The organism is Klebsiella sp. JN_Kp121 (assembly GCF_040062145.1).
Classification (GTDB): domain Bacteria; phylum Pseudomonadota; class Gammaproteobacteria; order Enterobacterales; family Enterobacteriaceae; genus Klebsiella; species Klebsiella aerogenes.
In genome coordinates this window covers 115,343-155,926 of the sequence record NZ_JBEAHX010000010.1, presented here as the reverse complement: position 1 = coordinate 155,926, position 40,584 = coordinate 115,343, and the positions used below count along the sequence as shown (strand labels likewise).

Sequence of the window (40,584 nt, the reverse complement as noted above, 5' to 3'; positions counted from 1 at the left end):
GGGAGATGTACCCGGATAGCGGCTGGCGCCTTATCCGGGCTACAGGCCAGCTTCGTTTTGTAGCCCCGGTAAGCGCAGCGCCACCGGGGAACAGGCATTACTGACTCAAATCCAGCTGATAAATAGCGAAACCGATATCATCAGTCGCCACCTGCCGCATCGGATACTGTGCTTTCTCTTTGATAAACGCCGCGGCTTTGTCGCCAGGCGAGGTCTCAAAGCGAATATCCAACGGCGTTTTGCTGTGGATCGGCGCCAGTCGCCAGTTGTTATCCGCCGCCGGATGGATCGCGCCATCTTTCTTCGACTGTGCGCCAATCCACGCCGCCAGCACCGAACGGTTTTCGTCCGGGGAGGCAAAAGCGATATGGCTGTCGCCGGTACCGGCGAATTTGCCGCCGTAGGCGCGATAGTTATTGGTGGCGACGAGGAAGGTGGCCTGCGGATCGATAGGCTTACCGTTAAAGGTCAGGTCTTTGATGCGTTCTGACTGCGGGTGAATCATCTGGCACTCGCCGTCGTAGCGCGCCGGTTGTCTGACGTCGATCTGGTAATTGACGCCGTCAATCACGTCGAAGTTATAGGTGCGGAACCCGTCCCAGTTAATCAGCGACTGTGGTTTGCTGCTGGCGGGGTCAATCTGGTTAAACTGCCCGGCGGAGCATTCGAGCCACTCCTTGACCTCTTTACCGCTTACCTTCATCACCACCAGCGTGTTCGGGTAGAGATAGAGGTCGGCGGCGTTACGGAAGGTGAGCTGGCCTTTTTCCACTTCGACAAAGCTTGCCGGATCGTTTTTACGCCCACCGACTTTAAACGGCGCGGCGGCGGAAAGCACCGGCAACTTCGCCAGATCCGGATCGCCCTGAATGTAGTGTTCGACATAGGCCTTTTGCGCCATGTTGACCACCTGCACCGTCGGGTCGTCCTGCACCAGCGCCAGGTAGCTGTACATGTTGTCGGCGGACTTGCCGATAGGCTTGCTGACGAATTCGCGAGTGGCGTCGTGATCGGCTTTCAGCACCGCCACCATTTTACTATCTTCCGCCGCCAGCGATTTTTTCGCTACCGCGTCGTAAATAGGTCGCGCTTCGGCTTTAGCCTGCGTCACTTGCCATTTACCGCTGTCGTTATTCAGCACCAAATCGACCACCCCGAGATGATCGCCCCACATTCCCGGCATTACCGCCGGAATACCATTCAGCGTACCTTTGGCGATATCCGCGCCTTTAATACTGGCGAAGTCTTTACCGGGGAACACCGCGTGGGCGTGGCCGAACATAATGGCGTCAACGCCCGGCACCTGGCTTAAGTAGTAGACCGAGTTTTCCGCCATTGCCTGATAGGGGTCGGCGGAGAGGCCGGAATGCGCAACCACGACTACCACATCAGCGCCTTTCGCGCGCATCTCCGGTACATACTTACGCGCGGTTTCAGTGATGTCGTTGACCTTCACCTTGCCGCTGAGGTTAGCTTTATCCCAGGTCATGATCTGCGGCGGCACAAAACCGATATAGCCGATGCGCAGGGTATGGGGTTGACCATCGCTATCCTGAACCTCGGTATCCTGAATCAGGTAGGGCGTAAACATCGGTTTGCCGGTTTTGAGATCGATAATGTTGGCGTTAACGTAGGGGAATTTCGCCCCGGCCAGCGCCTTGTGCAGGAAGTCGAGACCGTAGTTGAATTCATGGTTTCCCAGATTGCCGACGGCGTAATTCAGGGTGTTCATCGCCTTATAAACCGGATGCACATCCCCCTCTTTAAGTCCTTTTGCCGCCATATAGTCGCCCAGTGGGCTACCCTGAATAACATCGCCGTTATCCACCAGCACGCTGTTTTTCGCTTCCGCGCGGGCTTTTTCAATCAGGCTGGCGGTTCTGACCAGGCCGAATTTTTCCGTCGCGGCATCTTTGTAGTAATCGAAATCCATCATATTGCTGTGCAGATCGGTGGTTTCCATGATCCGCAGGTCGACCGTCGCCGCGTTGACGCTGGCCGCCACCAGCGTGGCCAGCAGCGTTGCGCTAAACTTAATCATCAGAGGCGTCCTTTTTTATGAGCAATGGCACAAAAGAAAATGTATTTACATTCTGTTGCTTACAGAATTGTGAATTCTGCCAGAAAAGCGTGAATGGAAACCGCTAGTGTTATCACAGATAGCGGAACTGGTGATGATGCGATATAAATAAAACAACGAGTTAACGCCACTGTAACCAGAAGAGGTGGAGAATGTTAGAACAAGTATGTCAGCTTGCACGGACCGCGGGCGATGCCATCATGGATGTCTACGATGGGAACCAGCCGATGGATGTGAGCAGCAAAAAGGATGATTCTCCGGTTACCGCGGCGGATATCGCCGCGCATAAAGTCATTGTCAGCGGCCTGCAGGCGCTGGATGCAGCAATCCCGATCCTCTCCGAAGAGGATCCGCCGGCGTGGGAAGTGCGGCAGCACTGGCAGCGCTACTGGCTGGTCGATCCGCTGGACGGCACCAAAGAGTTTATCAAGCGCAACGGCGAATTCACCGTTAATATCGCGCTGATTGAAAACGGCAAACCGACGCTGGGCGTGGTGTACGCGCCGGTGATGAAAGTGATGTACAGCGCGCAAAATGGCAAGGCGTGGAAAGAAGAGTGCGGCGTGCGCAAGCAGATTCAGGTTCGCGATGCTCGCCCGCCGCTGGTGGTGATTAGCCGCTCCCATGGTAACGATCCGGAGCTGCAGGAGTATCTGGAGCAACTGGGCGAGCACCAGACCACCTCAATCGGTTCGTCGCTGAAATTCTGCCTGGTGGCGGAAGGCCAGGCGCAGCTCTATCCGCGCTTCGGGCCGACCAGCACCTGGGACACTGCCGCCGGTCATGCGGTCGCGGTAGCCGCCGGGGCGCACGTTCACGACTGGCAGGGTAAAACCCTCGACTACACGCCGCGTGAATCCTTCCTCAACCCCGGCTTCCGCGTCTCTATTTATTAAGCAGCTTATGCAGCAGGCCGACAACCTGCTGTACCTCTTGCTGGGTCAGCGCGCCGTCTTTTGCCCACTGAACGCGTCCGTCTTTGTCTAACACCACAATCGCCGAACTGCCTTCATCGAGCTGCCAGGCTTTGCGTGCGAGACCGTTGCTGTCGACGATAAACTGCGACCACGGATAGAGCTGTTTATTGCTCTCAATGCTGCTGCGCACGAACATCCCGGAACCGGGGATCGCGTCATCGGTATTGACGATGGTGGTGGTCTGGTAGCGGTCGTGCGGCAGGCCAGCCGCCTTAATCGCCTCAATCAGATTGGCATTTTTCTCTTTTGCCGAGGTGCGCCCGGCAATATGCTGGATGACGCGCACTTTTCCCGCCAGCTGCGAGCTATTCCAGTTTTTGTAGCTAAACTTATCGTTACTCAGTACCAGTTCTCCGCGGTCGGCGATGCCTACCGGCGCGACGCGTTGACCGTCGACAAAATTATGTGCCGAAGCCATTAACGGCAACAGGAGGGCGGAAACCGCCAGCAACTTACGTAGGGTCATGAGATATCCTTTTTTATATGCAGGTGATCCGACCACTTGGTCTTGTTTAATGATAAGTGCGAATTGTCGCCATTACCCGCAAGCGTGATGCCAGTTTGCGTGCCAACGCACACATTCAATAAAAAACGGAAACTTATACTAACAACTACGTATGCCTGAAACGAAAATTCTGAATTATTGTCATCAAAGGGTAAAAAAACTTCTACAGACTGGGTGACTTCGGAAATCTGGACTATAGTTTTAGGGCATTAAAATTTGCGCTCCCGATACGCGGGCTAACTGTGGCACCGCAGGAGCGTAACCCTGGCAGGAGACAACAATGAAAATTTTCCAACGCTACAATCCGCTGCAAGTGGCGAAGTACGTGAAGATCCTGTTTCGTGGACGGTTGTACATCAAGGACGTTGGCGCTTTTGAATTTGATAAGGGCAAAATCCTTATCCCGAAGGTTAAGGACAAGCTGCACTTCTCAGTGATGTCCGAGGTCAATCGTCAGGTTATGCGTCTGCAAACAGAGACCGCATAACGTGGTATGACGGCACGAAAAAAAACGGCTCCCGATGGGAGCCGTTGATGTTTTCAGGGCCGCTTACGCCGCACCTTTCTCTTTTTTCGCCGCTTCTTCGATATCAGGCAGTTTCGGTACCAGCACCGTTGGTTTGTTATCGATACGGGTGACCAGCAGCTGGTCGATACGGTAGTTATCGATATCCACCACTTCAAACTTGTAACCGGAGAACTTCACCGCATCGGTGCGTTTCGGGATCTTACGCAGCATGAACATCATAAAGCCGCCGATGGTCTCGTAATTATCGGACTGCGGGAATTCATCGATATCCAGCACGCGCATCACGTCGTCGATCGGCGTCCCGCCGTCAATCAGCCAGGAGTTCTCATCGCGGGCGACGATTTGTTCTTCCAGCCCCTGGCCGACCAGGTCGCCCATCAGGGTAGTCATGACGTCGTTGAGGGTGATAATCCCCACCACCAGCGCGTATTCGTTCATGATCACCGCGAAGTCTTCGCCGGCGGTTTTAAAGCTTTCCAGCGCTTCAGAGAGGGTCAGGGTATCCGGCACGATCAGCGTATTGCGGATCTGCACGCCGCCGGTTAACACCAGACTCTGGTTTGCCAGTACGCGGTTCAGCAGGTCTTTGGAATCGACGTAGCCGATGATGTGATCGATATCCTCGTTACATACCAGGAACTTGGAGTGCGGATGTTCCGCCACTTTATTCTTCAGGCTCTGCTCGTCTTCGTGCAGATCGAACCAAATCACGTTTTCACGCGGAGTCATCGAAGAGGGGACGGTACGGGACTCCAGCTCAAAGACGTTTTCAATTAATTCGTGTTCCTGTTTACGCAGTACCCCGGCCAGCGCACCGGCTTCCACCACCGCGTAAATATCATCAGAGGTGATGTCGTCTTTACGCACCATTGGGATTTTAAACAGGCGGAAGATGTTGTTCGCCATGCCGTTAAACAGCCACACCAGCGGGCGGAAGACCAGTAAACAGAAGCGCATCGGGTTGATGATGCGCAAAGCCACGGCTTCTGGCGCAATCATACCGATGCGTTTCGGCGTCAGGTCAGCAAACAGGATGAACAGGCTGGTGACCAGGGTGAAGGAGAAAATAAAGCTCAGCTGCTCGGAAAGCTCCGGCGACATGTAGCGGCTCAGTACGCTGTGGAAAGCAGGCGAAAAGGCGGCATCGCCGACGATACCACCGAGAATGGCCACGGCGTTAAGGCCGATCTGCACGACGGTGAAGAAGGTGCCAGGGTTTTCCTGCATTTTGAGAACGCGCTGCGCGTTCACATTGCCTTCATCAGCCAGCAATTTGAGTTTGATTTTACGTGATGCGGCCAGTGAGATTTCAGAGATCGAAAAAAATGCACTGACGGCAATAAGGAAAAGTATTACTAAAATACTGTTTAACATATCTTTTCTGACCGTTGAGGCCAGATCCTCGGAAGGGAAGTGGATAACTCTTTTAATGTGGAATACATAAAAAACCGGTCCGAAGGCGCTGGACCGGCTATGACACAGCGTAGTATAGCGTAAATGTCTGTAAAGCCACCAGAGCGATAATTATTCTCGCCAGCGGCCTTACTCTTCAGGATTACGCCTGCGGGGGGAGGCAAACGCCAATCCCGCCGATACCGCAGTAGCCGTACGGATTTTTGTGCAGATACTGCTGATGATCGTCCTCGGCATAGTAGAACGGTTTCGCCGTGGCGATTTCGGTGGTGATCTCGCGGGTGTCGTTGGCGTCGCGCATCGCTGCCTGGTAACGCAGCATGCTGGCCTGCGCCGCTTCAAGCTGCTCTGGCGTCAGCGGGTAGATAGCCGAACGGTACTGCGTGCCGTGGTCGTTACCCTGCTGCATCCCTTGCGCCGGATCGTGGTTCTCCCAGAAAACCTGCAGCAGTTGTTCATAGCTGATGACCTGCGGGTCATACACCACACGCACCGCTTCCGCGTGCCCGGTGTCGCCGCTGCAGACTTCGCGATAGGTTGGATTTGGCGTGTAGCCGCCGGTATAGCCCGCCGCGGTGCTGTAGACCCCCGGCAATTGCCAGAACAGACGCTCGACGCCCCAGAAGCAGCCCATCGCGAACAGCGCGACCTCCATTCCTTCAGGAACATTGGTCATTGAGTGGCCGTTAACGGCGTGGAGCGTTGCTACCGGCATCGGCGTGTTGCGCCCCGGTAGTGCATCCGCCTGGGCGACAAGATGCGTTTTATCAAATAGACTCACGGTTGGCCTCGCAATTTGTGGTTAAGGTTGTAACGTCGCGTATCTTTTTAGACAATAAACACGCTCAATACGTCTAAATTTAAACATAAGAATTATTTGGGTTACCGTCACTTTTTCAACCCTTAGTTGTTAGGGTTTTGTTAAGCCGTGGAGCGGCACTTGCGTTTCCTTCGGGGGGAAACAAGGATATTCAGGAGAACACGTGCAACAAATCCGCCAGATATGCGTTACCAGCCTTTTGCTGGTCAGCGGGGTCGCCAGCGCAGCGAATGTGCGTTTGCAGGTTGAGGGGTTATCCGGGGAACTGGAAAAAAACGTCCGCGCCCAACTATCCACGATCCAGAGCGATGAAGTCACGCCGGACCGTCGTTTTCGCGCGCGCGTCGATGACGCCATCCGCGAGGGGCTGAAAGCGCTGGGTTACTATGAACCCACCATCGATTTCGATCTACGTCCGCCGCCCAAAAAAGGGCGCCAGGTACTGATTGCCAAAGTAACTCCCGGCGAGCCGGTGCGCATTGGCGGTACCGAGGTGATCCTGCGCGGCGGCGCGCGCACCGACCACGATTATCTGGACCTGCTGAAAACGCGTCCGGCAATTGGCACGGTACTTAATCACAGCGATTATGACGGCTTCAAAAGCTCGCTCACCAAGGTGGCGCTGCGTAAAGGCTATTTCGATAGTGAGTTCAATAAAAGCCAGCTCGGCGTGTCGCTCGACCGCCATCAGGCTTTCTGGGATATCGATTACAACAGCGGCGAGCGCTACCGCTTTGGTCCGGTAAGTTTTACCGGTTCGCAGATCCGCGAAGAGTACCTGCAAAGTCTGGTGCCCTTTAAACAGGGGGATTATTACACCTCGCAGGATTTGGCGGAGCTGAACCGCCGCCTGGCGGCGACCGGCTGGTTTAACTCGGTGGTCGTCGCGCCGCAGTTTGATAAATCACGCAAAACCAAGGTGCTGCCTCTGCAGGGCGTCGTTTCGCCACGCAAAGAGAACACCGTGGAAACCGGGGTCGGCTATTCGACAGACGTCGGGCCGCGCGTGAAAGCGACGTGGAAAAAGCCGTGGATGAACTCCTACGGCCACAGCCTGAGCTCCAGCATCAGCCTCTCCGCGCCGGAGCAGCAGTTCGATTTCAGCTACAAAGTCCCGCTGTTAAAAAGCCCGCTTGAGCAGTATTACCTGATGCAGGGCGGTTTTAAGCGTACCGACCTTAACGATACCAAGGCCGACTCCACCACCCTGGCGCTGTCGCGCTATTGGGAGATGTCGAGTGGCTGGCAGCGCGCGATTAATCTGCGCTGGAGTCTGGACCACTTTACCCAGGCTAACGTCACCAATACCACCATGCTGCTTTATCCCGGCGTCTCGGTGAACCGGACCCGCTCCCGCGGCGGCCTGATGCCAACCTGGGGCGATTCCCAGCGCTATTCGGTGGACTACTCCAACACCATGTGGGGCTCGGACATTAACTTTATCGTCATGCAGGCGCAGGACGTGTGGATCCGCACCCTCTATGACCGCCACCGCTTCGTGGTGCGCGGCAACCTCGGCTGGATTGAAGCCGATGACTTCAGCAAAGTCCCGCCGGATCTGCGTTTCTTCGCCGGTGGCGACCGCAGCATTCGTGGTTATAAATACAAATCGATCTCGCCGAAAGACGACGACGGCAAGCTGATCGGTGCGTCAAAGCTGGCGACAGGCTCGCTGGAGTATCAATACAACGTCACCGGAAAATGGTGGGGGGCGATGTTTATTGACAGCGGCGAAGCGGTAAGCGACATCCGTAAAAGCGATTTTAAAACCGGCGCGGGCGTCGGCGTGCGCTGGCAATCGCCGGTCGGGCCGATCAAGCTGGATATCGCCAGACCTATCGGCGACAAAGAAGAACACGGTTTACAGTTTTATATCGGTCTGGGGCCTGAATTATGAGTTTATGGAAGAAGATAAGCCTCGGCGTATTACTCTTTTTAGTGTTGCTGATTGGTGCGGTTGGCTTTTTAGTCGGCACTACTACCGGTTTGCATCTGGTACTGAAAGCGGCGGACCGCTGGGTGCCGGGGCTGGAGATCGGCAAGGTTACCGGCGGCTGGCGTGACCTGACCTTACAGAACGTGCGCTTCGAACAGCCGGGCGTAGCGGTGACGGCCGGCCAGTTCCATCTCGGCGTCAAGCTGCGCTGCCTGTGGGATAGCAGCCTGTGCGTTAACGATATCTCGCTGCGTGATATCTACGTCGCTATCGATACCAAAAAGATGCCGCCTTCAGCGCCGGTAGAGGAAGAAGATTCCGGCCCGCTGAACCTCTCGACGCCATACCCCATTACCCTCAGTCGCGTGGCGCTGCATAACGTCAATGTCAAAATCGACGATACCGCCGTTTCGCTGCGCGATTTCTCCACCGGCCTGAACTGGCAGGAGAAAAACCTGACCCTGACGCCGACTTCGCTCCAGGGCTTGCTTATCGCCCTGCCGAAGGTAGCAAAAGTGGCGCAGGAGCAGGTGGTGGAGCCGAAAATTGACCATCCGAAACCGGAAGAGAAGCCGCTTGGCGAGACGATGAAAGATCTGTTCTCGCAGCCGGTGCTACCGGAAATGGTCGATGTGCATCTGCCGCTGAACCTTAATATTCAGGAGTTCCGCGGCGAACAGCTGCGCCTGACCGGCGACACCGATATGACCGTCTACAACCTGCTGCTGAAGGTGAGCAGCATCGACGGGCAGATGAAACTTGATGCGCTGGACGTCGATTCCGACCAGGGCAAGGTTACCGCTTCCGGCACCGCGCAACTGCAGGATAACTGGCCGGTCGACATCACCCTCGACAGCACGCTGAACATCGACCCGCTGAAAGGCGAGAAGGTAAAGCTGAAAGTAGGCGGCGAGCTGCGTAAAAAACTGCAGGTCGGCGTTGATTTAGCCGGCTCGGTGGCCATGACCCTGCGCGCCGAAGCGCAGCTGGCGGAAGCCGGTCTGCCGCTGAATATGGAAGTGAAGAGTAAGCAGCTGTACTGGCCGTTTACCGGCGAGAAACAGTTCCAGGCGGATGATCTGCATCTGAAATTCAGCGGCAAAATGACCGACTACACCATGGCGTTTAGTACCGCGGTGAAAGGGCAGTCGCTGCCGCCGGCTAAAATTACCCTTAATGCTAAAGGCAATGAACAGCAGGTGAACCTGGATAAGCTGACCGTAGCGGCGCTGGAGGGGAAAACCGAACTGAAAGCGTTGCTCGACTGGCAGCAGGCGATCAGCTGGCGCGGCGAATTGACCCTCGATGGCATTAATACCGCCAAAGAGGTGCCGGACTGGCCGTCGAAGCTGAACGGGATTATCAAAACCCAGGGTAGCCTGTATGGCAGCAGTTGGCAGATGGCGGTTCCTGAGCTGAAAATTACCGGCAACGTGAAACAGAATAAAGTGGATGTCCACGGTTCGCTGCAGGGTAACAGCTATATGCAGTGGAAAGTGCCGGGACTGCATCTGGCGCTTGGCCCAAACAGCGCCGATGTGAAAGGCGAGCTGGGGGTGAAAGACCTCAATCTCGACGCCACCATCGATGCGCCGCATCTCGACAATGCGTTGCCGGGGCTGGGGGGTACGGCGAAAGGTCTGCTGAAGGTGCGCGGCACCATCGATGCGCCGCAGCTGCTGGCGGATATCACCGCTCGCGCTTTACGCTGGCAGGAACTGACGGTAGCCCAGGTCAACGTCAAAGGCGACGTCAAATCCAGCGACCAGATTGGCGGCAATCTTGACGTACGCGTCGATCGTATCAGCCAGCCGGGCGTTAACATCAGCCTGGTGCAGCTGAATGCCAAAGGTACCGAGAAGCAGCACGATTTACAGCTGCGCGTACAGGGCGAGCCGGTGTCGGGCCAGTTGACGCTGGCGGGCAGCTTCGATCGTAAAGAGGAGCGCTGGAAGGGCACCCTGAGCAATACCCGTTTCCAGACGCCGGTAGGGCCGGTGGCGCTGACGCGCAACATTGCGCTGGATTACCGTAATCAAGAACAGAAAATCAGCATCGGGCCGCACTGCTGGAGCAACCCGAATGCCGAGCTGTGCGTACCGCAGACCATCGATGCCGGCGCCAGCGGGCGCGCGGTGGTCAATCTCAACCGTTTCGATCTGGCGATGCTGAAGCCGTTTATGCCGGAGGCGACCCAGGCAAGCGGCGTGTTTAGCGGTAACGCCGATGTGAGCTGGGACACCACCAAAGAGGGGCTGCCGCAGGGCAAAGTCACCCTCAGCGGGCGCAACGTCAAAGTCACCCAGACGGTCAACGACGCACCGCTGCCGGTGGCTTTCGATACGCTTAACCTCAGCGCCGACCTGCATAACAACCGGGCGCAGTTGGGCTGGCTGATACGCCTGACCAACAACGGCCAGCTTGATGGCCAGGTGGAGGTGACCGACCCGCAGGGGCGGCGTAACCTGGGCGGCAACGTCAACATCAGCAACTTCTCGCTGGCGATGATTAACCCGATCTTCGCTCGCGGCGAGAAAGCGGAAGGCAAGCTTAATGCTCGTTTGCGTCTGGGCGGCAACTTACAGAGCCCGCAGCTGTTTGGTCAGATGCAGCTCAGCGGCGTTGATATCGACGGCAACTTTATGCCGTTTGATATGCAACCGAGCCAACTGGCGATGAACTTTAACGGAACGCGTTCGACCCTACAGGGGACGGTGAATACCAAACAGGGGCAGATTGCGCTGAGCGGCAACGCCGACTGGACGCAAATCGACAACTGGCGCGCGCAGATTGCGGCGAAGGGCAGCCGGGTGCGCATTACCGTGCCGCCGATGGTCCGCCTGGATGTTTCTCCGGACGTGGTGTTTACCGCCACGCCAAGCCTGTTTAACCTCGATGGCCGCGTTGACGTACCTTGGGCGCGTATTGTGGTGAACGAGGTGCCGGAGAGCGCGGTGGGCGTCTCTTCCGATGAGGTGATGCTGGATAAAGATCTGAAGCCGATTAAGCCGCAGAGCGCCGGTATTCCGATCAACAGCAACCTGACGATTAACGTCGGCAACAACGTGCGTCTGGACGCTTTCGGCCTGAAAGCGCGTCTGACCGGCGATCTGAAAGTGGCGCAGGATAAGCAGGGGCTGGGGCTCAATGGCCAGATCAATATTCCGGAAGGTCGTTTCCACGCTTATGGTCAGGATCTGATCGTGCGTAAAGGCGAGCTGCTGTTCTCCGGGCCGCCGGATCAGCCGCTGCTCAATATCGAAGCGATTCGTAACCCGGAAGCCACCGAAGACGACGTGATCGCCGGCGTTCGCGTCACCGGTTCTGCCGATCAGCCGAAGGCCGAGATCTTCTCCGACCCGGCAATGTCGCAGCAGGAAGCGCTTTCTTATCTGTTACGCGGTCAGGGTTTAGGCAGCGAACAGAGCGATAGTGCGGCAATGACCTCAATGCTTATTGGAATGGGGGTTGCACAAAGTGGTCAGGTTGTGGGTAAAATCGGCGAGACGTTTGGCGTAAGCAATTTGGCGCTGGATACCCAGGGGGTAGGCGACTCCTCCCAGGTGGTAGTCAGCGGCTATGTGCTGCCAGGTCTTCAGGTAAAATACGGCGTCGGCATCTTCGACTCTTTGGCGACGCTTACCCTGCGTTATCGCCTGATGCCTAAGCTATATATGGAAGCGGTGTCTGGCGTAGACCAGGCTCTCGATTTGCTCTATCAGTTTGAGTTTTAGCAATGCGAATATTTGTTTACGGCAGTTTACGACGCAAACAAGGCAACAGCCACTGGATGACCAACGCCCAGTTGCTGGGCGCTCATAGTGTCGACGATTATCAGCTGTACAGCCTGGGCCACTATCCAGGCGCGGTGCCGGGCGAGGGCACAGTACATGGTGAAGTGTATCGTATCGACGCATCGACGCTGGCCGAGCTGGATGCGCTGCGCACCAAGGGCGGTGAATACGCGCGCCATCTGATCCAAACGCCTTACGGCAGCGCGTGGATGTATGTCTACCAGCGCTCCGTCGAGGGGTTTGCGCAGATTGAGAGCGGAAACTGGTTGGACAGAGACCAGTAATTGAAAACGGCAACGCCACCTTCGGGTGGCGTTGTTTTTTGGCCGTCTGAAACCAGAACAGGCCCATACAAAAACACCGCCCGGAGGCGGTGTTTTTTATGCTGGATAAACAGAATTACTTCTGTTTAGCGCGCTCGAAGGAAGCAACGATTTCAGCTTTAGCCGCTTCAGCGTTGTCCCAACCGTCGACTTTAACCCACTTGCCTTTTTCCAGATCTTTGTAGTGCTCGAAGAAGTGAGTGATCTGGGCTTTCAGCAGTTCCGGCAGGTCGTTCACATCTTTGATGTGATCGTATTCTTTGCTCAGCTTGGTGTGCGGTACCGCAACCAGCTTGGCATCTTCACCGGATTCGTCGGTCATTTTCAGTACGCCAACCGGACGGCAGCGGATAACTGAGCCTGGTTGCAGCGGGTACGGAGTCGGGACCAGCACGTCAACCGGGTCGCCGTCCAGGGACAGGGTGTGGTTGATGTAGCCGTAGTTGCACGGATAGAACATCGCAGTGGACATGAAACGGTCAACGAACAGTGCGCCGCTCTCTTTGTCAACTTCGTATTTGATTGGGTCTGCGTTAGCTGGGATTTCGATAACGACGTAGATGTCTTCCGGCAGCTCTTTGCCCGCAGGTACGTTGAGTAAGCTCATGTCTGTTTCCTTTAAAAATGTTTGGCAAACAAGTGCCCGGTATTATAGCCAACTCACATCGAATGTCTTCGCTTCTTTTTGCCTGGCTATGGGGGGAAGCGTCTGAATTTCTCCTCATCAGATAACCCTAAAATCCATAAAGATAGCTACATTCTGAATAATTTTGTGTAACCGTTTTCAATGTTGCGAGCGGCGGTTATCCAGAAGGCAAATTTTCGTCATTAGCGCAGGGCATGCCGTTGGGCGGGAAGCCTTATCGCCGCTCAGCTCAGACAAATCGCACTAATTAACATTTTATTTACTTTTTCGAAGTGTGATGTAACGCATTCAGTTACATAACGGATTGTCTATAGTTTGTTCGCAGGTGAGCATTTAACCAACAATAACCCTACGAGGAACATCTTATGTGGAAGCGCTTACTTCTCGTCACCGCGGTTTCGGCAGCTATGTCGTCTATGGCGATGGCCGCCAACCTGACCGTAGGATTTTCGCAGGTCGGCTCTGAATCGGGCTGGCGCGCGGCCGAAACGAATGTTGCTAAGGAAGAAGCGGCGAAGCGTGGCATCACCCTGAAGATTGCCGATGGTCAGCAAAAACAGGAAAACCAGATTAAAGCCGTGCGCTCATTCATTGCCCAGGGCGTGGACGCGATCTTTATCGCGCCGGTGGTGGCGACCGGCTGGGAGCCGGTGCTAAAAGAAGCGAAAGAGGCCAATATCCCGGTGTTCCTCCTCGACCGTTCGATCGACGTTAAAGATAAGTCGCTGTATATGACCACCGTCACCGCCAACAACGTGCTGGAAGGCCAACTGATTGGCGACTGGTTGGTGAAAACCGTTGATGGCAAGCCGTGTAACGTCGTGGAGCTCCAGGGCACCGTGGGCGCCAGCGTCGCTATCGATCGTAAGAAAGGCTTCGCCGAGGCGATTGCCAAAGCGTCCAACATCAAGATTATCCGCTCGCAGTCCGGCGACTTCACCCGCAGTAAGGGGAAAGAGGTGATGGAGAGCTTTATCAAAGCGGAGAATAACGGCAAGAACATCTGCATGGTCTACGCCCATAACGATGACATGGTCATCGGCGCGATTCAGGCCATCAAAGAGGCCGGGCTGAAGCCGGGCAAAGATATCCTCACCGGTTCTATCGACGGCGTGCCGGATATTTATAAAGCGATGATTGCCGGCGAGGCGAATGCCAGCGTCGAGCTGACGCCGAATATGGCCGGTCCGGCGTTTGATGCGCTGGAAAAATACAAAAAAGACGGCACCCTGCCTGAGAAGCTGACCATCACCAAATCGACCCTCTACCTGCCGGATACGGCAAAAGAAGAGTTAGAGAAGAAGAAAAATATGGGCTACTAAGCCTTCATGAAAATGCCGGGGGCTTTACGCTTGCCCGGCCTACATTGCGCTCTTTTGTAGGCCGGATAAGCGTAGCGCCATCCGGCGTGATGCAGGGGGAATCATGACCACCGACCAACATCAGGAAATCCTCCGCACCGAAGGATTAAGCAAATTCTTTCCCGGCGTCAAAGCGCTGGATAACGTTAATTTCAGCCTACGGCGCGGCGAAATCATGGCCCTGTTGGGCGAAAACGGCGCCGGAAAATCGACGCTGATAAAAGCGCTCACCGGCGTGTACCATGCCGAACGCGGGGCGATTTGGCTGGAAGGGCAGCAAATATCGCCGAAAAACACCGCCCACGCTCAGCAGTTGGGTATCGGCACCGTTTACCAGGAAGTTAACCTGCTGCCGAATATGTCGGTGGCGGATAACCTGTTTATTGGCCGCGAGCCGAAGCGCTTTGGTCTGCTGCGGCGCAAAGAGATGGAAAAACGCGCTACCGCGCTGATGGCCTCTTACGGCTTCTCGCTCGACGTGCGCGAACCGCTGAACCGTTTTTCGGTGGCGATGCAGCAAATCGTCGCCATCTGCCGGGCCATCGACCTGTCGGCGAAAGTATTAATCCTCGATGAACCGACCGCCAGCCTGGACACTCAGGAAGTGGAGATGCTGTTCACCCTGATGCGCCAGCTGCGCGATAACGGCGTCAGCCTGATTTTCGTGACCCACTTTCTCGACCAGGTCTATGCCGTCAGCGACCGTATTACCGTGCTGCGCAATGGCAGTTTCGTCGGCTGTCGGGAGACCCGCGAGCTGCCGCAAATCGACCTGGTCAAAATGATGCTGGGGCGCGAGCTGGACCATCAGGCGCTGCAGCGCGCCGGGCGCACGCTGCTTAGCGATAAGCCGGTGGCGGCGTTTGAAGATTTTGGCAAGAAGGGCACGATTGCGCCGTTTACTCTGCAGGTGCGGCCGGGCGAGATCGTCGGCCTGGCCGGGCTGTTGGGATCCGGGCGCACTGAAACGGCGGAGGTCATTTTTGGCATCAAGCCTGCCGACAGCGGTAAAGCGTGGATCAAGGGCAAGCCGCAAACGCTGCGCTCGCCGCATCAGGCTTCCTGCCTCGGCATTGGCTTCTGTCCGGAAGATCGTAAAACCGACGGCATCATCGCCGCTGCTTCGGTGCGGGAAAATATCGTGCTGGCGCTACAGGCGCAGCGCGGCTGGCTGCGGCCGATCCCGCGCCGTGAACAGCATGAGATCGCCGAACGCTTTATTCGCCAGCTAGGCATTCGCACTCCCAGCGCTGAACAACCGATCGAATTTCTCTCCGGCGGCAACCAACAGAAGGTATTGCTGTCGCGCTGGCTGCTGACCAAACCCCAGTTCCTGATCCTCGATGAGCCGACGCGCGGTATCGACGTCGGCGCCCACGCCGAGATTATTCGCCTGATAGAAACCCTCTGCGCCGATGGCCTGGCGCTGCTGGTTATCTCCTCCGAACTGGAAGAGCTGGTGGGCTACGCCGACCGGGTGATCATCATGCGCGATCGCCAGCAGGTGGCGGAAATCCCGCTTGCCGAGCTATCGGTCCCGGCGATCATGAACGCGATTGCGGCATAAGGAGCCTAGCATGATGCCCAGAACCGTATCACAAAGCGGACAGCCAAAACGGCGCTTTAGCTGGCCGAAAGGGATGCCGCAAATTATCGCTCTCCTGCTGGTATTAGCGGTGGATAGCCTGGTGGCGCCGCATTTCTTCCAGGTGCTGCTGCAGGATGGGCGGCTGTTTGGCAGCCCGATTGACATTCTCAACCGCGCGGCGCCGGTGGCGCTGCTGGCGATTGGCATGACGCTGGTCATCGCCACCGGCGGCATCGATCTGTCGGTCGGTGCGGTAATGGCTATCGCCGGAGCGACCGCCGCCTCAATGACCGTCGCCGGGCACAGCCTGCCGGTGGTGCTGCTCGCCGCATTGGGCGCAGGCGCGCTGGCCGGCCTGTGGAACGGCATTCTGGTGGCCGTGCTGAAGATCCAGCCTTTTGTGGCCACGCTTATCCTGATGGTCGCCGGGCGCGGCGTCGCGCAGCTGATTACCTCCGGGCAGATAGTCACCTTTGATTCACCGGCGCTTTCCTGGCTCGGCAGCGGCTCCCTGTTGCTGCTGCCGACGCCGGTGATTATTGCCGTCGCAACGCTACTGTTGTTCTGGCTGTTTACCCGCCGGACCGCGCTCGGCATGTTTATTGAGGCGGTGGGGATCAATATCCGTGCGGCAAAGAATGCCGGGGTGAATACCCGCATCGTGGTGATGCTGGCCTATGTACTAAGCGGTATTTGCGCGGCGATTGCCGGCATTATCGTGGCGGCGGATATCCGCGGCGCCGACGCCAACAACGCCGGATTGTGGCTGGAACTGGACGCCATCCTGGCGGTGGTGATCGGCGGCGGTTCGCTGATGGGCGGGCGCTTCAATCTGCTGCTGTCGGTGGTGGGGGCGTTGATTATCCAGGGAATGAACACCGGGATTTTACTCTCCGGTTTCCCGCCGGAGCTCAACCAGGTGGTGAAAGCGGTGGTGGTGCTGTGCGTACTGATCGTTCAGTCGCCGCGCTTTATCGGTCTACTGAAAGGGGTACGCGGCCGTGATAAAACGTAATTTACCTTTGATGATCACCCTCGCGGTATTCGTGCTGGGCTATCTCTACTGCCTGACCCAGTTTCCGGGTTTTGCTTCGACGCGGGTGATTTGCAATATCCTGACCGATAACGCTTTCCTTGGGATCATCGCCGTCGGCATGACCTTCGTGATCCTCAGCGGCGGTATCGATCTGTCGGTCGGGTCGGTGATTGCCTTCACCGGCGTGTTTCTTGCCAAAGCGATCGGCTTTTGGGGGATCTCGCCGCTGCTGGCCTTTCCGCTGGTACTGGCCATGGGCTGCGCCTTCGGCGCGTTTATGGGATTGCTGATCGATGCGCTGAAAATTCCGGCATTTATCATCACCCTCGCCGGTATGTTTTTCCTGCGCGGCGTGAGCTATCTGGTCTCGGAAGAGTCGATTCCTATTAACCATCCGCTGTATGACACTCTGTCCGGGCTGGCGTGGACCATCCCCGGCGGCGGCCGCCTGAGCGCGATGGGGCTGCTGATGCTGCTGGTGGTGGTGCTGGGAATTTTCCTCGCCCATCGTACCCGCTTTGGCAACCAGGTTTATGCTATCGGCGGCAACGCCACGTCGGCCAATTTGATGGGCATTTCGACGCGTAGCACCACCATTCGCATCTATATGTTGTCGACCGGGCTGGCGACGCTTGCCGGCATCGTCTTCTCTATCTATACCCAGGCGGGCTACGCGCTGGCGGGCGTCGGCGTGGAACTGGATGCTATCGCTTCGGTGGTGATAGGCGGCACGCTGCTTAGCGGTGGCGTCGGAACGGTCCTGGGGACGCTGTTCGGCGTGGCGATTCAGGGGCTTATTCAGACCTACATCAACTTTGACGGTACGCTCAGTTCATGGTGGACGAAGATTGCCATCGGCATCCTGCTGTTTATCTTCATTGCGCTGCAGCGCGGGCTGACGGTGCTGTGGGAAAATCGCCAGAATGCGGCGGTGACTCGCGTGGGCGGGGCGATGAATCGCTAACAGGGAACTCCCTTCCCGCAGGGCGGGAAGGGAAGGTAGAAATTAAGCGTCCGGGAACTCTTTAATGAAGTTCTCGACGTCTTCTACCATGTGGTCGTTGCCGACGAAGAACGAACGGCGCTGGTGCAGGCTTTCCGGGATGATATCGAGAATACGCTCTTTACCATCGCTGGCTTTGCCGCCAGCCTGTTCCGCCAGCATCGCCATCGGGTTGCATTCGTACAGCAAACGCAGTTTCCCTTGCGGGTGGCTGGCGGTGCTCGGATACAGGTAGATGCCGCCTTTCAGCAGGTTACGGTGGAAGTCGGCCACCAGAGAACCGATATAGCGCGAGGTGTACGGGCGCTGGGTCTCTTTATCTTCTTCCTGACAGTACTTGATGTATTTCTTCACGCCCATCGGGAACTTGATGTAGTTACCTTCGTTGATGGAGTAGGTTTTGCCTTTCTCCGGGAAGCGCATCCGCTCCTGGCTCAGGCAGAAGACGCCGAGTGACGGGTCGTAGGTAAAGGCGTGCACGCCGCAGCCGGTGGTGTAGACCAGCATGGTGGAGGAGCCGTAAACCACATAACCCGCGGCAACCTGTTTGTTACCCGGCTGCAGGAAGTCTTCTTCGGTGACCGGCGTACCGACCGGCGTGACGCGGCGGTAGATAGAGAAGATAGTCCCCACGGAGACGTTAACGTCAATGTTGGAGGAGCCATCCAGCGGATCCATCAGCACAACGTATTTGGCGTGTTCGCACCCTTCGAAGACCACGATTTCATCTTCTTCTTCCGAGGCGATACCGGCGACGATATCACGTGCGCGCAGTGCAGCTTTTAATTTTTCATTCGCGAACAGGTCCAGCTTCTGCTGAACTTCACCCTGAACGTTTTCCGCACCGCTGGCACCCAGGATATCGACCAGACCGGCCTTATTGATATCGCGGTGGATGATCTTGGCGCCCAGTTTTATTGCCGACAACAAAGCAGTCAGCTCACCGGTAGCGTGGGAGAACTCGTGCTGCTTTTCGACAATAAATTCACCTAACGTTTTCATAACTCGTTCCCTGCATTTTTATGTTGAGTAAAACGAACGCAACAATCTTAACAAATAATAAAAAAACTGCGCACAGGTGAATCGCGCCAGCAAATGCAGATTTGCCTGAAATGCATTTCTCAGGGGGCCTACATATGGGTAAAATGCGGGTCAGATTAATGAGGGAAGTAACGAATGCGCATTCATATTTTAGGAATCTGTGGCACGTTTATGGGGGGGCTGGCAATGCTGGCACGTTCCCTCGGGCATCAAGTAACCGGCTCGGATGCTAATGTTTATCCGCCAATGAGCACCCTGCTGGAAAATCAGGGCATCGATCTGATTCAGGGGTACGACGCCAGCCAACTGGACCCGCAGCCGGACCTGGTGATTATCGGCAACGCTATGACCCGCGGTAATCCGTGCGTCGAAGCGGTACTGGAAAACAACATTCCGTACATGTCCGGCCCGCAGTGGCTGCACGACTTCGTTCTGCGCGACCGCTGGGTGCTGGCCGTCGCCGGTACCCACGGTAAAACCACCACCGCCGGGATGGCGACGTGGATCCTCGAAGCCTGCGGCTATAAGCCGGGCTTCGTTATCGGCGGCGTACCGGGGAACTTCGATGTTTCCGCACGCCTGGGCGACAGCCCGTTCTTCGTGATTGAAGCCGATGAATATGACTGCGCCTTCTTCGACAAGCGTTCCAAGTTCGTTCACTACTGCCCGCGCACGCTGATCCTCAATAACCTTGAGTTTGACCACGCGGATATCTTTGACGACCTGAAAGCGATTCAGAAACAGTTCCACCACCTAGTGCGCATCGTGCCGGGCAAGGGCAAAATTATTCTGCCGGAGAGCGACATCAACCTGAAGCAGGTGATGGCGATGGGCTGCTGGAGCGAACAGGAGCTGGTGGGCGAACAGGGCCACTGGCAGGCGAAGAAACTCAACGCCGATGCCTCGCAGTGGGAAGTCCTGCTCGACGGCGAAAAAGTTGGCGAAGTGAACTGGGCGCTGGTCGGCGAGCATAATATGCACAACGGCCTGATGGCGATTGCCGCGGCGCGTCATGTCGGCGTGGTGCCGGCGGATGCCGCTAACGCGCTGGGCAGCTTTATCAACGCCCGACGTCGCCTTGAGCTACGCGGCGAAGCCAACGGCGTGACCGTTTACGACGATTTTGCCCACCATCCGACGGCCATTCTCGCGACGCTGCAGGCGCTGCGCGGCAAAGTCGGCGGCACCGCGCGTATTCTGGCGGTGCTGGAGCCGCGTTCCAACACCATGAAAATGGGTGTCTGCAAAGACGATCTGGCGCCGTCTCTCGGCCGCGCCGATGAAGTCTTCCTGCTACAGCCGCAGCATATCCCGTGGCAGGTGGCGGAAGTGGCGGAAGCCTGCGTACAGCCGGCGCACTGGAGCGCCGATGTCGATACGCTGGTGGACATGATCGTGAAAACCGCGCATCCGGGTGACCATATTCTGGTGATGAGCAACGGCGGCTTCGGCGGCATTCATCAGAAGCTGCTGGATAAACTGGCGCAAAAAGCGGTCGCGGCAGAATAAGCGCGAACGCCTCCGGTTACTGCCCTCCGCGTGAGGGCAGTTTTGTTTTTGCCACCAGGGATTGTGTGATGCTGAGCTGTGAAAGAGTACTTTCTACCGGCTCGCCCCATTTCGCCACGCTTGACGCGCTGTACGCCCGCGCCTTTCCGTGGCACGAACAGCGCGAAAGCGACGCCAAACTTCAGGCGCTGAGCAACCCGCACTATGCGTTGGAAGCGTGGTTTGATGACGGGGGATTTATTGGCCTGAGCGGCTGCTGGCAGTTTGCCGGTTATAGCTATATCGAACATCTGGCGATTGACGACACCCTGCGTTCGCGCGGTTATGGCAAACAGCTGCTGGCGCAGATCCTGACGCGCGCGCCGCTGACCATTCTGGAAATCGATCCGCTCACCAGCGAAATCGCCCATAAACGGCTGCGTTTTTATCAGTCGATGGGATTCCATGCCAATGCCTGGGCGCACCGCCATCCGACCTATCATCAAGGGATCGACGATCATGAACTGCTGGTGTTGAGCTATCCGCAGCCGATCGATGCGGCGCAGTATCAGCAGTTTGCCCGCGATTTAGGGCGAGAGGTGATGGGGTAGCCCGGATAAGGCGCAACGCGCCGCCATCCGGGAGATGGCGGTTAGCGTGGGGACTAGCCTTCGTTTTCGGCCAGTTCGCGCAGATACTGGAAGATCAGGCGCGCGGATTTCGGCGGCTTGTTGCCTTCTTTCTCTTTCTTGGCATTACGGATCAGTGAGCGCAGCTGCTGACGGTCAGCGTCTGGCCACAGGTTCAATACTTCTGCGACCGCATCATCGCCATTATCAATCAAACGATCGCGGATTTGTTCCAGCTTATGGAACAGCGCAACCTGCTGGTTGTGACGGTTCTTCAGCTTATCCAGCGCCTGGCGAATCGGATCGACGTCGCGGTTACGCAGCATTTTACCAATCAGCTGCAGCTGGCGGCGGCGGCCTTCTTTCTTGATACGCTGGGCGAGCTCAATGGCGTCGCGCAGGTCGGTATCGAGCGGCAGCTTATCCAGCGCGTTCTTACCAAGGTCTACCATTTCCGCGCCAAGACGCTTCAGTTCTTCCGCATCGCGCTTAATTTCACTCTTGCTGACCCAGATAATTTCATCATCTTCATCTTCAACGTCATCACCGGGCACGTCGTCGAGCCAGTCTTCGGGCTGCTTTGTCATCTCAGGCTCCTTAAAAAAGAGGCTAATGTTACCAGTTAAGGCGCGCACTGAAAAACGGTTCTCTGTTAGACTTCAGTTAACTCCTTCTTACATTATGGCATTAGCAATGAAAGTCATCTCTCAAGTTGCACAGCAGCGTAAGACGCTGGAAGAAGCCGTTAGTACGGCACTGGAACTGGCGGCAGGCAAATCCGACGGTGCGGAAGTCTCCGTCAGCAAGACCACCGGCATCGGCGTCAGCACCCGCTACGGTGAGGTGGAGAATGTTGAATTCAATAGCGACGGCGCGCTGGGCATCACCGTTTATCATCAAAACCGTAAAGGCAGCGCCTCGTCGACCGACCTGAGCCCGGACGCTATCGCCCGTACCGTGCAGGCGGCGCTGGATATCGCGCGTTACACCTCGCCGGACCCGTTTGCCGGCGTGGCGGATAAAGAACTGCTGGCCTTTGACGCCCCGGATCTGGACCTGTTCCATCCGGCGGAGGTCTCTCCGGATGAAGCCATCGAGCTGGCCGCCCGCGCCGAGCAGGCCGCCCTGCAGGCCGACAAACGCATTACCAATACCGAAGGCGGCAGCTTCAACAGCCACTATGGAATTAAAGTTTTCGGTAACAGCTACGGCATGCTCCAGAGCTACTGCTCTACCCGCCACTCGCTCTCCAGCTGCGTGATTGCCGAAGAAAACGGCGATATGGAACGCGACTATGCCTACACCATTGGCCGCGCTATCGGCGACTTACAGACCCCGGAGTGGGTCGGCAACGAATGCGCCCGTCGCACTTTGTCGCGCCTGGCGCCGCGTAAACTGTCGACGATGAAAGCGCCGGTTATCTTCGCCAACGAAGTGGCCACCGGGCTGTTTGGCCATCTGGTCGGGGCGATTGCCGGCGGCGCGGTCTACCGTAAATCGACCTTCCTGCTCGACTCCCTCGGCAAACAGATCCTGCCGGAGTGGCTGACCATCGAAGAACACCCGCATCTGCTGAAGGGGCTGGCCTCCACGCCGTTCGACAGCGAAGGCGTGCGCACCGAACGTCGCGACATCATCAAAGACGGCGTGCTGACCCAGTGGCTGCTGACTAACTACTCCGCGCGCAAGCTGGGTATGAAAAGCACCGGCCACGCCGGCGGTATCCATAACTGGCGCATCAACGGCCGCGGCCTGAGTTTTGCAAAGATGCTTAAAGAGATGGGCACCGGGCTTGTGGTCACCGAATTGATGGGGCAGGGTGTCAGTGGCGTGACCGGCGACTACTCGCGCGGCGCATCCGGTTTCTGGGTAGAAAACGGCGAAATTCAGTATCCGGTCAGTGAGATCACCATCGCCGGAAATCTGAAAGAAATGTGGCGTAATATTGTCACCGTCGGCGACGATATCGAAACGCGCAGCAATATTCAGTGTGGTTCCGTGCTGCTGCCGGAGATGAAAATCGCCGGTCAATGACCTGTGTGCCGGGCGCGTCCTGCAGCGCCCGTTTGATATCTTCATAATAAAAAGGAAGTGAGCAATGCGTAAAAAACTGTTAGCGATGCTGGCCGTCTCTGCTTTTGCGCTCGGTTCGGCATCGGCGTTCGCCGACCTTGGCGAAGACATGGACACCCTTGCGGAAAACCTGCAGGTGGTACAAAAAACCTCTGACATTGGCGAGCTGAAAGCGGCGCTGAATAAGATGCGCACCGCTGCGGTTGACGCGCAGAAAGAGACGCCGCCAAAACTGGAAGGCAAAGCGGCCGATAGCCCGGAGATGAAAGATTTCCGCCACGGTCTGGAAACGCTGGTCGGCCAGATCGACGGCGCGCTGAAGTTAGCTGACGCTGGTAAGCTGAAAGAGGCGCAGGCCGCCGCGGAGGACTTCAAAACTACCCGCAATACTTACCATAAGAAGTATCGCTAATCGCCATTTTCGGGAGGCGTCAGCCGATGTCTCCCGCCTAAAAGCCTACCTGTATCACATTTTTCCCTTTTCTTTTTCCGGTCTTTCTGCGGTCGTTTTCCGCTAAACCTCGCTCATTGTTGTGATGCGCATCACGTCATATCGCCTGTTTTTACATTTATCCGGCGAATATGTGGAGTCGATCACCTAAGCCTTCTCCCTTTCCACTTCGAAGTGGAAAACAACTCGCTACAAACTCCTGACCCCCGGCGCTACTTTGGATTCCAGAGACATCAGTGGGGTAACACAAGTGAATAACGGAGCGGTAATAAACGACGTAGGGGAGCAGGCGGCGCAGACCGAACGCCTGGCTGACAAGATGTTACAGCAGGTATTCGCCCTGTTAAGCCGTCACGACATCGTCCCTAACGACGTTCAGGAGCAAATGCTGACTTCCCACGTGCGGGCCATGGCCCACCGGTCAATCAGCGGCGAACCGCTACCGGAAGTGGATGCCAGTCTGTTCGAAGAAATTTCTGAAGATTCAATGATGCTGGCCCGCGAAGTGGTCGCACAGTTCGGCAACCTGCCTGATGAAGAGGCCTGGTTGTTGTCCGTCCACTTCGAAGTCGCAAAAGAAAACCTGTAAGGAGCAAAACATGGAACAAATCACCGTAGTTATTGGCGACCGTCTGGGTAAAGGACAAAAAGTCGCGGCAGGCGCAGAAAAAGCCGGCGCACATGCAGTGGTCGTCCCTGGCGTTGCTGCAGATATGAAACTTGGCGACATGATGAAAGCGGAAAACGCCTCTTTCGGCATCTCCTTCTGCGGTAGCGGCGGCGCAGGCGCCATCACCGCGCAGACCAAGTACGGTTACAAAGCAAAATACGGCATGCGTTCTATTGAAGAGGGCGTCACCGCCATCAACGAAGGCTGCAACGTGCTGGGCTTCGGCTTCATGGATAAAGAAGAGCTGGGCGAGCGCCTGGTTGAAGCCTGGAAAAAGAAATACGGCGCATAAGTATGAAAGAGCAATTCACCACCACGGTGAGGGTTGCAGGCAAAGGCGAAAGCAAATCACGGGCCTTCGCCGATGCCCTGAACCATGTGCAGGCTGCGGTGATGAAATCATCATCGCGCATCCTACTGCGTATTGAGCCACAGGACGTGACGGTTGTTCATGCGCGTGAAGCGGTACGAAAAGAGGCGTTTCTGTTCATCTTTTTGCGCCGTGAACGACGGACCTACAGCGTGGAGCTGGACGTCACCGTCAACGTGACCGCCATCGATCTCGATAAAGTGGATTTCGTCACGCAAACCTGATTGTTACCAAAGGGTCAGACTATGTTCCTGATAATTTTAATAAAATCGCTCATCATCGGCGGCCTGGTCGGCGTCGGCGTGGGCGCCGGAGCGGCACGCATGTTTCACGCGCCCACCACGCAAGGGATGGGGGCGTTTCGTACCTTGGGCGAGCTGAATTCCTGCGAAGGCGATCCGGCTTCTCACTTCTCTTTTGGTCTCGGCTTCTTCTTTAACGCCTGGGCCTCTTCCGTTGCAGCAGGCTCCTTCACCCAGGACGTTGACCACCGCATTATCCCGAACTGGGGCGCGGCGGCGTTGATGGTGAAAAATCGTAACGTTGGCGAAACGCTACACGATCCGAAAAAAATGGCCATTGCCTGCGGCATCATCGGCATGATCGTCGTCGCCTTCCTTAACCTGACCGCCTCTTCCGTACCGGAAGCGCTGCAGGTCACCGCCGTTAAGGTATTGGTTCCGGCGGCAAACCTGCTGGTGAACACCGTGATGCCGGTGATTTTCTGGTTGGCGGCTATCGATGCCGGTAAGAAATCAGGCTTCTGGGCGACGATTTTCGGCGGCGCGGCGCAGCTGATTATGGGGAACGCCGTACCGGGTCTGGTACTGGGGATCCTGATCGGTAAAGGCGTAGAAGAGAGCGGCTGGAACCGGGTAACCAAAGTGATGATGATTGCCATTGTCGCGTTGTTCGTCCTCAGCGGCTTCTTCCGCGGCTTCGACATGAAGATGCTCGAATCCTTCCATCTGACCGTGCCGAACTGGCTGGACATGATCCACAACTCACTCAGCGGCAAGTAACGGGAGCCTGATAATGGAACAGAATAAAGGTTTTTGGTATGCCGACTGGTCGTTCCCGATCTTTGTTGGCCTGCTCTCCTCCGGCGTCTTCGCCGGGACGCACATGTACTACCTGTACGGCATCGGCGCCTTTAACGAAGTGGCCTTCGTGGCGATGTTGAAGGCAGGGATTGATACCGGCGCGTACGGCGCGGTGGCGGCATTCGGCGCAAGCTTCCTGTTCGCCCGCATCATCGAAGGTTCGCTGGTGGGGATTCTGGATATCGGCGGCGCCATTCAGACCGGTATCGGCCTCGGCGTACCGGCGCTGCTGCTCGGCGCGGGCTTTGTCTTCCCGGTGGCGAACTTCGCCGCGTCGCTGGCAACCGGCCTGATCCTCGGCCTGGCAGTCGGCTACATCATCATTCTGGCGCGTAAGTTCACCATCAACCAGAGCGACTCCACCTACGGCGCCGACGTGATGATGGGGGCCGGTAACGCCTCCGGCCGCTTCCTCGGCCCCTTGATCATCCTCAGTGCGATGACGGCGTCTATTCCTATCGGAATTGGTTCTTTGGTTGGCGCACTGCTGTTCTACATCTGGCAGAAACCGATCACCGGCGGCGCCATCCTCGGCGCGATGATCCTCGGTTCCATCTTCCCGATTGCGATTAGCTAATCGCCCGATGGCGCCGCGCTTATCGGGCCTGCAAGTCAGAGCGATTTGTAGGCCGGATAAGGCGGTACGCCGCCATCCGGCAACAGATTCACTCTTTCATCAGGAGATAGCTATGTTTGATTTACTCCTGCGCCGTGCGCGCCTCGTCGACGATACCCTGACTGATATCGCCATCCAGGACGGGAAAATCGCGGCGCTGGGCGAGATTAGCGCGCCCTCCCGTAAAACCATCGAGCTGAACGGCAAGGTTTACGTCAGCGCTGGCTGGATTGACTCTCACGTTCACTGCTACCCGAATTCACCAATTTATCACGATGAGCCGGATAGCGTCGGCATCGCCACCGGCGTCACCACCGTGATTGATGCCGGCAGCACTGGCGCCGACGACGTCGATGACTTCTATCAACTGACCCGTAAAGCGGCGACGGAAGTTTATGCGTTGCTCAACATCTCCCGCGTCGGGCTGATTGCGCAGAATGAGCTGGCGAATATGGCTAATATCGACGCCGCCGCGGTGAAGCAGGCGGTGCAACGTCATCCTGATTTTATCGTCGGCCTGAAGGCGCGGATGAGCAGCAGCGTCGTCGGCGAAAACGGCATTACGCCGCTGGCGCGCGCCAAAGCCATTCAGCAGGAAAACGGCGATCTGCCGTTGATGGTGCACATCGGCAATAACCCGCCGAACCTCGATGAAATCGCCGATCTGCTGAGCAGTGGCGACATCATTACCCACTGCTATAACGGCAAGCCGAACCGTATTCTTAATCCTGCCGGCGAGCTGCGCAGCTCCATTACTCGCGCTCTGCAGCGCGGCGTGCGCCTCGATGTCGGCCACGGTACCGCCAGTTTCAGCTTTGAAGTGGCGCGGCGGGCGATTGCGATGGGCATTCTGCCGCACACCATTAGCTCCGATATTTACTGCCGTAACCGTATCGACGGCCCGGTGCGCTCGCTGGCGCTGGTGATGTCGAAATTCCTCGCCATCGGCATGACCCTGCCGCAGGTCATTGACTGCGTGACCGTCAGCGCCGCCGAGGGGCTGCGTCTGACGCGTAAAGGGCGCCTCGAAGAGGGCTTCGATGCCGATTTAACGCTATTTAGCCTGCAGCATCAGCCCACGTTGCTGGTAGATGCCGAAAAAGAGAGCCTGCAGGCTGACAACATTCTGGTGCCGCTGGCCGCGATTCGCGCGGGCAAGGGCTATCTGACCGAACAAGGGAGCGCGGAACATGCCTTCGATTTTTGAGAAATACCATTTAAAACAAGTTATTAACACTTCTGGCCGAATGACGGCGCTGGGCGTTTCCACGCCGCGCCCGGAAGTGGTTGAAGCCGCGATGGCCGGTATGAACCAGTACTTTGAAATGAAAGACCTGGTGAATAAAACCGGCGAGTACATCGCCAAACTGCTGGATGTGGAAGGGGCGACCGTTGTCTCCTGCGCGTCGGCGGGGATTGCCCAGTCGGTCGCGGCGGTGCTGGTGAAAGACAGCGACTGGCTGCTGGAAAACCTGCACGTTACCCCGATTGAAAATAACGAAATCGTGTTGCCGAAGGGCCACAACGTCAACTTCGGCGCGCCGGTTGGCACCATGGTGGCGCTGGGCGGCGGTAAGCTGGTGGAAGCGGGCTACGCCAACGAATGTTCTGCCCAACAGCTGGCGGCGGCGATCACTCCGCGCACCGCGGCGATTCTGTACATCAAATCCCACCACTGTGTGCAAAAAAGCATGCTTAACGTCGCGCAGGCCGCGGAAGTGGCGCGCCAGCATAACTTACCGCTGATCGTCGATGCGGCGGCGGAAGAAGATTTGCAGTGCTACTACCGCATGGGCGCCGACCTGGTTATCTACAGCGGCGCGAAAGCGATTGAAGGGCCGACCAGCGGGCTGGTCATCGGCAAAACGCAGTACGTTGAGTGGGTTAAGCGCCAGTCGATGGGGATTGGCCGGGCGATGAAAGTGGGCAAAGAGGGCATTCTCGGCCTGACCTGCGCCATTGAACACTACCTGACGGCGACCAAAGAGAGCGGCCAGCAGATGGTGGACAAGATGACGCCGTTTATCGAACAGCTCAACACTCTCAACGGCGTGACCGCGCGGGTGGTGTGGGATAGCGCGGGCCGTGATATCGCCCGCGCCGAAATTAAATTTGATGAAGCGACCACCGGCGTGAATACCGGCGATCTGGTTAACGCCCTGAAGCAGGGCGAATACGCCATTTACTTCCGCGGCTATAAAGCGAATGAAGGCATTATCGAAGCCGATGTCCGCAGCGTGAACGCGCAGCAGCTAGAGGTGGTCGCTCGCCGCATCGCAGAAGTTCTGAATAAGGAGAAAAAAGCATGAAACTGACCCCAAACTTTTACCGTGACCGCGTGTGCCTGAACGTACTGGCGGGCAGCAAAGACAACGCCCGTGAAATTTACGACGCGGCGGAAGGTCACGTACTGGTCGGCGTGCTTTCCAAAAACTATCCGGACGTCGCCAGCGCGGTGGCCGATATGCGTGAATACGCGAAGCTGATTGATAACGCGCTCTCCGTCGGGCTGGGCGCAGGCGATCCAAACCAGTCGGCGATGGTGAGCGAGATTTCTCGCCAGGTGCAGCCGCAGCACGTCAACCAGGTCTTCACCGGCGTGGCTACCAGCCGCGCGCTGCTCGGGCAGAATGAGACCGTGGTGAATGGCCTGGTCTCGCCGACCGGCACGCCGGGAATGGTGAAGATCTCAACCGGCCCGCTGAGCAGCGGCGCGGCGGATGGGATTGTTCCGCTGGAAACCGCCATCGCGCTGTTAAAAGATATGGGCGGTAGCTCTATCAAATACTTCCCGATGGGCGGCCTGAAGCACCGCGCCGAGTTTGAAGCCGTCGCCAAAGCCTGCGCCGCGCACGATTTCTGGCTGGAACCGACCGGCGGTATCGATCTGGAAAACTACAGCGAGATCCTGAAAATCGCCCTGGATGCCGGCGTGAGTAAAATCATCCCGCATATTTACAGCTCGATTATCGATAAAGCCAGCGGCAACACCCGCCCGGCCGATGTGCGCCAGTTGCTGGAGATGACCAAACAGTTAGTGAAGTAGTGCCTTGCCCCTCACCCTCAAAGGGTGAGGGGCAACTTATCCCACCGAACCATCAAGGAGTTACCATGCCAACCGCTCGTCACCTGCTTGTTGCTTCACTGTCTTTGCTTGCCGCCGGCGCCGCCGCGCAAACCCACTACGCCTGGATTGGTACCTATAATCCTAATGGCGAAGGTCTGTATCGCTTTACCGTCGATGCCAAAACCGGCGCACTGCGCGATAAGGCGCTGGTGAGCTCGTTGCCGAACGTCGCGCAGCTAACCGTATCGCGCGATGGCAAAACGCTGTATGCCGCCAGTGAAGTCGAAAAAGGCGTGGTGCAGGCGTGGCGAATTGACAAGAACGGCGAGCTGGCGGAACTCAACCAGGTTGCCTCCGGCGGCGCCGGGCCGGTGTATCTCTCCCTGACGCCGGATGGTAAATATCTGTTGGTGGCCAACTATGTTAGCGGCAGCACCGCCGTGCTACCGGTGAAAGAAGATGGTAGCCTGGGCGAGGCGGTGGATGTGCATCAGGATGAAGGTCCGGCCGGCGCCGAACGTCCGGCGGCGGCCGTCGAGGGCAGCTTTGCCATTAGCGATCACAATGGCCCGCACGCCCATATGATCGCCGCCGATCCCAGTGGGAAGTTTGTTTACTCCACCGATCTCGGGCTGGATCGGATCTATCAGTACCGGCTGGATAGCGCCAGCGGTAAGCTGACGCCGAACGATCCGCCGTTTATCGCCGCCTCGTCGCCGGGAGCCGGCCCGCGCCACTTCGTCTTTACGCCAAAGGGCGATGGTTTGTGGCTGATTAACGAAGAAGCGTCGACGCTGACCTTCTATCATCTGGATAAGCAAAGTGGCCTGCTGCGCGAAGGCAAAACCGTTTCCGCGCTGCCGAAAGAGTATAAGGGCACCAGCTTTGCCGCGGGCCTTGTGTTGAGCAACGATGGCAAACAGCTATATGTCGCCAACCGCCTGCATAACAGCATTGCCCACTTTAGCGTGCTGGCTGACGGCAGCCTGAGCCACCAGGAGGATATCTGGACGCGTGGGGATTACCCCCGTACGCTGACGCTGGATAATCAGGGGCAGTGGCTGTACGTCATGAACCAGCGTAGCGATAATATTACCCGTTTTAGCGTGGCGCCGAAGGATGGCAAATTAACCTTTGCCCCAGACTACACGCCGGTCGGTAGCCCATCGCAGATGGTGATATCCGCCCAACCCTGAGCCGTAACAACAAGGAACTGACATGCGATTTCCCAACCAACGCTTAGCGCAACTCTTCACCCTGCTGCGAAATGAAACGCTGCCGCAGGATGAACTGGCGCAGCGGTTGTCGGTTTCTACCCGTACCGTGCGCGCCGATATCACCGCGCTGAATGCGCTGTTGGCGCAGTATGGCGCGCAGTTTACGCTCAACCGCGGTAGCGGCTATCAGCTGAAGATTGACGACCGATCGCGTTTTCAGGCGCTGGAGGAGACGGCGCCGAAGACGCAGCACGTGCCGCGTACCGCCCAGGAGCGCATCCACTTTTTGCTGGTGCGTTTCCTGACCTCGGCGTTCTCCATCAAGCTGGAAGATCTGGCCGATGAGTGGTTCGTCAGCCGCGCCACGCTGCAAAATGATATGGTCGAGGTGCGCGAGCGCTTCCAGCGTTATCAGTTGACTCTTGAAACCCGCCCGCGCCACGGCATGAAGCTGTTCGGCAGCGAGGTATCGATTCGCGCCTGCCTGACCGATTTACTGTGGGAGCTGACGCTGCAGGGCGGCATGAATCCGCTGATTAGCGCCGAGGCGCTGGAAGCGGATGTTCCTGCGCAACTGGAACCGGTGCTGCAGGAGACGCTCACCCGGCATCATATTCGCCTCACCGATGTCGGCGAGCGTTTTATCTGCCTGTACGGCGCGGTCGTGGTACGCCGCGTGAGTGAAGGCTACCCGCTGGCCGATTTTAGCGCCGAAGATGTGGCGCAAAACGTCCGCGACGCCGCGCGCGATTTGGCGGGGGAGCTACAGCGGTTGGCCGGAAAACCCTTCTCGCCCGCCGAGGAAGAGTGGCTGTGCGTGCATATCGCCGCCCGTCAGGTACAGGATGTCGATCCGGAAACCATCAGCGCCGACGATGATGAAGCGCTGGTCAATTACATTCTGCGTTACATCAACAGTCAGTATAACTACAACCTACTGGACGACGCCCAGCTGCACGCCGATCTGCTGACCCACATTAAAACCATGATCACCCGCGTGCGCTATCAGATAATGATCCCCAATCCGCTGCTCGATAACATCAAACAGCACTATCCGATGGCATGGGATATGACACTCGCCGCGGTATCGAGCTGGGGCAAATACACGCCTTATACCATCAGCGAAAACGAAATCGGCTTTCTGGTGCTGCATATTGGCGTCGGGCTGGAACGCCACTACAACATCGGCTACCAGCGCCAGCCGCACGTACTGCTGGTGTGCGATACCAGTAATGCGATGGTGCGGATGATCGAAGCGATCCTGCAGCGTAAATATCCGCAGTTGGCGATCGCCGCTACCATTTCCCAGCGTGAATATGAGCAGCGGGAGGCGATCGATGAGGATTTTGTCATCTCAACGGTACGGATCGGCGAAAAAGACAAACCGGTGGTGACCATCGCGCCGTTCCCCACCGATTACCAGTTAGATCAGATTGGCAAGCTGGTGCTGGTGGATCGCACCCGTCCGTGGATGTTGAATAAATACTTCGATGCCGCCCACTTCCGGGTGATCGATAAGCCGATAGATCAGCAAACGCTGTTCGCCGAGCTGTGTCAGCAGCTGCAGCAGGAAGGCTTCGTCGATGCAGAATTTCATGATTCGGTGGTCGAGCGTGAAGCGATTGTCAGCACCATGCTGGGCGACGGTATTGCGCTGCCGCACGCCCTCGGCCTGTTAGCGAAAAAGACGGTGGTCTATACCGTGATCGCCCCGCAGGGTATCGCCTGGGGCGACGAAACCGCCCATATCATCTTCCTGCTCGCTATCAGCAAGAGCGAGTATGAAGAGGCGATGGCGATCTACGATATTTTCGTGACTTTCCTGCGCGAGCGCGCCATGAGCCGCCTTGCCGCGACCCGTAGCTTCGATGAGTTTAAAACGGTAGCCATGGAGTGCGTCAGCCGGTTTTGAGAGGCTGACGGAGAGGGGATTAACGCAAATGATGCACGACCTGGTTGCTGCTGCCGCGCCAGATAAGCGCCGGGTCTTTTAAATCCTGCACAAACTTACCGTCGACCAGCACGTTAATCAGGTTCACGACTTCCATCTGCTCGGCGTTCAGTTCGTCAATCTTATAGCCCGTCCAGACCCAGATATCTTTACCGGGGCATTCGGCGCGTACGCGCTGAACCAGATTGAGGATCTCCGCGACGTTTTGCGGATGCAGCGGATCGCCGCCGGAGAGTGAAAGCCCCTGGCGTTTAATGCGGGTATCGTTGAGGTCGGCAATGATGCGGTCGGCCATCCCGGTTGTGAACGGCATACCGGAATTTACCCGCCAGGTGCTTTTGTTGTAGCAGCCGGGGCACTCGTGGACGCATCCGGAGACAAACAGGGTGCAGCGGGTGCCGGGGCCGTTGACGATGTCGACGGGGTAATACTGGTGATAATTCATTGTTTCCTCTTCTCATTTGCCGCTGCAGCGTCGTTGGCTGCGCTCGCTCGCCCGGGTCACTTACTCCAGTAAGCTCCCCGGGACTTACTCGTTTGCCGCCTTGCTACAACGCCAACTGATTTGAGGAAACCCACCAGGCTGTCTGGGATTCCTTCGTTTGCCGCCTTGCTCTGACGTTAATTGCTTTGCGAAAACGAAGGAGTGCGGCCATTTCCCGGCGTCGCTGAGCTCGGCCGGGCTACGACAGTGGCAGTAGTAGCCCGGATAAGGCGCTGCGCGCCGCTATCCGGGAAAAGCGCATTGATCTTTAACCAATCTGCCCATTGCCCAGGTGCTTCACGCGGCGCTTCACTTCTTCCTGCTTGCCGGCGTTGAACGGACGCGCGTCCGGGCTGCCGAGATAACCGCATACCCGGCGGGTCACCGATACGCGGGCGGCGTCGTGATTGCCGCATTTCGGGCAGGTAAAGCCCTTGCTGGTGCACTCGAACTCGCCGGTATATCCGCACTCGTAGCATTCATCGATCGGCGTATTGGTGCCGTAATACGGTACGTGCTGATAGCTGTAATCCCACACGTCTTCCAGCGCCTTGAGGTTATGCTGGATATTCGGATATTCGCCGTAGCAAATGAAGCCGCCGTTGGCCAGCGGCGGATACGGCGCTTCAAAATCGATCTTGTCGTACGGGTTAACCTTCTTCTCGACGTCGAGATGGAAGCTATTGGTGTAGTAGCCTTTTTCGGTCACGCCCGGTACCACGCCGAATTCGGCGGTATCGAGGCGGCAGAAGCGATCGCACAGGTTTTCGCTCGGCGTGCTGTACAGGCTGAAGCCGTAGCCGGTCTCTTCCTTCCATTGCTCAACGGCGTCGCGCAGACGCTGAACGATGGCGATGCCTTTTTCACGCAGCGCTTCGCTATCGTACATATGCTGATTGTTGTACAGCGCGTTGATGGTCTCGTGAATCCCGATGTAGCCCAGGGAAATGGACGCGCGGCCATTCTTGAAAATTTCCGCGACGTCATCGTCGGCTTTCAGACGCACGCCGCAGGCGCCTTCCATATACAGAATTGGCGCGACGCGGGCTTTCACCCCTTCCAGACGGGCGATACGGGTCATCAGCGCTTTGCGCGCCAGCAGCAGGCGCTCGTCCAGCAGCGCCCAGAAAGCGGCTTCGTCGCCTTTCGCTTCCAGCGCGATACGCGGCAGGTTCAGGCTGATAACGCCGAGGTTGTTGCGCCCATCGTGTACCTGTTCGCCGTTCTCGTTTTCCCACACGCCGAGGAAACTGCGGCAGCCCATCGGCGTTTTAAACGACCCGGTGACTTTCACTACCTGATCGTAGTTGAGAATATCCGGGTACATGCGCTTGCTGGCGCACTCTAAGGCCAGCTGTTTGATGTCATAGTTCGCATCGCCGAACTTATGGTTCAGGCCGTCGCGAATGGCGAAGACCAGTTTCGGGAATACCGCCGTTTTGCGGTTTTTCCCGAGGCCGGCGATGCGGTTGCGCAGAATCGACTGCTGGATCAGGCGCGACTCCCAGCTGGTGCCGAGGCCAAAACCAAAGGTGACGAACGGCGTCTGGCCGTTGGCGGTATGCAGCGTGTTGACCTCATACTCCAGCGACTGGAACGCGTCGTAGCACTCTTTTTCAGTCCGCGTACGGGCATAGCCTTCGGCATCCGGGATCTGCCACTCTTCGGCAATTTTACGATGCTTTTTGAAGCTCTCGGTGACGAACGGCGCCAGCACTTCATCGATACGGTTAATGGTGGTGCCGCCGTAAATATGGCTGGCGACCTGGGCGATAATCTGCGCCGTGACCGCGGTGGCGGTAGAGATAGACTTCGGCGGCTCAATTTCGGCATTGCCCATTTTAAAGCCGTGAGTCAGCATGCCTTTCAGGTCGATCAGCATGCAGTTGAACATCGGGAAGAACGGCGAATAGTCGAGATCGTGGTAGTGGATCTCGCCGCGCTCGTGCGCCTGCACCACATCGCGAGGCAGCAGGTGCTGACGGGCATAGTGTTTGGCCACGATACCGGCCAGCAGATCGCGCTGGGTCGGGATCACTTTACTGTCTTTGTTGGCGTTCTCGTTGAGCAGCGATGAGTTGGTTTGCTCGACCAGACCACGAATTTCCTGGTTCAGACGGCCGCGCTTTTCACGCTCGATATCGCGATCGTGGCGATATTCGATATAGGCGCGCGCCAGCTGTTTCCACGGGCCGGACATCAACTGGTTTTCCACGGCGGTCTGGATATCGTTGATATCGACCTGCGCGCGGCCCTGCATTTGCTGGCTAACGACTTCTGCGACGGTGGCGCAATAGTCTGCGTCATCGACTCCCGCTGCTTTAGCTGCACGCAGAATTGCTTCTTTAATGCGCTCTGACTTGAACGGCACTTTACAGCCATCACGTTTCATCACATGCGGTGTCATGATCACTCCATATATAGAACAGGTTATCCACAGAGGCGGAAGGTCTCCCAAAAGCGCGCCACGCTACGAGTAGCGGCGTTTGCCTTCGGATCCGGCCCTTTTTATCCACATCTCATCACCGCCCAACAACGACAAGATATGGTGACATAATAGACGATTAATACAATATGTAGGGCCGAGGCGCATTTTAAGTTCTATATGTAGTGATTTGCATCAAAGATGTTTGCGATTTTATTGACCCAGAACAAGGTAAAAAGGTGAGAGTACGGATGATGGGCGCTGGCGTGAAATGTAAATTTAGGCGCTTAAAATATAAGCAAAAATTGGGCCCGATCGTGAAGGGAACGGGCAGAATATTCAGGCAATCAATGTATCGTTAAGCAGATCGACAAGCAGCAGCAGGGCGTAGCGGGCATGCTGCGGGTTGACGGGCAGGGGAAGCACGGCGCTGGCCATATCCGCCAGCGCGTGCTGTTCCGGGGTCAGAGCGATAATCGTCACCCCCTGCGTACGCGCCTGCAGCGTCGCGCTCTGTAATACGGCATTGGCTTCGGCGGTGGCCAGCACCAGCAGCAGATGATCGTCATTAAGGGTACTGGCGGTCATTCGCATCAGCGCCGCATCCTGGCAGAGATTAATCGCGATACCGGATGGCAGCAGCTGGTGCTGCAGCAGCGCCGCCAGCGCCACATCCTGGGTGCCGAGGGCGAAGCAATGCACCGCGCGGGCGCTCAGCAGGCGCGATTTGCACTTCTCCACCGCCGCTTCGGCGGTGTGGCCGAGCTGACGGGTTAGCGTATCGCCGAGGCTGCTAAGTTTGTCGCGCCAGGCGACGGGCAGGGTGGCGCTATCCGGAGTGAGCCAGCTGGCGCGCCGTTCGCTGGCCTGCGCCAGCTGTTTGCGTAAATCACGAATATCATCACAACCTACCGAACGGGCGAAGCGGGTGATGGTGGCCGGGCTGACCCCCGCGCTGGCGGCCAGTTCGTCAATCGAGGCGCTGGCGGTAAAGCTAAGATTTTCCAGAATAAAGGCGGCGACGCGCGACTCCTGAGCGCTAAAGCGGACCAATCCGTCCTGTAGTTGACCTACGATATCCATCCTGATGTTCCCTTTGGCAGTACCCGGAATTGAAAATATTTTTCACTTAGTGAATAGCCGTTTTTATAGCATCTGCGCAGAATATTTCCTATGTCTGGCGTCGATGTTTCGCAATGGCATGAGGAAATGATGCGCAAAAATTGAGCCTCGATCACATCGGTGAAAATTATTTTCATATAGCCTTCACTATCACACAATATTAACAATATAGTCGCATAGGTCGTGAAGGCTGAAGTGATAAACACGCAAAGGGGAAGCGCAATGCCACGAATCGTACTCTGTTGTGCCGCAGGCATGTCGACCAGCATGCTGGTGAACAAAATGAAAGCGGAAGCCCAGCAGCGCGCGCTGGCGCTGGAAATCTATGCCGTAGCGGTGGCGGAATTTGAACGCGAACTGCCGAACGCCGACGTCATCCTGCTCGGGCCGCAGGTCAAATACGAAGCCGGCCGCCTGACCGCGCTGGCGGCGCCGCAGGGTAAAGCGGTGGCGGTGATTGATATGGCCGACTACGGCATGATGCGCGGCGCCGCGGTGCTGGATAAAGCGCTGGCCCTGCTCGAACGCTAATTTTCTAATCCCATTTTTATCACCCTCACGTGCGGTCCTGGCGATCGCGCGCGGCGATCTGCATGCCGAAAATGCGAATAGAGGTCACTATGCAAGCACTGAAAATCGCCGTTATCGGCGGCGGCAGCAGCTACACGCCGGAGCTTATTGAAGGGATTATCGTTCGTTATGAACAGCTTCCGGTCACCGAACTGGCGCTGGTGGATGTCGAATCCGGCAGGGAAAAGGTTGAGATCATTGCCGCGCTGGCCCGGCGGATGTTGAAACATAAAGGGCTGGAGCAGGTGGCGGTCAGCGTCCACTTTACGCTCGATGAGGCGATCCGCGGCGCCAGCTTTGTGCTGACGCAGCTACGCGTCGGGCAACTGGCGGCGCGCGCCGCGGATGAACGGCTGGGTCTCAAATATCATCTATTGGGCCAGGAGACCACCGGCGTCGGCGGGTTCGCCAAGGCGCTGCGGACGATCCCGGTGATCCTCGAAGTTGCGCGCAAAGTGGAACAGCTGGCGCCGGAAGCGTTCATTCTTAACTTTACCAACCCGGCGGGGATCGTCACCGAGGCGGTCAGCCGCTACAGCACGGCGAAGATCATCGGCCTGTGCAACGTGCCGATCAACATGCAGCACATGATCGTCGGGATGTTAGGCGCGCAGGAGTCCGAAGTAAAACTGCGCTTTGCCGGGCTCAACCATATGGTTTGGGTGCATAAGGTGCTACAGGGGCGCGAGGATGTCACCGGCAAAGTGATCGATATGCTCTGCGACGGTAAGGCGCTGTCGATGAACAACATTAAAGAACTGCCGTGGCCGGCGGAATTCCTCCGCGCGCTAAAGGCGATCCCGTGCCCTTATCATCGTTATTTCTGGCTGACGCCGGCGATGCTGGCGGAAGAGATCGCCGCAGCGAAAACCAAAGGCACCCGCGCCGAGCAGGTGATGAAGGTCGAGCAGGAGCTGTTTGCACTGTACGCCGACCCGCAGCTGGAAGAAAAACCAGAGCAGCTGAGCTTTCGCGGCGGCGCTTACTACTCGGAAGTGGCCGTTGAACTTATCAATGCGATTCACAACAACCTGGGCGCGGAGATGGTGGTAAACACCCGCAACAACGGCGCGATTCACGGCCTGGATGATGATGCGGTGGTGGAAACCAACAGCATTATCGATGCGCAAGGGGCGCGGCCGCTGGCGTTCGGCCCGCTGCCGCCGGCGATGAACGGCCTGACGCAGCAGGTGAAGGCCTTTGAAAGGCTGACGATTGAAGCCGCGGTACACGGCTGCCGCGAGAGCGCGCTGCTGGCGCTGGTGGCTAACCCGTTGGTCGGTAACGTCACCGATGCCCAGGCGCTGCTGGATGAAGTGTTAACGATAAACCGTCAATGGCTGACGCAATTTAACTGACCGCTATTTCCCTCGGGAGCACACCATGTCGAATACAAGCTGGATTGAACGTTACGTCATGCCGGCGGCGCTGAAAATCGCCGGGCAAAAGCACGTCCTGTCGGTACGCGATGGCATCATTCTGAATATGCCGTTTATGCTGATTGGCTCGTTTTTCCTGATTTTCGCCTACCTGCCGATCCCCGGCTATGCCGACATGATGAGCGGCCTGTTTGGCGAGGTCTGGCGCGATAAAATGCTGTACCCGGTGAAAGCGACCTACGACATTATGGCGCTGATTTCCAGCTTCGGCATCGCTTATCGGCTGGCGGAGAAGTACCGCACCATCGACCCGCTGAGCGCCGGGGCGATGTCGCTGGTGGCCTTTGTGATGACTATCCCGCAGAACACCCTCTTTACCCCGGTACACGGCGCGGCGGAGGTGATTAAAGGGGTGATCCCGGTGAGCATGGTCGGCAGCCAGGGGCTGTTTGTCGCTATTGTCATTTCGCTGCTGTCGACGGAGATTTATCGTTTGGTCGCCAGCCGCAATCTCGTTATCCGCATGCCGGACGGCGTGCCGCCGGCAGTGGCGAAATCTTTCCTCGCCCTGATCCCCGGCTTCTGTGTTCTGGCGGTGGTGCTGGCGCTGCGCCTGGCGGTTGAGGCCTCGCCGTTCGGCGACATCAACAGCATGATCGCCACTTTGATCGGTATTCCGATGCATCACGTCGGCGGTACGCTGCCGGGGATGATTATTTCGGTGATAGTGATCGGTATTTTGTGGACGCTGGGCCTGCACGGCGACGCGATTGTGCTGGTATTTATTCAGCCGGTGTGGCTGTCGAATATGTCAGAGAACCTGACGGCCTTTCAGAACGGCCAGCCAATCCCGCATATCATTACCCAGCAATTTTACGATCTGTGGATTGCGCCCGGCGGCACCGGCGCGCTGCTGGGGCTGGTGATATTTATGTTGCTGCGCAGCCGTAGTCAGCAGATGAAACAGCTGGGGAAAATTGCCGCGCCGGGAGCGTTGTTTAACATCAGCGAGCCGATGGTGTTCGGCATCCCGCTGGTGATGAACCCGTACTTCTTCCTGCCGTTTATTTTAACGCCGGTGCTGCTGGTGATCGTGTCCTATACCGCAATGGCGACCGGGCTGGTGGCGCCGCCGGCCGGAATCGCGCTGCCGTTCACTACGCCGATCTTCATCAGCGGCTATCTGGCGACCGGCGGCCATATTTCCGGCACCATACTGCAGGTCGTGAATTTAACTATTTCGCTGGTGGTTTACTATCCGTTCTTCCGCGCCTGGGATCGGCTGAAGGCCAAAGAGGAGCACGCCTCAGCGCAGCCGCAGGAGAGCGTTATCCTTCCTGACGCTGACCGCGCGTAATCTCCAGCCCCACGAACCGGTAGCCCCGGTGAGCGTAGCGCCACCGGGGAAAAGCTTTATGCCTGCAACCACCATACCGCTTCGAACGGCCGCAGCGTCATTGCCGCCGGACGGTTGGCCGTTTCCGCATAGTTGCCAATCAGCGCCCGCCAGTCGCCAGACATCTCTGGCGGCTGCCACGGCTGGAACTCACGGCTCAGGTTGGCGGCCACCACCAGCGTCTGCCCCTGCCACTGGCGGCGATAACACCACAGCGACGGATGGTCCGGCAGCAGATCCTGATAATCCCCCCAGGTCAGCACCGGCGTGGTTTTTCGCAGCGCGATCAGCTGCTGATAGGTGTAAAACACCGATTCCGGATCCGCCAGCGCCGCCTCGACGTTAATCTCGCGATAGTTATTACCCAACGCGATCCAGGGTTCTCCATCGCTGAAGCCGCCGTTCTCGCCATCGTGCCACGGCATCGGCGTGCGGCTATTGTCGCGCGATTTGCTGGCCAGAATCGCCAGCAGTTCATCCGGGCTTTGTCCCTGCGCCGCGCGCTCGATAAACATGTTATG

Annotated in this window: 37 protein-coding genes (1 of these 37 running past the window's edge); 26 read left to right on the top strand and 11 right to left on the bottom strand. The window is 57.2% G+C overall.

Translation table 11 applies throughout. The annotated features are described in order from the left end of the window. Window positions 1-97: 97 nt before the first annotated feature. Window positions 98-2,041 carry a 2',3'-cyclic-nucleotide 2'-phosphodiesterase gene (gene cpdB, locus ABLU86_RS15795; protein WP_045364929.1) on the bottom strand — a complete coding sequence of 648 codons (1,944 nt, stop codon included), beginning with the start codon at window positions 2,039-2,041 and terminating at the stop codon, window positions 98-100. Window positions 2,042-2,232: 191 nt separating this feature from the next. Between cpdB and cysQ the strand changes: the two genes are divergently transcribed. Further along, entirely contained in the window at window positions 2,233-2,976 is a 744-nt protein-coding gene (gene cysQ, locus ABLU86_RS15790) for a 3'(2'),5'-bisphosphate nucleotidase CysQ (protein ID WP_015704189.1), read from the top strand. Here cysQ and ABLU86_RS15785 read toward each other — a convergent pair. Further along, window positions 2,966-3,523, bottom strand: a complete 558-nt coding sequence (locus tag ABLU86_RS15785) for a YtfJ family protein (protein ID WP_032709693.1) — start codon at window positions 3,521-3,523, stop codon at window positions 2,966-2,968. The two genes, cysQ and ABLU86_RS15785, sit on opposite strands and share 11 nt — an antisense overlap. Before the next feature lie 319 nt (window positions 3,524-3,842). Between ABLU86_RS15785 and ABLU86_RS15780 the strand changes: the two genes are divergently transcribed. Further along, window positions 3,843-4,049 (top strand): DUF1107 domain-containing protein, encoded by a 207-nt coding sequence (locus ABLU86_RS15780; RefSeq protein ID WP_015368594.1) that lies wholly within the window; start codon window positions 3,843-3,845, stop codon window positions 4,047-4,049. Window positions 4,050-4,112: 63 nt separating this feature from the next. Here ABLU86_RS15780 and ABLU86_RS15775 read toward each other — a convergent pair whose 3' ends face one another. Together ABLU86_RS15775 and msrA are read right to left on the bottom strand one after the other, a co-directional pair. Continuing rightward, the gene (locus ABLU86_RS15775; protein ID WP_015368593.1) at window positions 4,113-5,465 is read right to left on the bottom strand and encodes a hemolysin family protein; all 1,353 of its coding nucleotides are present in this window, start codon (window positions 5,463-5,465) and stop codon (window positions 4,113-4,115) included. A gap of 181 nt (window positions 5,466-5,646) precedes the next feature. Continuing rightward, window positions 5,647-6,285, bottom strand: a complete 639-nt coding sequence (gene msrA / locus ABLU86_RS15770) for a peptide-methionine (S)-S-oxide reductase MsrA (RefSeq protein WP_015368592.1) — start codon at window positions 6,283-6,285, stop codon at window positions 5,647-5,649. 202 nt (window positions 6,286-6,487) lie between these two features. On the opposite strand from msrA, the gene tamA reads away from it, so the two are divergent. Genes tamA through ABLU86_RS15755 form a run of 3 tightly spaced genes read left to right on the top strand, consistent with a single transcriptional unit; the run spans window position 6,488 to window position 12,338 of the window. After that, window positions 6,488-8,221, top strand: coding sequence for an autotransporter assembly complex protein TamA (gene tamA / locus ABLU86_RS15765; protein WP_032706723.1), 1,734 nt, complete (start codon window positions 6,488-6,490; stop codon window positions 8,219-8,221). Beyond that, window positions 8,218-11,994: an autotransporter assembly complex protein TamB gene (gene tamB / locus ABLU86_RS15760; RefSeq protein ID WP_348796213.1), complete on the top strand. Its 3,777-nt coding sequence runs from the start codon at window positions 8,218-8,220 to the stop codon at window positions 11,992-11,994. Before tamA ends, tamB begins: the two co-directional genes overlap by 4 nt. Window positions 11,995-11,996: 2 nt before the next feature. Then, window positions 11,997-12,338, top strand: a complete 342-nt coding sequence (locus ABLU86_RS15755) for a gamma-glutamylcyclotransferase (RefSeq protein WP_015704194.1) — start codon at window positions 11,997-11,999, stop codon at window positions 12,336-12,338. Window positions 12,339-12,453: 115 nt separating this feature from the next. Here ABLU86_RS15755 and ppa read toward each other — a convergent pair whose 3' ends face one another. Then, entirely contained in the window at window positions 12,454-12,984 is a 531-nt protein-coding gene (ppa, locus tag ABLU86_RS15750; RefSeq protein ID WP_015368588.1) for an inorganic diphosphatase, read from the bottom strand. 404 nt (window positions 12,985-13,388) lie between these two features. Here ppa and ytfQ point away from each other — a divergent pair, with 404 nt between their 5' ends. The 4 genes from ytfQ to yjfF all read left to right on the top strand — a co-directional run bounded on the left by ytfQ (window position 13,389) and on the right by yjfF (window position 17,972). Then, window positions 13,389-14,345, top strand: coding sequence for a galactofuranose ABC transporter, galactofuranose-binding protein YtfQ (gene ytfQ / locus ABLU86_RS15745; protein WP_020079801.1), 957 nt, complete (start codon window positions 13,389-13,391; stop codon window positions 14,343-14,345). A 103-nt stretch (window positions 14,346-14,448) separates the two neighbouring features. After that, a complete protein-coding gene (gene ytfR, locus ABLU86_RS15740; RefSeq protein ID WP_015704196.1) occupies window positions 14,449-15,951 on the top strand; it encodes a galactofuranose ABC transporter, ATP-binding protein YtfR in 1,503 nt (500 codons plus the stop codon). Window positions 15,952-15,961: 10 nt separating this feature from the next. Next, window positions 15,962-16,987 (top strand): galactofuranose ABC transporter, ATP-binding protein YtfT, encoded by a 1,026-nt coding sequence (gene ytfT, locus ABLU86_RS15735; RefSeq protein WP_063443413.1) that lies wholly within the window; start codon window positions 15,962-15,964, stop codon window positions 16,985-16,987. Then, window positions 16,974-17,972, top strand: a complete 999-nt coding sequence (yjfF, locus tag ABLU86_RS15730) for a galactofuranose ABC transporter, permease protein YjfF (RefSeq protein WP_015704198.1) — start codon at window positions 16,974-16,976, stop codon at window positions 17,970-17,972. The genes ytfT and yjfF overlap by 14 nt, the downstream gene beginning before the upstream one ends. A 42-nt stretch (window positions 17,973-18,014) precedes the next feature. On the opposite strand, the gene fbp is transcribed toward yjfF, so the two are convergent. Then, window positions 18,015-19,013, bottom strand: a complete 999-nt coding sequence (gene fbp / locus ABLU86_RS15725) for a class 1 fructose-bisphosphatase (protein ID WP_015368583.1) — start codon at window positions 19,011-19,013, stop codon at window positions 18,015-18,017. 174 nt (window positions 19,014-19,187) lie between these two features. Between fbp and mpl the strand changes: the two genes are divergently transcribed. Continuing rightward, window positions 19,188-20,561: a UDP-N-acetylmuramate:L-alanyl-gamma-D-glutamyl-meso-diaminopimelate ligase gene (gene mpl, locus ABLU86_RS15720; RefSeq protein ID WP_015368582.1), complete on the top strand. Its 1,374-nt coding sequence runs from the start codon at window positions 19,188-19,190 to the stop codon at window positions 20,559-20,561. Window positions 20,562-20,629: 68 nt separating this feature from the next. After that, window positions 20,630-21,151 carry a GNAT family N-acetyltransferase gene (locus tag ABLU86_RS15715; protein WP_348796214.1) on the top strand — a complete coding sequence of 174 codons (522 nt, stop codon included), beginning with the start codon at window positions 20,630-20,632 and terminating at the stop codon, window positions 21,149-21,151. A gap of 53 nt (window positions 21,152-21,204) precedes the next feature. Here the strand turns inward: ABLU86_RS15715 and yjgA are convergent, their stop codons facing one another. After that, window positions 21,205-21,756 carry a ribosome biogenesis factor YjgA gene (gene yjgA, locus ABLU86_RS15710; RefSeq protein WP_015704200.1) on the bottom strand — a complete coding sequence of 184 codons (552 nt, stop codon included), beginning with the start codon at window positions 21,754-21,756 and terminating at the stop codon, window positions 21,205-21,207. A gap of 94 nt (window positions 21,757-21,850) precedes the next feature. Here yjgA and pmbA point away from each other — a divergent pair, with 94 nt between their 5' ends. The 12 genes from pmbA to ABLU86_RS15650 all read left to right on the top strand — a co-directional run bounded on the left by pmbA (window position 21,851) and on the right by ABLU86_RS15650 (window position 32,648). Beyond that, complete coding sequence (pmbA, locus tag ABLU86_RS15705) at window positions 21,851-23,203, top strand: metalloprotease PmbA (protein ID WP_020079799.1); 1,353 nt, start codon at window positions 21,851-21,853, stop codon at window positions 23,201-23,203. Between the two features lie 64 nt (window positions 23,204-23,267). Continuing rightward, window positions 23,268-23,654 carry a cytochrome b562 gene (gene cybC, locus ABLU86_RS15700; protein WP_015368578.1) on the top strand — a complete coding sequence of 129 codons (387 nt, stop codon included), beginning with the start codon at window positions 23,268-23,270 and terminating at the stop codon, window positions 23,652-23,654. A 289-nt stretch (window positions 23,655-23,943) separates the two neighbouring features. Then, window positions 23,944-24,282 carry a PRD domain-containing protein gene (locus ABLU86_RS15695; RefSeq protein ID WP_015368577.1) on the top strand — a complete coding sequence of 113 codons (339 nt, stop codon included), beginning with the start codon at window positions 23,944-23,946 and terminating at the stop codon, window positions 24,280-24,282. Window positions 24,283-24,292: 10 nt separating this feature from the next. Further along, complete coding sequence (locus ABLU86_RS15690) at window positions 24,293-24,655, top strand: SFCGS family glycine-rich protein (protein WP_020079798.1); 363 nt, start codon at window positions 24,293-24,295, stop codon at window positions 24,653-24,655. A 2-nt stretch (window positions 24,656-24,657) separates the two neighbouring features. After that, window positions 24,658-24,957: a DUF4312 family protein gene (locus ABLU86_RS15685; protein ID WP_015368575.1), complete on the top strand. Its 300-nt coding sequence runs from the start codon at window positions 24,658-24,660 to the stop codon at window positions 24,955-24,957. 21 nt (window positions 24,958-24,978) lie between these two features. Beyond that, a complete protein-coding gene (locus ABLU86_RS15680) occupies window positions 24,979-25,755 on the top strand; it encodes a DUF4311 domain-containing protein (RefSeq protein WP_015368574.1) in 777 nt (258 codons plus the stop codon). A gap of 13 nt (window positions 25,756-25,768) precedes the next feature. Continuing rightward, window positions 25,769-26,413, top strand: coding sequence for a DUF4310 family protein (locus ABLU86_RS15675; protein WP_015368573.1), 645 nt, complete (start codon window positions 25,769-25,771; stop codon window positions 26,411-26,413). Window positions 26,414-26,525: 112 nt separating this feature from the next. Next, a complete protein-coding gene (locus tag ABLU86_RS15670; protein WP_015368572.1) occupies window positions 26,526-27,659 on the top strand; it encodes an amidohydrolase/deacetylase family metallohydrolase in 1,134 nt (377 codons plus the stop codon). Next, a complete protein-coding gene (locus tag ABLU86_RS15665) occupies window positions 27,643-28,761 on the top strand; it encodes a DgaE family pyridoxal phosphate-dependent ammonia lyase (RefSeq protein WP_015368571.1) in 1,119 nt (372 codons plus the stop codon). Before ABLU86_RS15670 ends, ABLU86_RS15665 begins: the two co-directional genes overlap by 17 nt. Beyond that, window positions 28,758-29,498 (top strand): KDGP aldolase family protein, encoded by a 741-nt coding sequence (locus tag ABLU86_RS15660; protein WP_020079796.1) that lies wholly within the window; start codon window positions 28,758-28,760, stop codon window positions 29,496-29,498. Before ABLU86_RS15665 ends, ABLU86_RS15660 begins: the two co-directional genes overlap by 4 nt. Window positions 29,499-29,563: 65 nt before the next feature. Continuing rightward, the gene (locus ABLU86_RS15655; protein WP_032715484.1) at window positions 29,564-30,715 is read left to right on the top strand and encodes a lactonase family protein; all 1,152 of its coding nucleotides are present in this window, start codon (window positions 29,564-29,566) and stop codon (window positions 30,713-30,715) included. A gap of 22 nt (window positions 30,716-30,737) precedes the next feature. Beyond that, window positions 30,738-32,648: a PRD domain-containing protein gene (locus ABLU86_RS15650; protein WP_045360318.1), complete on the top strand. Its 1,911-nt coding sequence runs from the start codon at window positions 30,738-30,740 to the stop codon at window positions 32,646-32,648. A 19-nt stretch (window positions 32,649-32,667) separates the two neighbouring features. On the opposite strand, the gene nrdG is transcribed toward ABLU86_RS15650, so the two are convergent. The 3 genes from nrdG to ABLU86_RS15635 form a co-directional block, all read right to left on the bottom strand. Next, entirely contained in the window at window positions 32,668-33,132 is a 465-nt protein-coding gene (nrdG, locus tag ABLU86_RS15645) for an anaerobic ribonucleoside-triphosphate reductase-activating protein (RefSeq protein ID WP_015368567.1), read from the bottom strand. A 307-nt stretch (window positions 33,133-33,439) separates the two neighbouring features. Then, the gene (gene nrdD, locus ABLU86_RS15640) at window positions 33,440-35,578 is read right to left on the bottom strand and encodes an anaerobic ribonucleoside-triphosphate reductase (protein WP_015368566.1); all 2,139 of its coding nucleotides are present in this window, start codon (window positions 35,576-35,578) and stop codon (window positions 33,440-33,442) included. Window positions 35,579-35,935: 357 nt separating this feature from the next. After that, the gene (locus ABLU86_RS15635; RefSeq protein WP_032709706.1) at window positions 35,936-36,679 is read right to left on the bottom strand and encodes a MurR/RpiR family transcriptional regulator; all 744 of its coding nucleotides are present in this window, start codon (window positions 36,677-36,679) and stop codon (window positions 35,936-35,938) included. Between the two features lie 261 nt (window positions 36,680-36,940). Here ABLU86_RS15635 and ABLU86_RS15630 point away from each other — a divergent pair, with 261 nt between their 5' ends. The 3 genes from ABLU86_RS15630 to celB all read left to right on the top strand — a co-directional run bounded on the left by ABLU86_RS15630 (window position 36,941) and on the right by celB (window position 40,024). After that, on the top strand, window positions 36,941-37,249 hold the full coding sequence (locus ABLU86_RS15630) for a PTS sugar transporter subunit IIB (RefSeq protein ID WP_020079792.1): 309 nt from the start codon (window positions 36,941-36,943) through the stop codon (window positions 37,247-37,249). Window positions 37,250-37,338: 89 nt separating this feature from the next. Continuing rightward, window positions 37,339-38,646: a 6-phospho-beta-glucosidase gene (locus ABLU86_RS15625; RefSeq protein ID WP_046883335.1), complete on the top strand. Its 1,308-nt coding sequence runs from the start codon at window positions 37,339-37,341 to the stop codon at window positions 38,644-38,646. A gap of 25 nt (window positions 38,647-38,671) precedes the next feature. Next, window positions 38,672-40,024: a PTS cellobiose transporter subunit IIC gene (gene celB, locus ABLU86_RS15620; RefSeq protein ID WP_015704207.1), complete on the top strand. Its 1,353-nt coding sequence runs from the start codon at window positions 38,672-38,674 to the stop codon at window positions 40,022-40,024. Between the two features lie 56 nt (window positions 40,025-40,080). Here the strand turns inward: celB and treC are convergent, their stop codons facing one another. After that, window positions 40,081-40,584, bottom strand: partial view of an alpha,alpha-phosphotrehalase gene (treC, locus tag ABLU86_RS15615; protein ID WP_047037338.1) — the end only. Its footprint extends 1,152 nt past the window's final position; only the last 504 of its 1,656 coding nucleotides appear in the window; its start codon lies off the right edge, out of view; its stop codon occupies window positions 40,081-40,083.

What these genes read in the sequence shown, in the direction of transcription:
- cpdB (WP_045364929.1), bottom strand. Translation starts at nt 2,041, where the DNA reads ATGATTAAGTTTAGCGCAACGCTGCTGGCCACGCTGGTGGCGGCCAGC.
- cysQ (WP_015704189.1), top strand. Translation starts at nt 2,233, where the DNA reads ATGTTAGAACAAGTATGTCAGCTTGCACGGACCGCGGGCGATGCCATC.
- ABLU86_RS15785 (WP_032709693.1), bottom strand. Translation starts at nt 3,523, where the DNA reads ATGACCCTACGTAAGTTGCTGGCGGTTTCCGCCCTCCTGTTGCCGTTA.
- ABLU86_RS15780 (WP_015368594.1), top strand. Translation starts at nt 3,843, where the DNA reads ATGAAAATTTTCCAACGCTACAATCCGCTGCAAGTGGCGAAGTACGTG.
- ABLU86_RS15775 (WP_015368593.1), bottom strand. Translation starts at nt 5,465, where the DNA reads ATGTTAAACAGTATTTTAGTAATACTTTTCCTTATTGCCGTCAGTGCA.
- tamB (WP_348796213.1), top strand. Translation starts at nt 8,218, where the DNA reads ATGAGTTTATGGAAGAAGATAAGCCTCGGCGTATTACTCTTTTTAGTG.
- ABLU86_RS15755 (WP_015704194.1), top strand. Translation starts at nt 11,997, where the DNA reads ATGCGAATATTTGTTTACGGCAGTTTACGACGCAAACAAGGCAACAGC.
- ppa (WP_015368588.1), bottom strand. Translation starts at nt 12,984, where the DNA reads ATGAGCTTACTCAACGTACCTGCGGGCAAAGAGCTGCCGGAAGACATC.
- ytfQ (WP_020079801.1), top strand. Translation starts at nt 13,389, where the DNA reads ATGTGGAAGCGCTTACTTCTCGTCACCGCGGTTTCGGCAGCTATGTCG.
- ytfR (WP_015704196.1), top strand. Translation starts at nt 14,449, where the DNA reads ATGACCACCGACCAACATCAGGAAATCCTCCGCACCGAAGGATTAAGC.
- ytfT (WP_063443413.1), top strand. Translation starts at nt 15,962, where the DNA reads ATGATGCCCAGAACCGTATCACAAAGCGGACAGCCAAAACGGCGCTTT.
- fbp (WP_015368583.1), bottom strand. Translation starts at nt 19,013, where the DNA reads ATGAAAACGTTAGGTGAATTTATTGTCGAAAAGCAGCACGAGTTCTCC.
- mpl (WP_015368582.1), top strand. Translation starts at nt 19,188, where the DNA reads ATGCGCATTCATATTTTAGGAATCTGTGGCACGTTTATGGGGGGGCTG.
- ABLU86_RS15715 (WP_348796214.1), top strand. Translation starts at nt 20,630, where the DNA reads ATGCTGAGCTGTGAAAGAGTACTTTCTACCGGCTCGCCCCATTTCGCC.
- yjgA (WP_015704200.1), bottom strand. Translation starts at nt 21,756, where the DNA reads ATGACAAAGCAGCCCGAAGACTGGCTCGACGACGTGCCCGGTGATGAC.
- pmbA (WP_020079799.1), top strand. Translation starts at nt 21,851, where the DNA reads ATGGCATTAGCAATGAAAGTCATCTCTCAAGTTGCACAGCAGCGTAAG.
- cybC (WP_015368578.1), top strand. Translation starts at nt 23,268, where the DNA reads ATGCGTAAAAAACTGTTAGCGATGCTGGCCGTCTCTGCTTTTGCGCTC.
- ABLU86_RS15690 (WP_020079798.1), top strand. Translation starts at nt 24,293, where the DNA reads ATGGAACAAATCACCGTAGTTATTGGCGACCGTCTGGGTAAAGGACAA.
- ABLU86_RS15685 (WP_015368575.1), top strand. Translation starts at nt 24,658, where the DNA reads ATGAAAGAGCAATTCACCACCACGGTGAGGGTTGCAGGCAAAGGCGAA.
- ABLU86_RS15680 (WP_015368574.1), top strand. Translation starts at nt 24,979, where the DNA reads ATGTTCCTGATAATTTTAATAAAATCGCTCATCATCGGCGGCCTGGTC.
- ABLU86_RS15675 (WP_015368573.1), top strand. Translation starts at nt 25,769, where the DNA reads ATGGAACAGAATAAAGGTTTTTGGTATGCCGACTGGTCGTTCCCGATC.
- ABLU86_RS15670 (WP_015368572.1), top strand. Translation starts at nt 26,526, where the DNA reads ATGTTTGATTTACTCCTGCGCCGTGCGCGCCTCGTCGACGATACCCTG.
- ABLU86_RS15665 (WP_015368571.1), top strand. Translation starts at nt 27,643, where the DNA reads ATGCCTTCGATTTTTGAGAAATACCATTTAAAACAAGTTATTAACACT.
- ABLU86_RS15660 (WP_020079796.1), top strand. Translation starts at nt 28,758, where the DNA reads ATGAAACTGACCCCAAACTTTTACCGTGACCGCGTGTGCCTGAACGTA.
- ABLU86_RS15655 (WP_032715484.1), top strand. Translation starts at nt 29,564, where the DNA reads ATGCCAACCGCTCGTCACCTGCTTGTTGCTTCACTGTCTTTGCTTGCC.
- ABLU86_RS15650 (WP_045360318.1), top strand. Translation starts at nt 30,738, where the DNA reads ATGCGATTTCCCAACCAACGCTTAGCGCAACTCTTCACCCTGCTGCGA.
- nrdG (WP_015368567.1), bottom strand. Translation starts at nt 33,132, where the DNA reads ATGAATTATCACCAGTATTACCCCGTCGACATCGTCAACGGCCCCGGC.
- nrdD (WP_015368566.1), bottom strand. Translation starts at nt 35,578, where the DNA reads ATGACACCGCATGTGATGAAACGTGATGGCTGTAAAGTGCCGTTCAAG.
- ABLU86_RS15635 (WP_032709706.1), bottom strand. Translation starts at nt 36,679, where the DNA reads ATGGATATCGTAGGTCAACTACAGGACGGATTGGTCCGCTTTAGCGCT.
- ABLU86_RS15630 (WP_020079792.1), top strand. Translation starts at nt 36,941, where the DNA reads ATGCCACGAATCGTACTCTGTTGTGCCGCAGGCATGTCGACCAGCATG.
- ABLU86_RS15625 (WP_046883335.1), top strand. Translation starts at nt 37,339, where the DNA reads ATGCAAGCACTGAAAATCGCCGTTATCGGCGGCGGCAGCAGCTACACG.
- celB (WP_015704207.1), top strand. Translation starts at nt 38,672, where the DNA reads ATGTCGAATACAAGCTGGATTGAACGTTACGTCATGCCGGCGGCGCTG.